Source organism: Paenibacillus sp. NRS-1782 (assembly GCF_050467685.1).
GTDB classification, from domain to species: Bacteria; Bacillota; Bacilli; order Paenibacillales; family Paenibacillaceae; genus Paenibacillus; species Paenibacillus terrae_A.
In genome coordinates this window covers 53,864-111,222 of the sequence record NZ_JBITPH010000026.1, presented here as the reverse complement: position 1 = coordinate 111,222, position 57,359 = coordinate 53,864, and the positions used below count along the sequence as shown (strand labels likewise).

Below are 57,359 nucleotides of genomic sequence, written 5' to 3'. Positions count from 1 at the left end.
GACCATGAAAATTTTCATCTTTTTTAGTTTTTTGTATTCATAAACACAGATTCACTGGTAAAACCGGATAATTGCCCCAATCTTTTCTGTACATCGTTCATCCAATCCTCATCTCCCAGACTTCTCGCATAACGATAAAGGTCCAGCAGCAGATTGATTCGAAGCTCCATTCGCTCCTCCAAAGAGGATTGCCAGTCCACATTGGGATTGTCCGCTTCCTCCAGCACCAGCCTGCGAATAATTTCAGCCAGCTCGTTATTACGGGCAAAGGAAATGCGCCGAGCCGTAGGCTTCCTCCCCAAATTTTGCAATAGCTCCTTAATGTCCTTCGTTACATGCTGCAAAACCTTACTGGAGAAGCATGAAGGGCATGAAAATACGGGAACATGTAAAATTTCAACCTTGTCCGCATAAACTACCTTTCTTAACTCCAGCCCCATCGGTTTACCGCATTGGCATTGCTTATGCATTTAACCACCTCATTACGTAGGATCAAGCTATATGAGGATTTCATCAGAATCCAGATATATCTATCTACTAGTCTATAAAAGTTTTGTTAACTCTATAAAATTTTTCATACCCTCTTAAATTTCGACTTTGGGACCTCAAATCCTTCCACAGATTGCAGCTATGAACAAATTACCAAAGGTTTAGTGGGTCGCGAAATGGTGCTGCTAGTATTAAAAGAGCTAGTCAATTTATGAGAATGTACAGAGGAATGGACTTCCGGCGCTCTTTTTCTTAAGATGTATAGGTACAGATATAAAACAGCGTATCATCAAGTGACGCACGAAAGGATGGTTAGATGTCAAGACTTGCCGGAAAAAGGGTTATCGCCCTGGTAGATGAGGAATTCGAGGATCTGGAGCTATGGTACCCCGTGTACCGCGTTCGTGAAGAAGGAGCAGAAGTGCATTTGGCCGGTGCTGAAAAGGGTAAAAAATATATTGGAAAATATGGCGTACCCGCTGAAGCGGAATACGCCTTTGAGGAATTGAACAGCCGCGATTATGACGGGATTCTTGTCCCCGGAGGCTGGGCGCCGGATAAACTGCGCCGCTATCCCAAAGTGATTCAACTTGTACAGGAGTTTCATGCCGCCCACAAACCCATCGGGCAGATCTGCCACGCAGGCTGGGTGCTGATCTCCGCCAAAATTTTGGACGGTGTCACCGTAACATCCACACCGGGCATCCGTGATGATATGGAAAACGCAGGAGCCATCTGGAAGGACGAAGCTGTCGTGACAGACGGACATATCGTATCTGCCCGCCGTCCGCCTGACCTTCCGCCATATGGAAAAGCGTTCTGCGATCTGTTGGCAAACAATGCAAAGCAATAAGACAGTCCAGTAAAATGAGCAAAACACCTTCAAAATCGCCACGTTATCATGGTTTTGAAGGTGTTTTTTTATTCCAAAACAAGCTATACAACCATTGCAGGATTACTGCCGTCCAGGCCCGACTGAAATACAACTGACACTAACTGCGGTAAGCTTGTCTTCGATCGCCGCGCCGGTAGACATACTGAAGCACGCCTGGGCAACCAGCCTCGCCTCAGCTGTGGACGTGTTCAGCACACGATGCTTAACTCGCAGCAAGGACTGGGGAGACATGCTTAGCTGATGTATTCCCAACTCCAGCCACAAGGGAATGGAGCGTTCATCTCCTGCCATTTCACCACACACACTCACATCAATCCCCGCTTGATGAGCCGCCAGTGCCGTCATCCGCAGCATCCGCAGCACAGCCGGATGGTATGGATGGTACATATGGGCAATCTGCTCGTTCATACGGTCTACGGCCAGCACATACTGTACCAGATCATTCGTGCCTATACTGAAAAAATCTGTTTCAGCAGCGAGTAGATCGGCAATCATTGCTGCCGCTGGCACCTCAATCATAATCCCTTGCTGGATATGTGAATTGTAGGCAAGCCCTCTCGCATCCAAATCTGCCATAGCTTCCTTCAAGATCACATCCGCCTGGCGGATCTCCTCCACCGATGAGATCATCGGATACATGACCTTGATATTCCCTGCCGCACTGGCACGTAAAATAGCTGTCAGTTGTGTCTTGAATAATTCCTTCCAATCCAAGCTAATGCGTATAGCGCGATAGCCGAGAAACGGGTTTTCCTCCACCGGCAGTTGAAGATAGTCCAGCGGTTTATCCCCGCCGATATCCAATGTACGGATAACAACGGAGTGATTTCCTGCCTTTTCTGCTACCAGGCGATACACTTCATACTGCTCATCTTCATCCGGTGCAGAGTTTCGATCCATATATAAAAATTCCGTGCGGAACAGTCCAACACCCTGCGCTCCATGCTTCAATGCCGCCTCCAGTTCCTTGACAGAACTGATATTCGCTGCCAGCCTCAGTTCAGTTCCATCCTTAGTCACGGCTTCCACGGAAGCGAGCACCTGAAGCTGTTCTTTTCTGCGGAGCTGCTCATCACGTAATGCCGTATAATGGTCAATAATGGATTTCTCCGGCTTCACATAAACCTTACCCAAGTCTCCGTCGACAACCATCATATCCCCAGTCTGGACAGGCAAATTGAGATTGCTCTCCAGTCCCGAAACGAGCGGGATGCCCATCGCACGGGCCATGATCGCGGAATGCGATGTTTTGCCCCCATTCATAGTCACAATTCCTAATACATAGCTTGGATTCAAGTGGGCCGATTGAGATGGAGAAAGCTCCTTGGCTACCAGAATGTAAGGCTGTGTGTCCTTCGGAAGAGTTACTTCCGGCGCACCCAGCAAATGCTTGAGCAACCGATTCCCCACATCCTTGATGTCGATCGCCCGCTCCTTCATATATTCATCATCCAGCAGATCAAACATTGTCACAAAATGGTCAATTGCTTCCTTAACAGCCACCTCGGCTGCTTTATATTGACGCTCGATGATTCCTCGAACTTCGTTCATGAATTCAGGGTCCTCCAATATAGCCAGATGCGCATCAAAAATGCTGGATTCTTCCGGTCCCACCATTTCCCGAAACTCATCCTTAATAAACTGGATTTCACTTTTGGATGTGCGTATCCCTTCATACAACCGCTCGAATTCCTTTGCGAGATCCACCGCATCCATTTTCTGCTCAGGTAAATCCCACTCCCAGCTCGGCAGGACAAAAGCCTTCCCGATTGCCACACCCGCGGCGGCGCCGATGCCTTCTATCATGTTTCTACCCCTCCAACATTCCTGTCATGCAGCACAACGGACATTACCGAGGTCTGACCTTTTTTCACCGTTTTAAACGGAGCAAAGCTCCATGACTTCACACGATCCGGATTCGTAATGACCATAGGGGTCACTAAAGATGGAGCTTGTTCCCGCAGTGCCTGCAAATCAAATTTGATCAGCAATTGCCCTGGTTCCACCGTATCGCCTGCTTCTACCATAGCAGTAAAATTCCCTTTTAGCTGTGAAGTATCAATCCCTATGTGAAGCAGAACCTCAAGTCCCTCTCGTGTAGAAATGCCCAAAGCGTGCATGGTCGGATACAAATGCATAACCGTACCATACACCGGAGACACAAGTTCACCTCGCTCGGGAACAAAAGCAACTCCGTCTCCGACCAGCTTCGTTGCAAAAATTTTGTCCGGCACCTCGTGAATTGGCAGCATTTTTCCATGCACAGGGGCGTTGAACAACACTTGAGGAAGATCACGTTCCATAAGCTTCGCGATTTCCTCACGAATCAGCTCCGAATACGTACCGAATACAACCTGCAAATTTCCCCCGCCCAAGTTGATGAGTCCGGCCGAGCCCAAGGCTTTTATCGCTCCGGTATCAATCAGCCGGTCATTGTGGACGGTGAGGCGCAACCGTGTAATGCAGGCTTCCACCCGAACAATATTTTCCTTCCCACCAAGCGCCTCCAAAATGAGCGGAGCGCTGTAGGGAATATTGCCTGCCCAATCCTCCAGAACTGAACCTTCCTCGCGACCTGGAGTGGGAATACGGAACCTCCGAATCGCCCAGCGGAATAGCACATAATACACCAGACCATACGCCACCCCTAACGGAATCAATAACCAAGCGTTATGTGACAGATGGAAATTGAGTACGTAATCAATAACACCCGCTGAATATGAAAAACCGTGATGAATATCCAACTCGAAGGTAAGCCACATGGCCAGACCGGACATAACCGCATGAACAAGGAACAAATATGGAGCGGCAAACAAAAAAGCAAACTCGATTTGTTCTGATACACCGGTAAAAAAGCAGACCAGGGCAGCAGTCAAAAATGTCTTTTGCACCTTTGGCTTCAAGTCTTCACGTGCTTCCTGAATAATCGCCAGCGCAATGGCAGGAATCGCAAACATCATAATGGGGAACAAACCGGACATGAAATAGCCCGCTGTCGGATCGCCAGCAAAAAAACGAGGTAAATCTCCCTGCACAACGTTGCCAGACGGCGTTTTATATGTACCCAGTTGGAACCAAAATATATTATTAAGCAGATGGTGAAGACCAAAGGCCGCCAGCAGCCGGTATAGAATACCGTAGATAAACAGTCCAAAGCCGCCCAAGCTCGATTCCAGACCTACTATAAATTGCAGTCCTTTCTGAATGAGTGGAGCAATAATCAGCATGAGCCCTGCAAATACAGCTGAGAAGAGGCCAATAAGCAGCAAAACAAATCGGGTACCCCCAAAAAATTGAAGCACCTCGGGCAATTTGATGCTTTTGAAGCGATTATAGGCCACCCCTGAGATGATCCCCAAAATAATACCAATGAGCGTCGCTGGTTGAATGAGTCCGTTTCCAAATCTCAATGTGACCTGATCATATATAGCCATACCAGCCAATGCAGCCAGTCCAGCCTGACCTGCTTGATTCGACATACCCAGTGCAACACCAACCGCAAACAAATACGGCAAAAAATAAAAAATCCCGTTCCCTGCCGTCTTCGCCATATCAGACACCATTGGAAATCCCCAAGTGGACCAGGGAAGGCTACCGAGACTTAGTAATATAGCAGCAGCAGGTAACACCATCGTCGGGAGCATGACAGCACGACCAAGCTGTTGTAAGGATCCGAGCCAATTCATGGCATTCCTCTCCTTTCTATCCCTGATGGTAAGCCGAATAAATACTTTTGTCAAAGCGATTCTCTTGCTTGATAAAAAATACTTATATACGCTTTTAAAGGTCTGAATAACTCCGTTTAAATGGCATACATACATTATATGGATTCCTGTAAAATTCCACACTAAAAACCTTCTCCCCGTATTTCACCGGGGCGAAGGTTTTTCTTCATGTTCAGATTACCCTTTGCGTACAGCTTGGGTTACGGAATCCTCTACCTTAATGCAGCGATCCATAACAACCTTCATTCCATGCTCCTGCGCGATGTCAGCGGCTTCCTGGCTGATAATGCCCTGTTGAAGCCACAAAACCTTGGCACCAATAGCAGCTGCCTCACGAGCAACCTCCGCGCAGTACTCACTGCGACGGAATACATTGACCAGTTCCACAGGCTCAGGCACTTCTTCGAGACTTGCATAGCAAGTTTCTCCTAAAATCGTTTGCCCTGCTGCCGCAGGATTAACCGGAATAATCCGGTATCCCCGCTTTTGCATAGCATAAGACACCATATAAGAGGTCCGGTCCGATTTATCAGACAAACCTACAACCGCAATGTTGCCTACTTGTTCCAAAATGCTTTTGATCTCTTCTCTTGACGGATTTTCAAAAGCCATCCTGTCCCCTCCTGTTCACTTTCAAAGCTTACTTTTATTTTACCCACTCCACAGAGGCGCCAAGCGTCGTCAGATGGTCAAAATATTGCGGATATGATTTGGCAACATGATGCGCATCCTTGATCACCAGCGGTTTCTGGGCCCGCAGACCGACTACCGTCAATGCCATAATAACACGGTGATCAAAATGCGCGTTGATTTCAACGCCTCCTTCGACCCCCTCCGGTCGGCCATGTACGATAATTTCAGCCTGACGTTCCTCCACGCGAGCTCCGGCCTTGGTCAGTTCGTTCAAATAATCGGTAATGCGATCACATTCCTTGTACCGCAAATTTTCCACATTATAAAAACGGGACGTACCGTCAGCAAATACAGCGGCAGCTACCATGGCCAGCACAGCATCGGTCGCAGCATCGCCGTCAAACTCGATTGCCTTCAAACGGCTGTTCCCCTTCACGACAACGGTGTCGTTCTCGTGTGTCAGCGGTACTTCCATCATACGAAGCACATCTACAATAGCACGTTCTCCCTGCTTGCTCTGCTCCTTTAACCGATGAATCGTGACATCCGAGTTCGTTACCGCAGCCGCTGCCAGCACAGCGGCACTGCCCGGGTAATCCCCCTGCACTGTATACGTGCGCGGCTGATAAGATTGTCGTCCCGGAACACGGAAAGACATATAATCGTCACTTGCATGAATGATTATACCTGCCTCTTGGAGCACCTCCAGCGTCTGACCAATAACCACCTTGGATTTCAGATCATGCAGCACCTCGATTTCGCTGTCTTCCTCCAGTAAAGGTGTAAGGAATAGCAAAGCGCTCAAATATTGTGAGCTAACCGAACCGGACACCTGAATTTTGCCGCCCTTAGCTTGACCGCCCTGAATACGAATTGGCAACTTACCTTCGCGATGGTCCACTCTCACACCCAATTGGCCCAGCGCATCAATTAGATCATCATGTGGTCGTTTACCCAATGAGTCAGGATATGTATTAACGAAAGTAACATCCGGACATAAGGATGTAATTCCCATCAAAAAACGGAGCACCGCTCCGGCATTCCCCACATTTAACTCCTTCACAGCACGAGGATGGCTACCAAAACCCGTAATGACAATTTTTTCGTCATCCTCTTCCAGCACCGCCCCCAGATCAGCGATACAACGACGCATAGCATCACTGTCTTCACTATGTGCCGGATAATAAATGGTACTTTGTCCATCGGCAAGCGCCGCTGTGAGCAGATAGCGTGTAGTGTAGTTTTTGGAGGACAAGGCCCCAATCTCTCCCTGCAAGGAAGGGGTAGGTCTAACGATAACATCCATATTGTACATGCTCCTTTTCGATTCAAACCATCCTAGTTTACGTTCATTATACAAGCTGTAGCGTTCATTTCTCTACCCAAAAAAATATACAATATTCATTTAGGTCTACCGGAGTTTAATCCATCAGATTGATTAGTCTCTACTGTCTTTAGGATTAGCCCAATTGACAGCTTAGAGATAGCTTCGCTATCATACATAGAGAGTGTGATGTTTTGCACACGTCAATAACACACGCAGCACCCATTTTACATTAGAAAAGAGGTACAGCCATGACGCAAATCGCCCTGATTGAGCCTTCTGAGCTACGCGCACGCCTGCAAGCAGGAGAACAATTGCAATTGATCGACGTTCGCGAGGCAGAAGAAGTAGCGGAAGGCATGATTGACGGTGCCAAGCATATTCCGCTCGGACAGATTCCGAATCGTCTTGAGGAAATTGAACGTACCGGTGAAATTATCTTTATTTGCCGGAGCGGTTATCGCAGCGAACGAGCCTGCGAATATTTACAACAGCTCGGTTATGAAGGCTGCACTAACATGACCGGCGGTATGCTGCAATGGTCACAAGAGCAGTAACATGCTGCTCACCACAAAAGACGGGATCTTCCCGTCTTTTTTCACAACCCAAAGCTTAGACGCGGTAATGCGTTAAAATATCTTGTTCTTATCATACCACAGCGCCAAAAGATTACACAATCCTCTAGCTTCATCCTCATCCAATTACCCATTCACGAAATCAAAAAACGGAAGCTCCTTCTACCACAAGGGTAAAAAAAACTTCCGTTGTATTACATCAATGCTATCCTTACATATCCATCAATGTATTAGAACCATTGGTGATGGAATACGCCTTCTTTGTCCACACGTTTGAACGTATGCGCACCGAAGTAGTCACGTTGCGCTTGCAGCAAGTTTGCTGGCAGACGCTCAGTACGATAGCTGTCATAATATGCGAGCGCGCTGGAGAAGCCTGGCACTGGAATACCTTGAGATACAGCCACGGAAATCACCTGACGCCATGCGTTTTGGTAAGTTTCTACTACATTTTTGAAGTAGGAATCCAGCAACAGATTTTTCAGAGCAGGATCGCGGTCATACGCATCCTTGATGTTTTGCAGGAATTGCGAGCGGATAATGCAACCGCCACGGAAGATCATAGCAATTTTTCCGTATTTCAAATCCCAATCGTATTCGTCGGAGGCTGCACGCATTTGAGCAAACCCTTGAGCATAGGACACAATTTTACTCGCGAACAATGCTTTACGTACACTTTCGATAAATTCTTTTTTGTCTCCGCTGAAGGATTCAGCATTAGGACCGCTCAGCACTTTGCTTGCCGCAATGCGCTCGTCTTTCATAGCAGACAGGAAGCGGGAGAATACGGATTCAGTAATCATGGACAATGGCACGCCCAGATCCAGCGCGCTTTGGCTTGTCCATTTACCAGTACCTTTTTGACCTGCTGCATCCAGAATAACGTCTACCATTGGTTTGCCTGTTTCGGAATCATATTGGGAGAATATGTCAGCCGTGATTTCGATCAGGTAGCTGTCCAGCTCACCTTTATTCCATTCTGTGAAGATTTCATGAAGCTCTTCCGCATTCACATTCAGGACCGATTTCAACAGGTGATAAGCCTCACCAATCAATTGCATGTCGCCGTACTCGATACCGTTATGCACCATTTTTACATAGTGACCAGCACCGTCGGGACCGATATATGTACAGCAAGGGTCGCCTTCTACTTTTGCAGAGATTGCTGTCAGAATCGGCTCTACCAGCTTGTAGGCACTTTCTTGTCCACCCGGCATAATTGCAGGACCGTTCAAGGCACCTTCTTCGCCACCGGATACGCCTGTACCAATAAAGCGGAATCCTTTTTCCTCCAGCTCCTTACTGCGGCGCTGTGTATCAGGGAAGTAGGCATTGCCTCCGTCTATAATAATGTCGCCCTTGTCCAGATGAGGCACAAGCTGCTCAATCGTGGCATCCGTTGCTTTACCAGCTTGAACCATGATCAGGATTTTACGGGGCGATTCCAGTGAGTTCACAAATTCTTCTATGGAGAAAGTACCCGTCAGTTTCTTACCTTCTGCTTCTTTGATAAGATCATGCGTTTTTTCGGGAGAGCGGTTAAATACCGAGACGGTAAAGCCTCTGCTCTCAATATTAAGGGCCAAATTCTTACCCATTACCGCCAGGCCGATCACACCAATCTGCTGTTTTGCCATCTGGTTCCTCATCCTTTGCAACATATTTTTTATTCTATATCGCCGCTTTACCGTATTACACTTTATGTGAATCGGAACACGTGCAATTCTATTTTAACGTTTTTGGTGTCAGAAGTGAACCCCTGTCTATTCGCAGATCAAAACACCCCATTTTCATGAGGTGTTCGGTTATACTAAATCTGCATTATTATGCTTCCATCATCAGCAGTTGGCGGGATAGCGCTTGCAGGCGTTCATGACAGTTCTCGGCTCTGATCGTATCTCCCTCTATCATTGCCGTGAAAAGCTTCTCCAGTTCATCATCCACTTCCATTCTGAGCAGCAGCAGTCGGGTCTCTCCCTCATTGGAAATATACATTTCCTCCATCTCCTGCGCTGACAGCACGGGTCCCTTCTGATAAATAACGCGTTGCTTAAAACCGGTAACCTCGACCAGACGAATGACCTCACCGAACAAAATATTTTCCACCAAAATATGATGGTCCTTAACTCTTTTGACAATGGCATGGCCTCGGGTGCTTCCAATCAGCTTTTCCAACCACTCCGCCAGCTTGGCGTCGCGGATCACATAATCTCCGGCCAACTTGTAGTGCCCTGTACGCAATTGTTGAAAACGAAGCTTCACCAGCTTACGTCCGGTCCTTACCGACAGCACCAGGTATGACTCATCCTCGCTCCAGTACAGCGAATATCCTTCCGATATCAAATCCTTGATCAGATTATGGATATGCCGACGGCTAAACCGGAGCTCCAAATTGCAATATTCTACCTCGCAGCCCTTGTTCACGGCATTCCCTCCTTTTTCAAGTCCGATTCAAGAAGTCCGGCTACAGCAAAGCCTGCGGCTTTCCCGCTTGATCTTCCCTTGCTCTATTTTATACTTCATTTTATGTAAGGGTACTTGGTTATTTGACCTATTTTTATGAGTAACAACGCACAATCCTACTTTTGCCTTATACGCTTATCCTAAACCCGGCCTAAAGTCGGTCAAGCCTGCTGCCATTATGCTATAATCGGACATATTGCGCCACACGAAATGGCTTAACCCAGTTACAGGAGGAAAAGGTATGACATTCAGTGGATTTACTGCAAAGGACTTTGATGTTTTTGAAATACCGGGGCTGGAGCCTCGCATGGAGGTACTGATTGAACAGGTTCGACCCAAACTAGAAGCGATTGGTGCGGAGCTGGCTTCTTTCCTGACGGACCTGTGCGGCGAGCCCATGCACGTTCATGTTGCAAGGCATGCACGACGCAAAGTAAACCCACCCAAGGATTCTTGGGTAGCTTGGGCGGCGAATAAGCGTGGATACAAGGCGTTACCGCATTTTGAGGTAGGTATGTTTGCTTCACATCTATTCGTCATTTTTGCGATTATTTATGAAAGTCCGAACAAAGCTACGTTTGCCCAGGCACTTAAAGCCAGCCTGAGCGATGTACGCTCAAACATACCGGATCATTTTTACTGGTCCATGGACCATATGGCTCCGGAAGGTACAGAGCAAAAACAAATGGACGAGAAGGATTTTCAAACGATCATCGACAAGCTGCAGCAGGTTAAAAAAGCCGAGGTCATGTGTGGTATCCGTATCGACCGGGACGACCCACTCGCCAGTGACGGAGCTGCATTGCTACAGACAGTGCGCTCTACTTTTGAGCGTTTGCTGCCGCTGTACCAAATTGCCTTCTCGAAAGAGTAACCAACATTAGCTAAACAAGCTACTATTCAGGCTTTGGCCGACTTTCTGTGCGGATTACGCGCCAAAGCCAAATGACAGCAGAACATAAGCAGCATTACAACTCCGCTGATGATAAATGGAGCTGTGTGTCCAGCGCGGTCCCACAGCACTCCTGAAACGAGTGGACCGATGACCATGCCGGAGCCTTGAAGTGTCAGAAAAAAGCCCCATATCGTCGCTCGTTCGCTTTCCGGGATCAATTTAGCGAGGAAGGTATTCCATGCAGGTAAAATGAGCGCATAACCCAAGCCAATGAGCGCTACGGATACGAACACAAGTGGAATGGATCGGACGGCGGAAAAGAAAAACAGCGTAATCCCGGCAAGCAAAAAACCGGCGTGCAGAAAATACTCTGTTCCCAGCCGATCCACCAGCTTTCCGCAAGGAATAAGCGCCAGCACCGTCACCCCGCCACCCGCGATCAGAAATACACTGTACAGATTCGGCGAAATGCCGAGGTCTGTCCGGGCATACAGCGTCAATACCGGGCTGATCAGACCGATAACAAACGACTGCAAAAACAGCGCCGGGTAAATTAACGGGTTTACATCAAGTTTTGTTTTGAGAGAGTTGAAAGTTTCCTTGATTCCTCCCAGTAGCGGCTCCTTTTGCTTCGCGAGACCGTCGGAGGACACCAAGGCGCTCCGTTGCAGCGCTCCTTGGTCAGCAGTTTTTTTGCGTCCGGGCAGCATAAGGGAGACCAGCAACAACACAATGCTGCATCCTGTCAAAATCATAAACACCATTCCGTAGGAATGACCATAATGTGCCATAGCGAAATTCATAACAAGCGGCCCCATTCCAGTTCCGCCCATGGACGCAATTTCCAATGTGCCCATCGCCGCACCATTGCTGTTATTAGGCCCGGACATTTCAGTCGTTCCAGTCATGACACAGGGCCAGAGCGGAGAAGTGCCCAGACCGAGCAGCAGACAGGCGACTACGAGCCACACTGGCTCTGTCAGCACACTTAGCATGATCACCGCTACAAGTGTGAACAGCAACGCGGACGACATCGTTCCCCGGTAACCGAGCCGTTCAGCTATCCAGCCTGCCGGTGCCCGGAACGCATTATCGCCAAAATATTGAAGTGAAAAGGCCAAACCGATGATTCCAGCTGACAGTCTGAGCGTTTCTCCCATATATACCGGCAGGATAGCTACCAGAAGAGATCCCTTCATAAATTCAACCAGAAATACCAGTACCCATAATTCTGCAAAAAAGGGAGACCACAACCGCCGAGGATTTTTTTCTCCTCCGATTTGCTTCATCTGTCCCACATCCTCTACCTTCGTTTTTTTTGTCATGAAGTCCGGGCTGTCCCCATGCTCCTCTCATTTACAAATAAAAGCACCGTCAACCGCTTGCATTCCTACTTTAAACTGCTATACTCAATTTTGTTCTATTATCACTTGCCAGGATTGTCGAAATCCTGCACGAAAGGTTGTGACAACACTAATGAATCAAAGCAACACCCCGCTTTTTACTGCTTTGAAAAAGCACGCTCAGAGCAACCCGGTTCAATTTCACATCCCAGGTCATAAAAAGGGAGTGGGCGCAGATCCGGAATTTCGCGAATTTATGGGGGATAATGCCTTTTCGATAGATATGATCAACATCGCTCCATTGGACGATCTGCATCAACCTACGGGTGTCATCGAAGAAGCCCAAAAGCTTGCAGCAGAAGCCTATGGAGCAGATTATACTTACTACAGTGTACAGGGTACAAGTGGAGCTATCATTACTATGATTATGTCCATCTGCTTGCCAGGTGATAAAATTATTGTACCCCGAAATGTACACAAATCTATAATGTCTGCCATTATATTGTCTGGAGCAAAGCCTGTATTCGTATCTCCGGTCAGTGATGAGAATCTTGGTATCCACCACGGGATTACAACCAAGTCCGTACGCCGGGCACTGGAACGCCATCCTGACGCCAAAGGCGTCCTCGTCATCAACCCGACATATTACGGTGTGTGCGCCGATTTGAAAGAAATTGTAGATCTCGCTCACAGCTATAATGTGCCGGTCCTGGTCGATGAGGCCCACGGTGTACTGATTCATTTTCATCCTGATCTGCCAATGTCCGCCATGGAGGCGGGAGCAGATATGTCAGCTACAAGCGTCCATAAGCTGGGCGGTTCCTTGACACAAAGCTCCATTCTGAATGTGAATACCAAAAACGGATACGTCAATCCGCAGCGTGTGCAGACGATTTTCAGTATGCTGACAACGACATCCACTTCGTATATTCTGCTGGCTTCGTTGGACACATCCCGACGTAACCTGGCGCTTAACGGTCATGAAATAGCACAACGTGCTCTGGACTTGGCTGAATATTGCCGTGCAGAGGTCAATAAGATTGAAGGGCTGTACTGCTTTGGGAGTGAGATTCTCGGCACGGAGGCTACCTATGATTATGACCCAACCAAAATTACGGTTCATATCCGCCATTTGGGCCTTACCGGGTATGACGTGGAAAATTGGCTGAGACAAAACTACAATATCGAGGTTGAGCTTAGCGATATGTACAATATTCTCTGTCTGGTGACCCCTGGGGATACGAAAGAGGATATTGAGATTTTATTGAAAGCTCTGCGTGAGTTGGCCTCCACACATTATTCTACAGGTCAGCAGCATGAACTGGATGTAAAAATACAGGATATCCCGCAGCTCTCCCTGATTCCAAGAGACGCTTTTTACGGAGATACGGAAGTGGTACCATTCAAGGAATCTGCTGGACGCATTATTGCAGAATTCATTTATGTATATCCGCCAGGTATTCCGATCCTGCTGCCGGGCGAAGTGATCTCACAGGACAATATTGATTATATTGTCGATCATGTGGAAGTAGGCCTGCCTGTTAAAGGGCCTGAGGATCGAACGGTACATCAAGTGAAGGTTATCGTCGAAACGGACGCCATTTCCTAAGTCTCCTGAGCCGTAACAAGCTTGAAAAATCTTATAAGCATCTTAAAAGCTTAACAAAAAAAGCCCCCAAATGGGGGCTTTTTCATCAGCTAACAATGTTGTAACAGCCGATAGATCTAATGTTATTCGTATTGGGCAACCAGCTCGCTGTATGCCTCTTCTACACGTTTCCATTCATCTTCGTCCTCAATATTGTAAAGCACCATTTCTTCGTTTTCTTCTTCCATACGAAGAATAATGCCGTCTGCTTCAGGATTGCCGCGCTCCAGCAGGAGAGCGTAAACGTGATTTTCTACGTCAAAGGTCTCTACCAGCACCATTTCTACATCTTTGCCATTTTCATCAGTTAGCGTAAGAACCATTTCTTCATGTTCGTGGTCATGATCGTGGTTGCAGGCTTCACCGTGTTCATGTTTGTGATCACTCATGGAAATACCTACCTTCAAATTGTTTTATTTTCCCCCGTATCGTAACATGATCAAGGGTACAGGTCAATTTGTGGTATGCCTAATTTATCGCTGTAATAACTTTTTCGGACACCAGTGTATAGCTGCCATCTTTGCTTTCTTTAATGTAGAAACCGACCCGGTAATTCCCTGCTGTTTTAAAATCATACGTAAAGTCGTTTGTACGGAACCAAAAGTTATCCTTTTGTGCTCCGCTGATATCCTGAGACTGAATATCTTTCACATTACCCGTCGGGTCGGTAATCGCTACCTTCACTCCGGAGATATCCGCTTTCAGTGTATCAATTTGACTGAATACATTGAATTTCACTTTGTTGCCTTTATTCACGTTGCCGAACACCGTATCGCCCTTGAACAAGAACATGTGTACATTCGGTTGGTCAAAAACAACTTTTCCACCGGACGGATCAAAACTGACAATTCCGTTAAAATCCCGAATGGGCACATACGTTTTGCCATCAATGACAACCGCGCCATCCTTCGACACCTCACCGTTAATAATCAGCTTCACTTGGTCCTTGGCGGATTCCGCCGAAATAACGGTCCCTCCCATTATCGAAAAGGCCATCACTAGGGCCATCACTTTTCTCCACTTCATCGCTAGATATCCCTCCATCATTATCTGTTAAAAACCTTCTGTTGTACATTTATACCTAGCTCAGCCGCACAAGTTGCGCTAGGCATCACAAATTGTCCAAAGTTTTTGATAAGGCGTAAAATCTTTAATTTCTAACAGCATCAATGGTAAGATACGACTGAAGAGGATTTATACACATTTAGCCTGGAGGGTGAAATACGAATGAGCCTGACCATACAAATGCTAGGCACAGGCAATGCCTTTGCCAAAAGCTATTACAACAATAACGCGCTGCTAGACAGTGAAGAAGGCAAGCTGTTAGTCGATTGTGGAACAACCGCTTCGCTGGCTCTGCACCAAATGGGTGTCCCATTACCCGAAATTGACGCCATTCTAATCACCCACATTCACGCCGATCATGTCGGGGGTCTGGAAGAGTTTGGCTTTCAAATGAATATCCTACATGGCCGCAAACCTGTGCTTTGTATCGCAGAACCGCTAATTCATCCATTATGGGAAAATACGCTCAAGGGGGGCATGTCACAGCAAGGAATGATTGGCAAGCTGGAGGATGTGTTTGAGGTAAACGTACTGACGCCTGGTGAATCCACCAGCTTCATATCCGGCGTCGAAGTTGAACTCATTCCTACTCGTCATATCCCTGGTAAGGACAGCTACTCCCTGTTCATTAATGACCGTCTTTTTTATAGTGCGGATATGACCTTTGATCCAGGCCTGCTGAATCAACTGGTACACGAGCGGGGCTGTCGCAGCATTTTGCATGAGGTTCAATTACAGGGTGCAGGAGAAGTTCATACGACGTTGGACGAGCTGCTCAGCTTGCCAATCCAGCTTCAAGAGCGGATTCGTCTCATGCACTATAGTGACGATATGGAGCAATTCAAGGAAAAAGCTGGAGTCATGTCCTTTCTGGAGCAGCAGCGCGTATACAACATTGTGGAGTTGGAACGCACAAAGCAAAAATAATACTGGATTCAAAGTGAGAAAGCAAAAAGCCGCCGGGTTTCCAACTGGAAAAGAGCCCGGCGACGTGCCATATACTTGCGTGTAGTTATGTGCTTAGGGATAGATGCTTGAAATAAACGTCAGAACAACGGCAACTGATCTAAATTATTCGTAGGATCTCCATCTGCATCTCCGCGAATCCGTTTGCTTCCGTCCTTGGCTTTGAAAACATTGACCCCTTCAATCGAGCCTGCTTCAATTTCATTTAAAGCCTGACTGTAATCCAAAACCCGTCCGGTAGAAGTCTGAAATGACGTCAGATCACCATCACCGTTTTTACGTACTGCCGTAATTTGTTCCCGTTCTACATTAGTCATGCTGCATCGCTCCTTATCCATAGTATAGTGGAGGAATTTTACTAGCATGCACCCTATGCAGAATTATATACATCTTTGGGCTGCCAGCTACAGCTTTTTGCGCATACGTACATGTGGAATACCTGCATCGTCAAAAGGCTCTTCCGAAATCGTTTCATAACCAAACTTCCCGTAAAACTTTTCAGCTTGACATTGAGCATCCAGCAGCGAATGCAGCATCCCCAGCTCACGTGCGCGTTCCTCCAGAGCCAGCAGCAATATACGTCCATACCCCCCGGAGCGATGCTCCTTGAGAACCGCAATACGTTGCATTTTAGCTGTATCTTCCTCATAATAGGTCAAGCGTCCCGTTGCCACCATCTCACCATGATCAGAGATCAACAAATGATGTGCAGTATTCCCCAGCTTGTCAAAATGGTCAATTTCTAGATTGAGAGGAACTTTTTGCTCCTCGACAAACACCTTGGTACGGATCAATATCGCTGCCTGTAGCTGTTCTTCTGTCGTCACACTGATAATTTCTGCGGCCATTCATCTGCTCCCCCTTATGCTGCTTCAATTTGCAAACCCACTAAATTTGAATTATATATATAAATGGTGATGAAGTACAAGCTTATTTCTATTTTTCTACTTTACATTTATGGTTAATACATGATATTATTTAATAACCGAAGGACGGTAGCTCAGCGGGAGAGCATTATCTTGACAGGGTAAGGGTCATGGGTTCGATCCCCATCCGTCCTATACGTCAAAAAGCCTTGATACTCAAGGCTTTTTTTGTTTGCCTAAAAATAAAAAAATCTCATAGCTAAAACTCCAAGTGACTTATTGTGTATATCCCCCTTCTCTCTTCTTCATTCACTTTATCCACCTATTATAAAAATCTCTTCATCTCAACAGTAGCTTCGCTATGACATAACTTACATTTTATAAAATTCATCGAAAATATAATGAAAATCAAATGGAATTTTTAGAAAGAAGGAATTAGAAATGCGTGCTTTTCAATTGACTGAAGATGGTTCTATCGAAACCAAATTAACCGGAAAGGAATTGCTGGCTAATCCACTACTGAATAAAGGAGTGGCTTTTACTCTTGAAGAACGGCAGCAGCTTGGACTTGACGGTCTCCTGCCTCCTACCATATTGACTATTGAGGAACAGGTTCAACGGGTTTACGAGCAATTTCAGAGCCAACCGGATAATTTGCGTAAAAATATCGCGTTAAACGATCTGTTTAACCGGAATACAGTCCTATACTATCGCTTGCTCTCCGAGCACCTAAGCGAAATGCTTCCGATTGTTTATACTCCAACGGTCGGTCAGGCTATACAGGAATACAGTCATGAATATCACAAACCCGGCGGTATGTATTTATCTATTGGTAACCTTTCCGCCATTAAAGAAGCTTTTAAAAATTTGAACCTGGACCCTGAGGATATTGACCTCATCGTAGCCACGGATTCTGAAAGTATTCTTGGAATCGGGGACTGGGGAGTTGGTGGAATTAATATCTCCATCGGTAAGCTTGCTGTTTATACTGCCGCTGCCGGTATTGATCCTAGCCGGGTGCTGGCAGTTGTTCTTGATGCAGGTACGAACAACGAAATACTATTGGAAGATCCTTTATACATGGGGAACCGTCACAAGCGTGTTCGCGGAGAACAATATGACCAATTTATTGACACCTATGTTCAGACTGCACTTTCTTATTTTCCGAATGCGCTACTGCACTGGGAAGACTTGGGTAATGTCAACGCCCGGAACATTATCAATAAATACGGAAGCAGTATTTTGACATTTAACGATGATATTCAAGGCACTGGTGCAGTTACGCTCGCAGGTGTTATGTCTGGTGTCAAACTGTCTGGTGTCCCACTGAGCAAGCATCGAGTTTTGGTCTTTGGTCCAGGAGCCGCTGGTATCGGTAATGCAGATCAAATTAGTGCAGCCATGATGCTGGAAGGACTATCGGAAACTGAAGCAAGAAGTAACTTCTGGGCTTATGATTACCGCGGTCTGCTTACTAATGAAACAGAAGGACTTTTCCCATTCCAGGTTCCTTATGTACGAGACGCCGCAGAATATCGTGATTGGGAACGTGTGGAGGACGGCAAAATTCCACTTTTGGAAGTCATTCGCCGGGTGAAACCAACCATTTTGATCGGAACCTCTGGTGTTACCGGAGCATTTAGTGAGGAAATCGTTAAAGAAATGGCTAAGCATACAGAACATCCGATTATTATGCCTATGTCTAATCCAACTCCACTGGCTGAAGCAACTCCGGAAGACTTGATCCGCTGGACTGAAGGAAAAGCATTGATTGCAACAGGCAGCCCTTTTGAACCGGTAACCTATAATAATGTTAAGTTTGAAATTGGACAATCCAATAATGCTTTCGTATTCCCTGGTCTAGGTCTTGGCGCGATTGTAGTGAAATCCAAAATCATCACAGACAGCATGTTTGCCGCCGCTGCCCATGCAGTAGCCGATATAGTCGATTTGTCACAGCCAGGAGCTTCCCTTCTACCGAAAATCAGCGAGTTGCGTGAAGTATCTGAAGCAGTAGCTGTAGCAGTTGCAGAGGCTGCCGTTCAGGATGGCATAGCACGTCACCAGCCCGATGATATCCGCCAAGCGGTTCGGGATGCAATGTGGGACTGCAAGTATAGACCCATTAAACAGAATGGCAAAAAAACGGTCCTGGTTTAAGATTATCAGGTTAACTTGCATACAAGCAAAGTAATGATTGATTACCCGATGTCCGCCAGCCATTTGGTGGACATCTTCATTATTGGAAGCAACATCATGGCAACAGGTCATATTTTTATCATTTTAATTCCTAATTTATTTCATCCTTCAAATCCCATTTTAACCTTATAAAATCAAAAAATAATATTTGTCGGTTTTTATCGCTATATTTCACTAGTATGTAATCGATATTCTCCAAATTTAATAAATACCTAACATTTAGAAAGCAAATAGACGAAATATATAAGGGATAGGTTGTATATTAAAAATATAGTTCAACTTAAAGGAGAAGAAGCACGTGAAAAACTTGAAGTGGAGTACTATGTCCTTTTTTGGTAAAAATCTATTGATTTCATTCCTTAACATCGTATTGATCGGTACGATTCTCATCACATCCAGCTACATCCTTCAAAAGAACATTCTCACCACACAGCTACAAGACCAGGTTAAGGTGTTAACCAAAAAATGGGCAAATGATGTCGATAAAACAAAAGTGCAACAAGCCTTGACCGAAAAAGATTATAATGGCCCTGTTCAGCAAGATCTACGCAAATTTCTCGACTCTATTCACACCTTTTATCCAAATGTTGCCCAAGCTTACATATTTGGTACAGAGTTAAAAGAAGGAGACCAAACCTCCATTATTGGCGTTCCCACAAATTTGGTTCAATCGTTCCAGGATTCCAAACTGAACATAGGGGATATGTATACTCTTCCTATTGAAAATGCAACCGCCGTAAATGAAATGCTAAAAACGAAAGAATCGGCGTTGAGCAGCTTTTACACCGACGATTATGGCACATGGACGACCATTGTTTATCCCATTACAGATGCAAGCGGTAAAATTACGAGTTCCATTTTCTTTGACGTAGACGCAAGCTCGGTACCTGCCGGACTTCAAAAACTGCTTTTATACGGTGTATCCCTGCTCATTCTGTTCCTTGCTATTTTCTTAACCATTCAATATTTACTGGTAAAACGTACCCTTTCCCCGATTCGCAGCTTGATGAAGGGCATCGAGGAAGTGAGCGAGGGCAATCTGAATGTTAGCATCAAAACAGGCCAGGATGATCTTGGCATTATCAATCAAAAGTTTAATACCATGATCAAACGTATTAACGATACGATGGTAAAAGTACAGGATACGACGCAAGAGGTTACAGGATCAGCTCAGGAATTGCTAAGTATTAGTGAGAAAAACAGTGAGAATACGAACATCATTAACAGCAATATTCAGGAAATAACCCAAGGACTTGAATCCCAGGATCACGCTGCGCTTGAAAGCTCCCGGGCTATGAATGAAATGGCTACGGTTATCCAAACCATTGCCGGAAGCTCATCTTCCGTAGCAGATCAAGCTTATTCCATGGAAAAACGTTCGGTAGAAGGCAACCAGGTAGCCCAAAAGCTATCTACTCAAATGGATTCTATCTCCACTACATTAGAAAGAACCGTTGATTCCGTTAATGCGCTACAGAACCGATCTAACGAAATCAGTAATATCGTAAGCATCATTACAGGCATTGCCAGCCAAACCAATCTGCTCGCACTGAATGCCTCCATTGAGGCCGCCAGAGTAGGTGAGGAAGGGAAAGGCTTTGCAGTAGTAGCAGGAGAAGTGCGTAATTTGGCTGAGCAATCTCAAGAATCCGCTAGACAAATTGCCGAGCTTATTGGGGAAATTCAAAAGGAAATTGGACAAACGGTGGAAGGAATGAGTCTAGGCGTGAAGGAAGTTCAAATCGGGCTGGAAGTCACACGTCAGACGGGCGAAATGTTCTCGGAGATTTTGAATGCGGCCAATAAAGTATCGTCACAAATTCAGGAGGTATCCAGTGCGACAGAGCAGATTTCAGCCAGCACGCAGGAAATGTCAGCAACCTCTGACGAGTTGTCTTCCACAGTAAGTAAAACAGCAGACAGCAGCAAACAAATTGAGCACACCATTGGAGAACAGGCTGAGTCGATGGCTTCTATCGTCAAAGCTTCAGACAAGCTTACCTTGATGTCCGGGGAGTTAGGAGAGCTTATTTCATTCTTCAAGGTAAATCGGAAATCCTAACGATCTACCTTCAATAAACCAACGAAAACAAAGAACCTCTATTCTGCGCATTGTGCGAATTAGAGGTTCTTTGACATACTCGTCACGTACTTTAGTTTATAAAGCCTTCCAGCGCTGAGGTTGGCTTGCCGTCAGCCTGCCAAGCACCTTTGTTATAGCCCTGATTATAACCTGGGGTTGCAGCCGGCTCCCAATAAAATACTCCCAAGCCTTTGCCGCCCGCGATGCTGCGAACCTTTGTTTTGATGTCGGCAATAAATGCCTTGGAGGTTGCAGGTTCATTATATTCCATTCCGATTTCACTGATAACAATACCTTTGCCGTATTTTGCAATGAGATCATTGGCATTGGTAATCGTCTGGTTCACTTTTCCCTGCCAGTTCGAAGGAGACGGATACAGAGAAAACCCGATGAGGTCAAACTGAGCTCCATTGTCAATCAAGCCGCCAATATTCCAGGCTAAGGTGGAGCCATTATCCCCGTTTGCCAGGTGTACGATCGTTTTTGTGCTGCTGCTTACCGATTTTACAGCATTATTCCCTGTATTGACGAGCCATGCGTAGTTTTTCATGTTCACCGAGGCTTTACCGTCTTCCCAGAGCATTCCATTGTTCGTTTCATTGCCGATTTGCACCCAGTCCGGTGTTACCCCCTTGCTTTTCACCGTGTTCATAACATAAACCGTATGAGACCAGACCGCGTCCATAAGTTGCGTAAATGTAAGATTTCGCCACGCATAAGGTTTGTTCTGCTGTCCGGGATCAGCCCATGAATCGCTGTAGTGCAGCGTCAGCATGACGCTCATACCCAATTTTTTAGCTCGCTGCGCCAGTTCTGCTGCCTTTTCGGCATTCATGTATCCGCTTCCATAATCCTTCATGTCAGGGTTTACCCACACCCGGATACGCACCGAGTTGATCTGATAATCGTCCCGCAAAATTTGCAGCACATCTCGGCGAACCCCTTTTTTATCCTTCCAGGTCATACCTTGCGCTTCCATTCCTGCTACCCAGCTTATATCTGCTCCTTTGGCAAAAGCAGGGGCGGCCGAAGCCGCACCACCTCCCACAGAGCCAAATGGATACAAAAAGCTGGATAACAAGATCAACATCGCAAATACCATAATCCGTTTACTTGTTTTCATAAGTCATCCCCCATCTGAATTGTGTACACCTCATTGCCTCTTGCAAATTTACCTAGAAACTCATTCGGGAAAACGCCAGCCATCACAGTCTATACTATTTCCGATTTACTCCGCTCTGTCTTTAGTACCTTAACAGCATAGGCATCCAATCGAACCTTACCGTCTTCCACCACATGATTTTCGAGCATATCCGCATAAATATGTCCATCCAGCCGAATCTCTTGTGGCTCATGAGTGAAATTCAGTATGAAAATATAGTCATGAACTCCATCGGTACGAATCGCCGTATTCACTCCATGCGGCAATTGAACATTGAGCGCTTTACTAATTCCTGCGCCATCAATTAAACTTTTGTAAAAATGACTGTGAAATGATCCGGTGTTGCGTGAGGCGATATAATAAGCTTTTCCCTGTCCCAAGCGGTTCATCGTCAAGGCTGGGCGTCCTGCATAAAAGTCTGAACCGTATAGAGCCAGTACCTCTGCTCCTTCCGTATGAATGAGATCACACAATTCCACAGCTTCATACTCACCATGCAGATCCAACTCATTGCCTTCAACTGGAAAAATATGATTACGGTCGTGATCATGCAGCGCGTCAATCTCTTCCGACCAGATCCCAAGCGTCTTACGAAGCGGCCCCGGAAAGCCTCCAAGGAAGCACAAATCATGTTCATCCACAATACCGGACCAATAGGTTGCTACAAAAATGCCACCGCTTTCAACAAATTTTTGGATACGTTCGCCCACACCGCTGCGCACCATATACAGCATTGGAGCTACCACAAGTTTGTATTTAGAGAAATCTGCATCCATATGAATGACATCTACAGGCACACCCTGCTCCCACAAAGCCAAATAATGTGCTTCAGCTGTCTCCTCATATTTTACACCTTTATTACGTGGACCTTGTGAGTCGTTGACCGCCCAGCGGTTCTCCCAATCAAAAATTACTGCCGCCTCTGCTGGTACAGATGTGCCGATAACCTCCTCCAGTTTTTCCAGCGCGTTGCCCACATTTGTCACATCCCCAAACACCCGAGTATGCTCATGCCCCACATGATCGACGACTGCACCATGTAATTTTTCACTCGAACCACGGCTTTTCCGCCACTGGAAATACTGGACTGTATCTGACCCGTGTGCCACAGCCTGTAAAGACGATAGCAGATGCATTCCTGGCCGCTTCAGCTTGCTAATCTCCTGCCAATTCGTCAAGCTTGGCGTACTCTCCATCAGTATCCATGGCTTCCCGCCCTTGATTGAACGGATAATATCATGCATCATGGCCACTTTGGCAGCCTGACGGCTATCATCTCCTCCACGGTCATGCCACGTTGGATAGCTGTCCCAGGATACAACATCGAGCAGATCAGCGAACTTCCAGTAATTCAATCCTTCAAAAAACTCCATCAAATTTGTGGTGACCGGAAGTGCCGGGTTCGCAGCCTTGAGCGGCACAATCTCATGTTTGATAAAATCTGCGGTCTGATCGGTCACAAACCGTCTCCAGTCTAAATTCATAGCATGGACCTGCGTTTCACCGTGAGGAGCCGGAGACTCGATTTGGCTCCAATCCGTAACCGTATGACTCCAGAAGGTCGTCCACCATGCGTGATTAAGCTTATCCAGCGTGCCGTATTTATCCTTCACCCAGGTACGAAATGCCTCCTGACAATAATCACAGTGGCAATCCCCACCAAATTCATTGGAAATATGCCAACCAATGACAGCCGGATGATTTGCATAGCGCTCGGCCAGCTTTGTATTCATGATGCCTACTTTTTCCCGGTATACAGGCGACGTAGAACAGTGATTATGACGAAACCCATGCAAGTTACGGACACGGTTAGCCTCTACACGCAGCACCTCGGGATATTTTTGTGACATCCAGGCAGGTCTTGCTCCACTGGGAGTAGCTAAAAACGCATAGATCCCGTTCTCAGCAAACGAATCCAGGATACGGTCCAGCCATTCGAACGTGAATACGCCTTCCTCAGGCTCCAATGCCACCCAGGAAAAAATGCCAACGGACATCACGTTACATTTAGCCAGTTTCATCAGACGAATATCCTCTTCTAGCACCTCGGGATCATGCTGCCATTGCTCCGGGTTATAATCCGCTCCATGCAGCATACGTGGAACTCGCTCACTGATTGGCGGGTATTTGATTATGTTTTGCTGCGACACTGTAAATCATCTCCTTTAAATCAATATGCTTTACTCTTTGACAGAACCAAGCGTCATACCTTTAACAAAATACTTTTGTAAAAATGGATATACAATCAGAATAGGAGCTGCACCAATAAAAATCTGTGCTGCATTCACTGTCGTTTGTGAAAGCAACTCCATCTCTTTGGGACTCATACTCATAGAGCTCATATCCTTCTGAATGATTACCGTTTGCAGGAATGTAGCCAATGGATAATCCTTGGCATTGCTCAAATAGAGTAGGCCGTCAAACCATGAGTTCCAGTGAAATACCATACTAAACAACGCAATCGTCGCAATGGATGGCATGGATATCGGCAAAAATATACTAAACAAGGTCCGAAAATGACCTGCCCCGTCAATCAGTGCAGCCTCCTCCATCTCTTTGGGTATTCCTCTAAAAAAGTTCAACATGAGGATGACCAGAAATGTGTTGACCGCTCCTGGCAAAACAAGAACCCAAAAGCTGTCCATGAGATGAATCTTTTGAATAACCATATAGAATGGAACCAGGCCACCGTTAAAAATCATACTGAATACAAACAGCCATGAATATACGTTTCGGCTACGGAACACAGATGTTTCCTTTGAAAGTGGATAAGCAGCTAAGAAGGTAATGAGCAGCGTCAAGCCAGTTCCCAGCACGGTCCGGAGAACAGAGATCCAGATAGAGTGCAGAAAAATAGGATTATTCATCGTCTTCTTGTAGGCTTCTAATGAAAATTGCACCGGCCACAGTCCAACCAGATTGGCATCTGCTGCTGATTTGGCGCTAAATGATACCGCCAATACATGAATTAACGGAACGATACACATGATGGATAAAAATATAAGTAAGCAAATATTAAACACATTGAAGATGCGATATGCCTTTGTTTTATGATACATGACTCTCCCTCTTTCAGCCTCGTGGAATCAAAATATACGGTAACCTGCCCATTTGTAAGCAAGTCGATAAGATATCAGAATGAGAACCATACTAATAACGGATTTGAACAACCCGATGGCGGTGGCAAAGCCCATTTCCCCATTAATTAAGGCTGTCCGGTAGACGAATGTGTCAATAATATCGCCTTTTTGGTATACCAACGGATTATAAAGGTTAAAAATCTGGTCAAAACCGGCATTCAGGACATTGCCTAGTGCAAGCGTACCGACAACCACCACCATAGGAATCAGCGAAGGTACAGTGATGTGTAGCGTCTGTCTCCAGCGGCTCGCCCCATCCATCTCGGATGCTTCGTACAACGAAGGATTAATGCCCGCCAGTGCGGCGAGAAATACGATGGTGTTGTAGCCAAACTCCTTCCATATATCCGATACAATGACAGTAAAACGAAACCAGTTATTTTCTCCCAGAAAAAAGATGGGCTGAATCCCGAAACTTCCGAGAATGCGGTTCATAAATCCATCTGTAGCCAACAGGTCAATCAAAATACCTCCTAAAATTACCCATGATAGAAAATGGGGCAGGTAAACCAGTGTCTGAATGGAACGCTGAAGTCCAACCTTGCGGATTTCATTGAGCAGTATAGCAAAAACAAATGGAATCAGCAGATTAAAAAACATCTTTAATACAGCGATAATTAGCGTGTTCCAGACGACCTGAAGACTGTCTTCCCGTTGAAACAAAAAGCGAAAATTATCCAGTCCAACCCACTCGGAACCGGTTATGCCGAGCCAAGGCTTGTAATTTTGAAAGGCCATGACAATGCCGCCCATCGGAATGTAGCTGAATACAATTAAGAAAATGATGGCTGGCAGCAGCATAATATGAAATGGCCACGTACGTTGCAGACTTCTCATTGCAGTTCCTCCTGTAACTCTCATGTTATACTTCAATTATAGAGACGTTTCCGCTGTCCCGACAGTTCAAATAACCAACATACATGGCACAAAAGCAATCATTTTTAGTCTCACCATGGGAGTGAAAGTCTATCTCGTATTCATAAAGATAACGCATTTATTTCCATTTTATTCTGGTAATCTGTATTAAAAAGGCTGCCCGTTTGGGCAGCCTTTTTACCATTTTTAACTATTATTACTTTTCAACGCTTTTATACCATTCGTTCACTTCATTTGTAATTTGTTCGCCTCCAGCAGTCTTCCACGTCTGCACGAAGGTGTCAAAGGCCGAGATCGGCTGTTTACCATAAATAATTTCATTGAAGGTCTGGTTTTCAATCTTGTCCAGGTAGTCTTTTTTGGCCTTCATGATTGGCGTAGTAGGCCCCGTGAACTGATCCTTCATGGAGATGTCCTTTTGTTCCATCAACACCTTGGCAGCCGCAGGAGTACCTTGCCCATAATTAACCATTACATCCTTCTCCAGACGGGTCTTCGCTTCCCCGCCGTTAGCCAAGCTTAACAAAGCTTTCATTTGGGCATCAGGTATACGCGCACCATCACGAACCAGCAAATAACGAACAGAGTTTACATAACCTCCTGCTATTTTGTCGATAGGCAACAACATTCCGCTCGCATCCAATTCATAGTCGTAGCCCTTAAACATCCCGTTCGCCAAATCCCCTTCCGGTTTGGCATTTGCAAAGTGATCAAACAGGTAATTTTGATAGGTGAAAAAAGCTTCAGGATGCTGCATTTGTTTGTTGATCAGTACGACACCATTGGTGTATTGCGTACCGTGGCGCATGGCTTTGTTGTCAGGCCCCACTGGGATCTTGATCGGCTTCCATACAGCGCTCTTCACATTTTTCACCGTATCCTGAAGCGGCCAGCCACTCATCCAGTAAGGACCAGGAATCATACCTGCTGTTCCCGCGACTGTGGGTTCTGCCGTCTTATTCTCATCCCACAATGCTGCTTCCCGCGGAATATATCCCTTTTTGAGCCACTCACTTAGCTTTTGCAAACCCTGCTTCATACCAGGCTGCACGGAGCCATATTCCAGACTACCGTTCGTGCCAGTGTTCCACTGTTCTGGGAGTGTACCGTATGCCCCGAAAATCCAGGAAGGGTCACCCATCCAAGTGTTCATGGACGTTTTGAAACCGATGCTGAGCGGAATAACTTTGTCCGGAGACAATCCGTCTGGATTTTTATTTTTAAAAGCATCCATCACTTTTTCAAGCTCATCCATCGTCTGAGGGGCCTTCATGCCCAGCTTGTCCAGCCAATCCTGTCGTACCCACAACACATAGTCGTGATTATAGGCAAAATCCAGTACAGGAATACCCATTTTTTTGCCATCCCGACTATATTGGTTCCATACGTTCGTATCCTGATTCATCGCTTGCTTCCAGGAATCCGAAGCATATTTATCAAACAACGGGCCCGCTTCCGCAAACATACCGGAATCAATCATATCCTGTGCCAGTTGCTCATTCTCTGTCCCCAATACAACGACGTCGGGCATCTCCTGACCTGAGGACATAGCCAATCGCAGCTTGGTGGCAAATGCGCCATTCGTATCCGTGACAGACCAGAGTGATTTTACATTAATCCCGAATTTCTCTTTAGCCCACTTCGTCGCAACGTTATTTTCGATAGATTCGCCATTTTTAAATTTTAAGGCAGGATCTACACCCCATACTGTCGAAATTGTGACTTCCGGACTGTATTTTTCTTTGTATACGTTTTCAGTTTTAGCTGTGCTAGCCGCATTTCCATCATTCCCCGACCCTGAGCAGCCCACAAGGCCAACTCCTAATACCATAGTTGCGGTGAGCAACGACAACAGCTTTTTTTTCGAATGAACTCGCATAATGTTCCCCCTCAAAAAATCATTTTCTACTCTTTTAATTATAAGAGGGCTTTTCTACGCAGCCTATGTCACAAAATAAATATTTCTGCACCTTTCCCAACTGATCTTGACTATTCTCTCCTTGGTCTCATCTTTACTGGTCCCGAAATTCATGCGGAGTCATTCCGTAATGCTTTTTGAACATCTTACTGAAATATTGGGGATTCTGATAGCCCAATTCGGTTGTAATTTCATATATTTTTTTGTTGGAATACTTGAGCAAATAAAGAGCCCGCTCCATTCTCATTCGGATGATATAATCTCCCAGACCTTCTCCGGTTTCAGCTTTATATATTTTCGACAAATAGACCGGATGAAGATAAACCTGATCGGCAAGCTTCTTAACAGACAGCTCCTGACCTTTATCCTGGGAGATGAGCTCCTGAACCTGTTTGACCACATAGCTTTTGGCGCTTTGCTCACTTGCAGACCATTCCGATTTAAGCTTGTTCATCATGGAAAAAATCCATTCCTTAAGGTTGGAGAACGATTGAACCATTTTCTGGGCATGCAACGGGTCGAAGCCCGTTTGATCCATCTGCGTAATGAAGCGCCCTTGCTTGTGTGCCGTGTACATAAAGGCGCTCGTAACCGAGATAAACAGCTCATATAAATGTTCGCGGGTATATCCTGCTTCTTCTATCTTCCCAAATACACGGTTCAGTTTCGCTTCAGCCTCCTCCCATTGCCTAGACTCCAGTAGATGAGTAAGCGTAGGAGGCATATATAGTCCCTCCAGCGATTTGACTGACCTGTGTGGCTGTTCTGTCTGCTCCTCTACAAATAGCAACGTATCCGCCTCCTCCCGGTGGTTCCAGTATAAGGATCTTATCGCAGTCTGATATGCCTTAGGCAGCTCCTCCGGGAACATAAACCAACCAGTTACCGTGACGTAAATTTCCCCTTTCAAGTAATTGCTCACATTTTTCCGAAAGGTTTCGATAGTCGCCCGCAAAATACTACTATGCTCGTCCATACTAATTTCTGTTATTCGCTTCATAGCATGCTGTTCTGGGACATCCTCTGATTCTTCCTCATGATGCATACCATACTTTTTCAGATTGTTATTCCAATTTGCTTCTATTAATACAATTAAGCAGTCATGTGGTGCTTTACAGTGCCAGACGTGAAAATCAGGTGCGAACACTTCTTCAGCGATATTTCCAATCGCATACTCGATTAAAGATACTGAATGATAATCCATATCAGAAAAATGCTTGCCCATCTGAATAAGCAGCATACCTGCGGGTTGTCCCGTACGTAACATGATTTCGTACTGGGATAACTTGTCCTCTATTATCTGTACAGACAAATCACGTCCAAGTACCAAATCGTGCATGAAGTGGGTGCGCAGCACACCAAAATCCGTCCGGCGGTTATACTGTAATTGATGAACCTTATTAAAAGCTTCCCATTCTTCCTTTAGCGAATCGATGGCAGCTGATACACATTTCATAAACTCTTCATCATCCACCGGTTTTAAAATATAATCAAAAGCCTTAAGCTGAAGTGCCCTTTTAGCATATTCAAAATCGGCATAGCCTGTTAGTAGCAAACATCGGATATGCGGCCATCGTTCGTTTACCTCAACAATCAACTCCAACCCTGTCATGCCAGGCATACGAATATCCGTAACCAGAATATCAATATCATACGCTTCCAGCACATCCACTGCTGCTAATGCGGAAGCGGCTTGATGAACCCTCTCAATGCCCAGCGCCTCCCATGGAATCGTAGCCGCCAGGCTTTCTGTTACATAGCTCTCATCATCTACCAGTAATATCTGAACCATCAGGTCCCTCCATTTTAACCATATTCGAATTTGACGAAGGTTTGAGCTTGATCAAGCTATTCGCCTGCTCTTCTTCTGTTAACACCGGCCATTTTAAAACCGCGCGCAGTCCCCCCAAAGGTGACAATGAGAAGTCCAGTCCGGCGTCTTCCCCAAAATGTAATCGCATTCGTTGATGCACATTCCATAAACCGTAGCCGCTGTCCTCTTCTACAGGCTTGTCAAGTGCTGATCTCAGGGATGTTATAGCCTCCCTACCCAAACCGAGTCCGTTATCATCCACAATCAAGCACATATATAGCCCGATCTGTTCCGTTGTAATGCAGATTATACCATCCTCTGCTTGAGGTTCTATCCCATGCAGCACCGCATTTTCTACTAGTGGTTGCACTACAAGCAGCGGAATCAGCAGACTGTTGGCCTGTGAAGAAACATGAATTGAAAACGTTAGCCGCGGCATACGCATCTGCTGAATTTTCAAATAATAATGAACAAACTCGATTTCCTCCGATAAAGGTACTAAATCCCGTTCCTGTCTTGTCGTATATCGATAATACTTGGACAAATTATGAGCCATTGCCACGACCGCCTCATGATTACGCAGCTTCGCCATACTTGTAATAAAAGAAAAACAATTATAGAAAAAGTGTGGATTGATTTGTGACTGGAGCTGCTTTAGACGCGCTTCCTTCACATGTAGCTTCTCAACATAAACCTTTTCAAACAGCTCCTGAATCTGTCCGACCATCAAATTAAATTGACGAGACAGGAAAGCAAACTCATGACTCCCCTTCGGGCTCAATCGAACAGCATAGTCCCCATCCTTTAATCTCCGAAATGCCCGCACAAGCTGAAGAATCGGCACTTGCACCTGTGAATGAAGCAGATAAGCACCAATGAAGCCTACCAGCAGCAAGCCAACAACGGTTATATAAAATAGTCGATTAGATGTATAAATCGGAGACATCATATCGGACAAAGGCATGTAGTCAATCAAATACCAGCCCGTCGTTTGTGAAAGAACGGCGTGAACAAGGTAGCTCTCTTCTCCAACTTTCACGGTCAGATTATCAACTTCATGCAGTCCCATCTTCTCCAGTTTCGTAATCAGCTTGCCTGACAGCTCTTCATTCGCAGTACGATTATAGATCACTCCTACGCCTTTTTTATAATAAAAAGGTTCCTTCCGTCCATCTCCTTTGAAACGGTCAAGCATGTCCTGAATATTGCTGCTATCAAATTCGACCTTAATAATCGTGTTAGCGGTTTCCAGATTACCAAGTGAAGAAAACGGGGATAATGTATACAGCGAAAATATAAACTGATCCTTCCCGTACATCCTTTTTTTAGATACCTGCCAGCCGTTTTTAATCTTTTGCTTTAACTCTTTCTGATCATAAAAACCGGCTCCTTTTTCTGATACAACACGTCCAAGCGAAGGTGAATAAATATTCAGACCCGTCCTCCAATTCGATGAGCTTTCTTGAAGTCCAAGCTTGGTTTGAATCCGCTTGACTAGGTTAATGCCATCCAGATTGAGAGTCTTGTCCTTTAAAAAAATTGTTTGAAAACTGGCTACGTCAGGATCATGAATCAGCAGATGCGGCCAGGAGGATATCATTTCAATATTCGTATTCACCTGATTTTGGAAAAAAGTCAACTGGTTATAATTAGATTGATTCAGTTCCTTACGTAACACGTCTGTCGTTGTCTGGTTTGAATACACATACAGGATTAGAATAGGAATAAGCAATACGATAACGATAGAGACAATTTTAGTATAAAAATTAAATTTTAACATGTGTTCTACACATCCTCTGCACAAAAAACAGGCATACATAAATGTTATGCCAGAGCCCTGACCTTCGTTGCCATCAGAACATACTATACATTATTAATGGTTGGCGGTGATAAAATGTTTGATGCTAAGCAAATGGAATGGTTCAATCAACTATCCGCTGAAGATCTGGCGCTATTAGGTGCAGGCTTCACTACACTAGGTGATTTTTTTGCTTTTTTGGCATTGATTAGAGCCAAGCAGGAGCCTGCTAAGGATAATAATTTTGTGGCTCTGGTTAGGACCAAACAGGAGCCTACTAAGGGAAAGAAAAAGTAACGATACGATCTCATAACATATTATTTGACGACAAATTTTACGCGCGTTCCATCCTCATAATCATCCAATTGGTGACTGACCCATGATCCTGCCCCACGATTATCTTTAGGAGCTATGTATTTGACATTTGCACCTTTACCACCTTCTGAGCACATAGCCATCGGCCATTCGTCACGATCGTATCCTTTTCGAGTGGGGATTCCTGTAAGCGAATGCTTGCGATTTTGCTCGGCTCCTTCACGGTCAATTGTGCATATGGATGATTTCCCCGCCTGAATGGCTTCCTTGATATGCTGCGCCGTCTCAGGATAACGACCTGACGGAAATTGCAACGTAACCTGAGCCGATGAAGGCGGGTTCTCTCCTGTCATTTTCGTAAGAAGATTGGTACCTTCAAACCAATACACGCCAGTAGCTAGCAGCAATAGAGTTATAAAACTTAACAGCTTTTTCTTCAATTTCCCTCTTCCCTTCAAGCTATTCCGGTGGATAACCTTCAATCAAGGAAATCCCCGAACTTTATTTTGTATAACCCGACTCATTGAGATATCCAGCGGACAAACCCAAAGAAGGCACACCACAGGAGAAGACTAATCAATATTCCCCAAAATAAACCTTTAAAAAGCTTCATACCGCACTGACAACCTTTCCGACTGGGCTTTGCCCTATTATATCATGCCAGAAAGACCGTTGTCGCAACATGCCCTCATATATCTTAATCATAAATATTTTAACTTTAAAATATAATAATCTGAAGATAAATTGAAATCGTTCCGGAAATAAGTTCATTCCCATCGGGAATGACAATTATGATATAAAAAAAATCACATTTTAATCAAAATTTAATGAAAGTTTTCCGAAAATGATGTATAATTATTGACATAATAAAACGTACGAGGTGATCATCATGGCATTATTAAACAGAGTACAGGAGTTAAAATTACAACTACCTAGCGAGCATCATAGCATTTCACAATACGTGGAGCATGCGCTGCATTCAATTGACAGCTTTGTTGAGCAACATCGTCAATTTATAGCCGCTCAGGCTTTGTATGGTGAAAAAATTAACGGCACGGAAGAAAGACTGTTCCGAGATACCATTTCCGAGATTAAAGCTCAACTGGTGGCCACGCTGGAAAAGACGGTTGAAGACTTCTCACACAAAGGCGACAAACACTGGAAGAATCATTATCAGGACGGCGTAGAATAGGTTGAAAAATAACCCCTGGTCATTGACCGGGGTTATTTTTGCATAAGCGATCATGAAGATTATTTTAACACTCTGACAGAGGTAGCTACAGTCTTACCTTTATAAACCACTTTAATACTGGAATTTCCGTAAGCCAATGCCTTCACCTGTCCTCCGCTAACTTGTACGATAGAAGGCTTGGAGGAAGTCCATACCGCTGAACTTGTCACATTGGTAATTGTGCCTGTGTCATAAACCGCATTCACACTCAGCACTTGAGAGGAACCATTAGGAAGCTTCAAGTTCTTGTTACTTAATACCAGCTTGAGCAGCTTAGGTGTAACCTTGACCTCAATGTTAAACGACTTATTCTGGTATGTGCCTGTAATCGTCGCTGTTCCAATCCCAACCGCTTTGATGGCTGAGCCGTTTACAATCGCCACGGAAGTATTGGATGTTGTCCATTTCACTTTGTTGCTAAGTGTAACTTTTTTACCATCTGTATACACACCGATGACCTTGACGGATTGACTCCCTTTCAAATTCATTTCAGCGCTTGAAAGGCTTGGTGTCAACGAAGAAATCGTTCCTTCTACGATGACAGGCACTTTCACATATTTATTCAAATACATGGCCTTGATTCCAGAGTTACCGCCGCTTACTGCTTTTACCTTGCCATTTCCCACTGTTACGGCCGCAGTCGTAGCTACCCAGCTTACCTGATTCGTAACATCAAGCGTTCCACCACCAGCCATTTGTGCTTTTACCGTAGGAACACTCACTTCTTGTCCCGCTACCAGCACATACTTTTTCTCGGAAGCGGTCAGCTTGAGAACCTTGTATTGCACGGTTACCGGGATATCCAGCTTGATGGCACCCAACGTAGCTGTCAATGTTGCACTACCTGGATTCACTGCAACCAGCTTACCGTCCGCGATTTTGACAACACTTTCATTGCTCAGGCTCCATTTTACATCGGATTGGACTGCTTTTTTGGCTCCATTGACCAAGTAAGCAGATATGCTCGGAAGAGCCGTTTTGCTTCCTGTTTCGAGAGATAAGCTCGCTTTGCTTGATACCAGCTTTTCAATGGTCGGCAATACGTTGACCTTCAAGTTCTTACTCAAACCGTGATAGGACACAGTAATTACCGAATTACCCGCGTCCATTGGGCTAATTTTTCCTTGCTCCACTGTGGCAACCAGCGGATTGGAGGAAGTCCATTCGGCCGTACTGGTGACATCCGTTTTACCTCCGGTAAGGTTCACATCGGTCGCATTGACCTGAATTGGTGAACTACCCAGAAAGACCGATTGGGAAGCGGATGGACTCAATGTTAATGCCTGGGAAGAGGAACGTACATACACGATCGTTTGTGCTTTGAGTTCATCTTTGCTTGCTTTAATGTAAGTCATGCCCTTGGCAAGAGGACGAACCAGACCCTCTTCCACTGTAGCCACGGACGGATTCGTAGATGTCCATTCCACACCAGATACTTTTTCTGTACCGCCTGCCGTAAGCGTACCTTGGGCAGTCAATTGCTTCGAATCTCCGCTCACCACCAGATTGATGGGAACGGATGGATCTATTTGCAGCTTGCTGTAAGGCGATTTAACCGTAATCGTTGTGCTTACCGTTTGCTGTTCATATGTGGCAACAACCTTAATTTGCCCTTTTGATACTGGAGTAATAAGTCCCTTATCTACCTTTAATATGCCTGAGTCTCCAGAGATCCATGCTGCCTTTTGGGTAACATCCTCTTTACCGGACTCTGTCACTTTCCACACTTTTAATTGAGCGGAGTTTCCACCCAGATTCAATGTAGTCACATTTTGACTGTCCCACTGTACCGTAGAGGTCTTGCTCTCTTCTGCCGCCCGGATCAAACCCGCTGGCAATGCTGCGAATAAAAACATCAGCACAGCAAGTAAGAAGGTACTCCGTTTGCTCATACGTTTCATACGTTCCATTCGTTTCTCTCCCTTAGTTTCAGTTCTATAAAATAGGGTATAATTAACAATCCCATTACCTTTATCGGTAAACAGATACTTAATTTGAACCCTTGGGAAGAAAAAAGGCGGATTATAACAGTTAAAGTTCTCCGTGTAGCGACCTTACCACGAACAAATGCCCCTTCTTGGACAAGGTTTGTCCATCATCCAGAACGACATCATAATCCGTGTGACTGGTCAATTTTGTGTTGTAAGCAATCAACTGATCTTCTTTCCAAACGGTCACCGCCGATTGAAAAAGAATGGCATTATCAAACTGTAATGGAACGCTCATCACATAACCGATAGAATGTAGCTTCGCCGGATGACGGCTTCTGCGCTCACGCCCAGGAGGGAGCATTGTAATATACGTTATATTTTCAAAAGGAATAGACAACATCTTCGGGCCTAAAATAACACACTTGTGCGTGTCATCCCATTTTTCAATCGTTCCGCGCACCTTTTGGGTATGACCATTGTTGCCGTGATATAAAATGACCTGACGTCCCTTCCATTGACGCATGTCCTCACCTCCAGTGCTAGTGGTTAGGAATCTCCCACCGAATCGGTTCCATTCCATGCTCCAGCAAAAATGCATTGGTTTGCGAAAAAGGCTTGCTGCCGAAAAAGCCCCTATGAGCCGCCAAAGGACTCGGATGGACGGATTTCAAAACCAAATGCTTACTCGTATTCACAAAGCTTGCTTTCTTCTGAGCATGGCTTCCCCACAAAATGAACACTACCGGCTGCTCACGTTCATTAATCGCCTCAATAACGGCATCCGTGAAACGTTCCCAGCCTATTCCCTGATGAGATTGCGGTTGTCCTTCACGCACGGTGAGCACATTGTTCAGCAGCAGCACTCCCTGCTCTGCCCAAGGAACAAGGTAACCCTGATTGGGAATGGGAGTGCCGATATCATCACGCAACTCTTTATATATATTTTGCAGAGACGGCGGTGTACGCACACCTGGTCTTACGGAAAAGCTCAAGCCGTGGGCTTGTCCCTCTCCATGATAGGGGTCCTGCCCCAATATAACGGCTTTGGTAAGATGATATGGTGTTAATTTGAGTGCGGAAAACAAATCTTCCTTTGGAGGGTAGACTTTATGTATCTTGTATTCGCGTGCTAATGTATACCTCAATTCATTGAAATAAGGCTTTTCTACCTCTTCTCGTAAAACTTCATCCCAATCATTACCAAACATAACTCCCGTCTCCTCTCGATATATGGGTCCCGAAATGTTTAAACGGTTTATTTACAAAAAAATAAGCTGGTCTCCCTCATCCGGAGCCAGCTTATTTATTCGTTACCTGTGTTACATGCCGAAGGACCAGGATAGAAACCATACGATAATCAGCTACCGTTGGGTCTAAATTCGATTTCCTTATTATAGCATTAACGATAATGGTGTCAAGTAACTGTAAGCCCAAATCCACACGGTACCTCATAAAAATCAAGAGGTTGGCCCAGAATAGTCGGTTAAGCCTTATGAGTTTTTAGATATTCTAGCGCGTTATACAACATAACGGCTGCTTCCGCACGTGTAATCTCGCTTTTTGGATTAAACTTTTTACTTGCATCCAAGGTATTGACCTTGTATATCAGCGAACGCTGAATGCTGCCTTGATACGAAGGCTCCAACTTGCTATCATCGGCAATCGTTACAGGTGCAATTTTGATCATCGGCAGGCTACCTGCTTTTTCCATGCCCTGAATCAGCATATGGGTGAACTCTTCCTTGGTCAGAGTTTTTGAAGGATCGATATCTTTTGGAATCTCTACGCCATTATAATGCGCGTTGATAAAGGCTTCGGCATACCATGCGGTATCCTTTACATGGGCGAACAGTCCGCTGGCCTGTGGCGCCTTATTAAAATCAATAGCGGCCAAACTGAGCTGAAACCCGCCGGAGATCAACTGAATGCCTTGGGCAGCAGTCACTTTAGAGGCGGGGAGAAACTGCGTATCAGAGACCCCTTTGAGCAAACCCTGACTTTGAAGGGAGATGATTTTATCTTTGCCGCTTACACTGTCCAAATCCTTGAACGGATTGCCCGCCGCAAACATTTGACCTCCAAAAGAGAAGGAAAGAAGTGTTACTGTGGTCATGGCTGCGAATGCGCTTTTTCTCATATTCATGTAAGTTCCACCTTGTAGTTGAATTAGGCCGCCTGGCCATTAGCAACCTCTTTGACGCAGTACAGGTTGGAAAGGTTGCAAGCGATCCTATTCACACAGTCATAGGCATCCGAATATTGCTTTTGACCTGTTTTATTCATTACTCATTCGAACGATATAACTGACTCAATGCTTTCACAAACTCACGAGCTGCCGGGGTCGCTTCATCAAAAGAATGCGCGATAATTCCGATATCCCGCTTAATCTGGGGTATAATCCCTTTAACGATTAGTGAATGAGACACCGAGGAAAGCGTAAACTTTGATATAATTCCAATGCCCAGCTTTTTTTGGACCATATGGACTAAGGTTTCAGCCGTTTGGACCGTGAGACTCTCCTGGAAAGGAATTTGCTGCTCATGCAAGGTGTTTAATACAGCAGATTCATGTCCTCCTTTACAGAAGATAAGATCGTTCCTGTTCTGTTCCAGTGAAACCTCATGTTCTGCTTGCAATGGATGATTCTCCGGTATGATCGCAACCATGGAATCGTGTTCAAGAATATGGACGTCATAATGATCGAATGGAGAAGCTACTATTCCAATTTCAACAGTGCGATCCTCCACCCATTGCTTAATTTGATTCGAGTTTCCTTCCATCAGTTCAATGGTGACTTCGGGATATTGGGAGCGGAATAAGCAGATCGCTTCTGGAAGCATGTTCGTAGAGGCCGCCGGGAAGGAGCCTATTTTCACTTTACCGCGCAAAAGCTTATTCTCCTGACACGCAAGCTGAACCATTTTATGTTCGATTTCCTTCATTTGTCTGGCCAGACTCAGCATTTCTTTTCCCACTTCAGTCAGTACAAGTCCATTCTGCTTGTCGCGAATAAACAATTTTACCTGCAAAGTATTTTCAAATTGGATCAAAGCCTTGCTAACCGCAGGCTGGGAAATAAACAGCGCTTTAGCAGCCTCCGTCATATTCATTTTCTCTGCAACCTTTATAAACACTTCAAGATGATTCATATTCAAAGACATACACCCATCATAACCGTATGGTTATGCCCTATATGAAATAATAGTATTTCAGTTATATCAAAACATATCTTATGATAAAAAACAACTCCTGCTCCTTATGAGCAGATGTAATGCTTGATTTAGAAGGGGATTGAAATATGAATTTTACCGAACGCACTTCCAGAGATACAGCGCCATCCAAAAGACTCCCATGGAGCGGGTTGCTGGCGCTTGCTATGACCGGATTTATTTGTATTCTCACCGAAACGCTTCCCGCTGGTCTATTGCCACAAATCAGCAAAGGGCTGGGAATATCAGAAGCTTTGGCTGGCCAATTGGTCACGTTGTATGCTCTCGGTTCGCTCGCTGCCGCAATCCCATTGACTGCCGCAACACGGGGCTGGCGACGACGGCCTTTATTATTGCTCTGTATCATTGGCTTTCTCTTGTTTAACACCCTTACAGCACTGTCTTCTTACTATATTTTGACGCTGGCTGCCCGTTTCCTTGCAGGCGTAGCCGCTGGTGTGTTATGGGGGATGCTCGCTGGCTATGCCCGGCGAATGGTTCCGGATGCATTAAAAGGACGCGCCATGGCTATCGCCATGTCAGGAACCCCGCTGGCTCTTGCCCTCGGCGTTCCGTTAGGAACGTTCCTCGGTGCGCTTGTTGGCTGGAGAACGGTTTTTGGTACCATGTCCTTTCTTGCGGTAGTCTTAATCGTCTGGGTACTCTGGAAACTTCCAAATTTTCCCGTGCAGGCTACCCACCAGCGACTCCCACTGAGTAAGGTTTTCACGATTGCCGGTGTACGTCCCATTTTACTTGTCGTTTTGGTTTGGGTACTGGCGCATAATATTCTGTACACCTATATCGCTCCTTATTTGAGTCAGGCTGGACTGGCCTCCCGAACGGATGCGGTGCTGCTTATTTTCGGGATAACTTCGGTTGCCGGAATTGGATTGATCGGTGCATTGGTCGACCGCTGGCTGCGTCTATTGGTACTCATGAGTACCCTTGGCTTTGCTGTAACTGCTGTAGCACTAGGAATCGGAAGTCACCAACCTGCTATCGTGTATTTAAGTGTTGCCCTATGGGGACTGACCTTTGGCGGTGCTGCTACCTTATTACAGACCGCATTGGCCGAAACGGCAGGTGAGAGTGCAGATGTAGCTCAGTCTATGCTTGTAACTGCTTGGAATTTGGCCATTGGCGGGGGCGGCTTGCTTGGCGGAATTCTTTTAGAGACGCTTGGGGTTCGCTCTTTCCCGTGGACATTGCTTATACTTATGCTTCTTGCCTTCGTCGTTTCGTGGGGGGCCAAGGAACACGGGTTCTCTACAAGAAGATATGAGTAGACCTGAAACTCAAGAAACGATATAGAAGGAAAAAAATTTGTTTAGAGGTCAGCAGGTGATGGTATCTTGAATGTTGCATCATGAGATATGCAGAAGCTAAATGAACCATGGGCTAAGTTACAAAGAACCTTCCATTCCATCTTGATGGATTGGAAGGTTCTTTTACTGGGACCGACTCCTCTAATATAGCACCTTCTCCAAGCAGCGTGCCAATTCATCATCGGGTAGAGGCTTGCGATGCGTATTCTCCAGGTAGATATGTTTCTCGGTTTCCGCCATTACATATTGTTTGTACCACAGGAACATATCGGGACTATCTCCCTGAATCCGGAGAAACCTCCGCACTGTGTCCGCATGAGAAATGGTGTTATCGAGATTAGTCAACCAATCTGCCCGGTAGAAATGCTCCCATCTTCCAGTCCCTGCGAGCGAGAGCGTTTCTCTACCCGTCTGGTAGTTCCAAACGGCATGCGAAGCTTGTATAAATGCTCGTGGATAATCTCCTTCAAGAAATAACCCGTAAGCGATGCAGATGTTAGCCAGCCCGCGGCAACCGCTTAGATGCAATTCAATCTGTACAAAAAGCTGATTGTATAGTCTGCGATATTCATCTTCAGGTAATTGTTTCATAATTCGTAGACACCGCTCTCGCAGTTCAACCCAGCCCGGGATGGCCGACTCGGCTTTTTCCTTGAACCAGCGTACCTGCTCAGCAAAAGGTCTTTCTCCAGCAGCCCAGCACAGCCGTTGATCACTGCCTTCTTTGCCTTGCAGCCAAAAGCCCATCATTTGCCTCGCTGGATGGTGATAGAATTCCTCCCCCGCTCGATCATCCTTATGCGGGCCATAAACAATAGTACAACGGGAATAATCCCGGTATAATTGGGAAATCTCTTGATGCTGACGACTGTACAACCTCCCGATAAAATCAATAAGCTGCTGTTCAGCATCCACGTTACCATACGTCCATAAATTCGCTGTCAAATGCAGAGTATATAAATGTGGCAAAATATTACCTGAATTGACCAACAGATACTCGTCTGCTCCTGCGGCAAATGCTGCCGTTAATTCGTCCACAATCAGCTCGGCTGAGGAGGGAAATTGAGTAAGATGGTTCGACGCCTGCAAGTCGTGGAAGGTCACATGATAATATACACCGTTCTTGCCTTCATACTCCACCTTGGGTAATGCGGGTACACGATGGTTGAGATTCCCATGGCGCCGGGATACCATTTTACCGTAACCATTGTCCGCCCATATTTTAATCACCCCTTCGGGGACTTCAATATGACCCTGCTTGTATAACTCGGCAATCTCGCCATACATCGCCATACTACACACAGGCTGCTCTACAAATTCGCAGATCATACTGTACTGCTTGCGAACCACATAAGATATTAATTGTCCGCGCTTCTCCGGCGTATTAAAAGAAGGATCATTTTCCCAAAAAGGCTTGTCTCCCTGCCCACGAAAAGACAATACCCATACAATTTTCTCTCTCTTTTGCCGTTCAATCGCTTCCTGCCATAGCTGCTCAAACAGCTCGGGATGCTCCTTGTAGCTGGCCTGTTTCCCTGGAAAAGCGCGCAAAAACATCTCTGCACCCAGCGGCTCGGCATGATGATGTGTAATCCATAATCCCATTTCTACTGCAAGCTTATGATGAATACCCGTGCGCGGTAAATCCGTTCCCGGGATCACCATGTTGCCACCGCAGCGTAGTAACGCTTCAAAAACGGGCTCCCACACCTGCTCCGTTGGTGGATAATCATCCTTCCAGCCAATCAGGCAGACCTCATCATTGACGAACCAGCCCCGATAGCGAACCTTGGACGGTGCACTGTCATAATTCTGGCTCGACAGGACTATTGTATCCCGCTTGGTCGGAGGGAGTTCCGCCCAGAACCAGAACGGCTCCACACCAAGCACGAAGCGACTGTAATGAAGCAACCCATAAATGATCCCCAGCTCATCACGGCCTATGATATGTAGTACCGTTCCCTTCTCACCAGCAATAAAACGCATACAATAGCCCTCTGGCCACTGCGGGCAATCATCCTCTTCCTGCGCATAACGGATAATGATCGAGGCCTCTTCTTCTGTTTGCAAGGGCTCTCTGCCAAACACTTGCTTATGATCTCGAGCAATCATTCTCCAAGCGTGGGCAACTGGCACACTTCCGACAGCCCGAAGATTGTATCCGCTTTCAGATGAAATGATCAGAGGTTCACAGAGTTTCATTTATAGTCATCTCCTATTCAACGATGAAGACTCTTCTTACCTTTATTTTATAGGTTGGTGGCATACTTAGCCTAACGGGACACGAAGATTTGTTAGAGATAACATGTCCAAGAAAGACAAATCTGCATTCCTCCCTCTATCTCATAATTACTCTGATCACTTGATAATAGTTGCTATAACAGTATGATAAAAATATCAATGAACCAACAACTAGGGGGCTTATTAGTGAACAAAAAGGAATTTGTAATTCACGATTTATTGAGCAAAATCTATCAAAATCATTATCCTGACTGGAAACTGCCGACGGAAAGAGAACTCGCAAAGCAGTATAATGTTTCACGATACACCATCCATGAAGCAATCAAAAAATTAAAATACATGGGCTTGGTTAAAGTCGTTCAAGGATCAGGCATCTTCATAGGAAAGAATATTCAGACCAGTCCACTCATCTATAACTCTTTAACTGAGAACCCATACTCCAACATAAAATCCAAAGTAATCGAGTTGCAAAAGCAACCCGCTACTCCCGAGGACCAACAGATTTTTGGAATAACAAGTAGCGATGAGGTATGGGTATATCAACGTCTAAGAATCGTTAACTATCAAACGATGCAATTAGAGTTGTCCCGATTACCTGTTATTTTGTTTCCAATCCTTACGCACACGGATGCCGAACACTCCATTCAATCCTATGTGAAAAAACATAAATATACGATTTCGCATTACCTAAATACCTATGAGGCAATCGCCCTAAGTAAAGAACAAGCTATGCTCTTACAACAAAAGAATAAGAGCCCAGCAATGAAAATATCAAGCCGCGGCATTCTTAATAATGGGATTATCTTTGAGAAAAGCGAAATCGTAGCCATTGACTATAAATGTACGTATTTGACAGCCTTCAATAACGAGCATCACAAAAGAAGAAACTTATAGAAGCATTCACCTAAACAGGCAGCTTCTCCAGCATAAGGGTCCCTATATGCTGGAGAAGCTGCCTGTTTTAAGGGGTCATCAGTGTTCCATCTGGCAATCTCGCCTGCGTCCATTCGTGCATCCTGTATTCCACCGGATAATTTTTCGCCCGTTCTTCATTGAATTCCACACCGATGCCCGGAAGTTCAAGAGGGTAAATATATCCGTCTTTAGCGTCTATGATGGGTGTAAAAATGCTGCGTGTGTTCTCCTTAACAGGAATATTCTCTTGGATCGCGGCACTGTGCAGGTGAATATTAAGATGCGTGTTAACGGCGATCCCAATAGGAGTAATGTCTGATGGTGTATGCCAAGCAATTCTAACTCCGAATGCCTCGCATAAGGCTCCGAGCTTAAGAGCAGGCGTGATCCCTCCAATTTGAGATACATGGCAGCGAATAAAATCAATCTGCCTGTTGGCAATAAGGCTTCTCCATTCTAAAGGATTATTGAACAGTTCTCCGGTGGCTATTGCAGTTGAGGTTTGGGAGCGTATCTGACTTAACCATTCATTTTGATCCGGAGGTAAAATATCCTCAACAAAGTACGGTTTATAGCATTCGAGGTCTTTTGCAAACTGTACGGCTTGATTCGGAAAAAGTCGTTCATGCACGTCATGCAGGATATGAAACTGGTCATTATATTTTGACCTTAATAAAGCAAACATCTTGGTGGTTGTTCGCATATACTCGTCCTGGTCATAATAGGAACCCTGGGTTGAGTATTCCGGAGCGTGCAATTGCGAAGGATTCCCCCCATAAAAGCCAAGTTGGCACCGGATATGTTTATATCCTTGCTCAAGAATACCATCAATCTCTCGGTACAAATCCTCGATGTTGTCTGCAACTGCATGAGTATATGCAGGTATCGCATCCCTCGATTTGCCTCCAAACAGCTGGTACAAGGGCATGTCGGCTATTTTACCCTTAATGTCCCACAAAGCCATATCCACCCCAGAAATAGCGTTATTCAGTACAGGTCCATTACGCCAATAAGAGTTGACCATCATCATATGCCATAAGTCCTCAATATGGTTAGCGTCTCTTCCAATCAATATAGGTTTAAGGTACTCCTCGACGAGGAGTTGAACAGCTTTCGGGCGCTGCTGAAAAGTGGCGCAACCATATCCTGTAATTTTATTTTCTGTAGTTACTCTGACGATCACCAGATTATGTCGGTCAGGTTTAAGCACAAAACATTCCACATTAGTGATGATGGAAGGGTTCATATGTCTCCTCTTTTCTAAGAATTTCTAGGTTAATTGAAACATGTTTGAAATGCAGAATCAATTTGGCTGGGTAAATTGTCGAATTGTTTAAAAAAACCAGTCCAATTTAGCATGAAAAGTTCAAAAAAACCTTATGTATCAAGGTTTTTTCATGAAACAAAGCTTATTTTGGACTGCTTTTATTCGCCAGACCATTGTGATACCATTCAGAATGTAAACGGAACCAATACTTTATATTCCTAGGACAGGAGAATTTTAATGAACAAAGTGAAAGCGGTACAAGACATGATTTATGGGGTCGGAGGAGAAAGCAATATTCAAAACGCTTGGCATTGCATGACCAGACTCAGGTTTGATCTAAAAGATAAAAACAAAGTGGACATAGACAAAATTAAGGAATTGGACCCAGTTTTAGGGGCGCAGTTTAATAATGACCAATTCCAAATCATTCTCGGTCCTAAAGTCGCGGAATATTTTAATATTTTGGCCAGTGAATTAAAGCTAACGGATGTTCAAAAGGAAGATGAGGCAAGTGTTGAAAAAAAGAAGGGGTTTGTTACACTCTTCATGAATATTGTATCCGGCGTGTTCGGGCCTATCGTTCCAGCTATTGCCGGGGCAGGATTGATCAAGGGACTTATCGCAGGGTTGACCGCCCTACATGTCATCTCGGATCAAAGCGAAACCATTCAGATCATTAACATGATGGCGAGCGGGGTATTTACGTTTTTACCGTTTTTCCTGGCAGCCTCGGCGGCTAAAATTTTCAAAACCAACGAATATTTAGCGATAGCAATCGCTGCTACCATTATGTTTCCAACGATGGTGGATGCGGCCAAGGCCGGGGAACTTTCCTCGTTTCAGTTTTTAAGCTTTATTCCTATCCCAGTGTTTAATTACACCGGTACTGTAATCCCGATTATCTTTGCCGTATGGGCAATGAGCCATATTCATAAAATTGTCAATAGATTTATGCCAGAAGTGTTAAAAACCGTAGTTACGCCAACGTTAACCTTGTTTATTTCAGGCTTCCTTGCGTTATCCGTTATCGGTCCCATTGGCATTCACCTAGGCAATGGCTTAGCTTGGCTTGTTCAAGGCTTATTCGGTATCTCTCCCATCCTTGCTGGCGTTGTTGTTGGTGCGATTCGACCTTTGGCTGTCTTTACTGGCATGCATCATGCAATGACTCCGATTGCTTTGCAGAATTTTGCAACACAAGGTTACGATATGTTAATGCCTATGATGTGTATGGCTAACTTTTCAATCGTAGGCGCAACATTTGCAGTGTATTACAAGGTAAACACACCTAAAGAAAAATCTATTATTGTTTCAGCCGCCGTCTCTGGTCTTTTGGGAATTACTGAACCCGCTTTATTCGGTGTTCTGGCTAAGTATAAAAAAGCTTTTCTAGCCGCCATCATCGCAAGTTCAGTTGCTTCGGCTTTTATCAGCTTTTTCGGTGTCCGATTGTATGGATATGTGTTATCCAGCATATTTAGCATTCCCGCTTATTTTGGGCCTTACTTTATCTATGCCATTTCCGGAATGATCATTGCTGTCGCACTCTCCTTTACAATTTGTTATCTGTTTTTAAGCAAGGTAGATGTTGTCAGAGCTAATGAACCTACGCAGCTCAAATAATCGTCGCCTATCGGTCCCGTTGCCCGTGTTCGGAATAATACTCCGTCATCTTGAAAAACAAAAAAACGCCCTTTGAGACTGACTTCTATCGCTTGACCTACAGTCTGTCCCCAATGAAAAAGAGCAGGAGGGATATTCCCTCATTGCTCTTTTTGCCTGTGTGGTCACTCCACTAAAAGCAAAATCAACAACCAAAGACCACTAGGTTAGCGGGTATCAGTTCCTCAAGGCGATTGGCCGACTGGACGCACAGACTCAAGTGTCAGCGCATCCCACGGTATTACAATTTGATGTTTTTTCATATCACGAAACTCCTCTGCCGTCTGTATTCAAGGTGATAATATAGTAAAAAATGACCCGCAAAATTAACGGGTCATTTCCACAGCTTTTTAAGGGTTTTGAGTTTATTGTATGACATGGAGCAGATGAATCCAGATCCTTTGAAGTGAACTGAACCTCCGAATATATCTGTTTCAATTTTGCTAATTAAGCTGAGATTAATTTAGGGTATCCTTATAATGCGTTGTCACATAACAATTGGTGGTAAGAATCCGCTTTCCATCTTCCATATATCAATTCGTTTATTGACTCTTCTGATCTTTTTTCTTCAGCTCTTCTGGTATTGGTGTAGCGCCAAATACTGTTTTTTCATTTTTAATAGATTCGCCAGCGTATTTCCCAAGTTTTACATTTAATGCTCTTGCCAATCTCTTGTCCATTTCCGTTCACCTCCTTTCCATAAAGGAAGAATACTGAAAGCTTGTATAACTAAAGATAAACATATTATGTGTGATTGTACACAGAAATTCAACAGGCAAATGGAAATGCATATGATTTTGAAATACTTATGGTTTGCAGACTTTTCAATATAGATAAAATGATTAGGTGCATAAACAAAAAACACTAATAATGAGCAAACGCTAATAATTAAAAATGTCGATATTCCCATAGAGAAAAAAGGTATAGTAACACATACTGCTGTTGTGAAAAATAAACAAAATGTTAGACTAGAGAAATGTGCCCCTCCTGAAAATTTTCTTATTAACATAAGACTGCCAAGCGCTAATAACGACCCGAAGAAATGACCTGTTAGCCAGCCTGTAAGTGAGACAAAAAATATAGTCGAAAATTCAGTAAGCCTTATCCCGAGTGCATATTCCATCACTTCTACACTTGTAGGTCCATCAGGATCAGCTTTTTTTATTTCCGTTGCGATGTGCCTGGATAACGCTTCTAGCATCCTCGTAATCCCCCCGATCTGAAAAGAAATAGGACAATCCGAAAGTAAACAATGAAATAGAAAGTAATCCTATTGTACTAGAGTTATATAGCATATATAAAGTAATAGAGATGGTGACCGCTGATATTAGCGCACCTATAATTAACATCTTATTTAGGGATGAGAAATAATTTTCACCTCTTAAAAAATCGTGTGGAGGCTGAATTATAAACGAGAATCCAAAGTTATATTTCCCCATAACAAAAGAAATCAAGTATGCAATAATGATAGAAGATAACTGAATAAAGTAAATAGAAAGCCCAGAAGTATAATTGATAGCACCCGGTTGTGCTACTCCGAAAAAATTCGCAAATACATATACAAATAGCTGTAGGTTAATGTAGGCTGTTAAACCAGAACCTGTAGAAAAAGCCGCAAGATGTGTTTTGATTCCTAAACCAAATCTAAAAAAGATTATCATAAACAAATACTGAAACGGCAAATCTAATTTAGGCACACCTATAACCACCCTCATTAGAAAGGAAAACAAAGCTATGCCAATTGCGTAAAAAAGTATTTTTCTACGATATTCCCAAACGGGAAGCATATAAAGCTTTAAAACCAAAGTAACAACGGCCAAAGCATCGAATACCCCAATTAAAATATATAAAAAAGCAGATAACACAGATACACCATCCTCCTATTTAGCCTGCTGTAATTGTATATTTTATCTCAGGTAAGTAGCAATGCAATAACCTTTTATTATGGTAAAATTTTACCACCGTGTGAGGTATATTTTTGGGGTTGTGTATCAATTGATCGTTTACGAGTAATTGATTTATTGCTCCAAAATCCATTTTTCTAATTAGGCTCTCGTTTCGCGAGCTGGATAGTACCATTCCCCTCCGATCTTTCTCTTTGAGAATCTGGGATCATGGAAAAAATACAAAGCAACTACGAACTCCAAACACCAACTGCCTGTTCATGAGAACCTTTTAAACCAGCAGTTTGTTGCTGAGGACCCAAACGAGGTGTGGATGACGGATATTACGTATATTCCCACCGATGAAGGCTGGCTTTATTGGGCGAGCGTGATGGACTTGTACAGCCGCAAAATCGTAGGATTCTACATGGATTCTCGGATGACTAAAGAGTCAGTCATTCAGGCCCTTGACCAAGCCTATCGTGTCCAACGACCGGGCAAAGAGGTTCTGCATCATTCAGATCGTGGGAGCCAATACGCATCTCACGAGTATCAAGCTAAGCTGGTTAAGTACCCTATGAAAGGCAGCATGAGCCGCAAAGGGAACTGTTATGACAACGCCTGTATCGAATCCTTTCACAGCGTTCTAAAGAAGGAACTGATTTACTTAGACCACTACAAAACCCGTCGTGAGGCAAAGAAGCAGATTTTCGAATATATTACATGCTTTTATAATGGAAAACGAATCCACTCTTCCCTAGGTTATGTATCTCCAAATCAGTATGAACGATTGTACCGAAAACCCGCTTGAAGGTGTCCATTCTATTGACAGTAGTCCAAGAGGTTGACACATGCCATTTGAGTATATATATGCTTGTTTCTTGGTGCTGGCTGCCTTTTGTCTCTTTCACGGCACTAAGGAGCTAATTCAGGCGCTTCGGGAAATAAAAAAAGCTCTGCCGACCAATTAAGGTTAGCAGAGCTTTTTGATTAGATTGTTCAAAATCCACACCATTTATCTTATTGTGGAATATCCTATAAAAGTAACATTAAAGCTTTAGTAACCCACCAGGCAGCAGTTTCATTCCCAGTCACTTGCAAAGCTCCTGCATATATTGCATCTTCAATAGCTCCAGTGAAGTTGTCAACAACACCTAGGATCTGTAAGAAACCCTCAACTCCAATAAAAGCTTTCACTGAGGCCGGAAGTTTATCAAATCCTGCTTTTAAAGCTTTTACTGCCCAACTCAATTTCCCTTGTGTTTGATACTCTCCACGGTCTTCTTTATTTTGGATGGCTTTAATAAAATCATTTTTTTCCTGCTCAGACAAATTGAAATATTCGGAAATACCTTCGATATCTTGTAATTCTGATTCACTAAGAGAATCCTTAGCACTACTAGAAACACTACTAGAGTCTGTAAAAGGCAATGCGTACATTGAGGCTGGTACCGCAATCACACCTGTTAGTAAAGTTGCGGCCATAAGTGAGGTTATCCAAACTTTTTTCACCACTTCAACTCCTCATTGTTTTTTATATGCATTTACCATTGATGTAATCATCACACTATTTATGGTAAACTATAGTTTATTTTATAACAACTTCTATTTTCAATTAAAAGGAGGTATTTTGTGAAAAATATTTGGAGATTTATCATCGCACTGCTCATCGGCAATATTATTGGGAATCTAACTTACGGAAGGCTAGAATTTTTTCAATACAACACTGGAACTGGATTTTTTACATTAGAAAATATCATTAAGTTCATTATCGACTACGGTCTGGCTGTGATTATTGCATTAATCATATATGTCCTGATTGGAAAAGTTTTTACGAGAAGTGATCAGGAATAAACTAAAAGGACTCCATACTGGTGGTTATAGACCAGCGGAGTCCTTTTTCACATCTACTCTAAATTCAAACTGATTCCGCATATAATACACTCTGGCAATCTTAATCGTATCGGGTGAAAACTTGTGGTACTGCAAACAGAAAAGTGGATCAGCTACACTTAGTTGGACAATAAAAATGAGGGCTTGTAGAACAAAACCTATCATCCTAAGGAGCGGATCTCTACAATGCCGAAACAACGACATACTTTTACAGCAGAGTTCAAGAAGCAAATGGTGCAATTATACGAGAACGGGAAGTCAAGAGCAGATTTGGTGGAGGAATATGGCCTCACAGCCTCGGCTCTAGATCGCTGGATTAAGCAAGTTCAGCCAACGGGCTCCTTCAAGGAGAAGAACAATCGTTCACCAGAAGAGAATGAGCTGATCGCTTTGCGCAAAGAAAATCAGCGTCTCAAAATAGAGGTCGATATTTTAAAGCAAGCCGCGCTGATCATGAGACGAAAGTAGCTATCATCCAGAACAACCCTGATAAATACTCGGTATCAGCCATGTGTGACGTCCTGCAAATCGCAAGAAGCACGTTTTATTACGAAGCCAAAGAAGAGTCGAAGGAAGATGACGTGACCACATCCATTGTGGACATTTTTCACAAAAATCGAAAAGCTTATGGCACCCGTAAGATTAAAACCAAGCTCCACGAACGCGGGTTGGTCGTTTCCAGACGTCGAATCGGTCGAATCATGAACGAGCGGGGACTCGTTTCAACATACACGGTGGCGCAATATAAGCCCAATAAAGCCGCTTGTAACGAAGCTGCTATCGCCAATACACTGAACCGCGAGTTCAGCCAAACAGAAGCCAAACGCTTCGTGGTCAGTGATCTAACCTATGTGAAAGTCCAGAACCAGTGCACTATATTTGCGTGCTCGTTGATCTGTTTAATCGAGAGATCATCGGCCATAGTGCAGGTCCCCATAAGGACGCTGTACTGGTTTCCCGCGCCTTTGCGACGGTGAAAGGCGATCGGTGTGTAGCAAGGTGGAGATCGCAACTTTGTTTTCCACTCTGGGACGGGAAAGCCCTATTACCACATAACGCCATCCCAACGATGGAAAGACTAGTGTGAGCGGAACGGATTCCGTAATGTTCACTTCATGGACTCCGCCACACCAATGCAACCTATTTGCTAGGACGGGGTGTATCAATCAAGGCGATTCAACATCGACTGCGACACTCCACTCAGGTGACCACAGATACCTATGCGCACGTCACCAAGAAGCCCAGTCGCAAAACAACAGCTCACCTTGACATCTTCGATCCAAAAGTTCGTCCCCAAGAGCGAAAAAAGCGCTCGCTCCCTGTGATATGAAAGTCATGATTTCAATCACTAAAAAATAAAAAATCCCTTGATTATCAAGGGATTCAAGAGTAAAACTATAGTGCCGAGGACCGGGATCGAACCGGTACGGTAGTCACCTACCGCAGGATTTTAAGTCCTGTGCGTCTGCCAATTCCGCCACCCCGGCATATTAGCGCTGTTTCCGGCCGTTTTCATCTTCGTAAAGTTTGTCTCTACGCAGGGGATACGGACCGACTAGCGAAATGTTTAGCGATTATCTTACGCGCATTATTCGTTTCACCAACGAAAATGATCATATCACGTTTTCTCATCGCGTGTCAACGTATTATTGTAAAGTCCGGTTTATGCGAATATAATAAGAACAAACGTTCCTAACACGGAGGCTCGCAACATGACTACGCAGATAACCGCAGAGGATCACGCACTCGTCCGTACATACTTGTTACTCCCGATGGTACTTACCGCTTTCGAACGCGATAAACGCATACTTTCAGAATCAGCCGGGTTACGTACGCCAGGCCCTTACGTAGAAACTGCCGATCGCGCGATGGATAGAGTAAGCGCCGATCTAAAGGACGTACGCGCGGCCATGCGCAAACGTGGCGTAAAGGTTTACGAGGAAACACGAGACTCCGTACAAGTAGTCGCGCTGTACCAGTGCCGGGGCTATCACGGCCGCTTTACGATGCTTAACTCGTACGTCGCGGCGGAGGCCAGGCTTTTAATGCGTAAATACCTCGGATTAGATATGCGAAGAGTAGAGGAAGCGCGGTACAACCCACGCCCATAAACGAAGAAAAAGCGCTCGCCTCCAAAGAGACAAGCGCTAGTTTATCGTTACGTTAAATACGAGACCATAACGTAATAGTCCGTATAGAAACCACAGGATGATACCTCCGATTATAAAGCCGGATATTAATCTCGCGTATAACTTATCGAACGGGAACATATCCCAAAAACTAGGGTCGTCCTCGTCTTCTTCGACCGCTTTCGCCGCTACTGCGGGTTCCTGATCTTTCACGCCGAATCCCCTCCGTTATCTCACGTTTACCTAAATAATACCATCGGACTAGTCCGTTGTCACTAAAAGAAAACGCAGAAAAACGGACCCACCTACGCATTATCGCGCAAATGAGTCCGATTTTACTCGTCTTACTTCGTATCTTCCGCCTTCTCTTCCGCTTTCTTAAACGTCGAGTACACGCCAGTACCGATCAACGCGTACGAAACGATATCAACGCCGATTTGCCACGTTCCGAAGTCGGGCGCTACTCCGTACTTTCCGAGGACTTGATACGCAAGTCCGACGACCGCTGCGATGAATAACGGATTAGTTAATCGTTGTTTAGCTCCGTCCATATTACGCCACACCTCCCTTCGTACTAAACACGCCAGCGCGGTCGAGTACGGTAATCATCCGGTAGAAGTCGTACGATCCATCGTTTGCCGTATCGAGTGCCCCGGCTGCCTTTGCGTTAACACACGCCCGCTCCGCCCACGCTGGTACCTTCGCGAGTTTATTCGCAGACTCCAGCGCGATTACACGATCCTGCAACGCTTTAAAAGCCGCCTTTTCCTCCGTCGTCATCTCGTCATCATCCTCCGATTTATTAATCTTCGTCATCGCTGCGTTAAGTTGTGCCTGACTCGGACGCTTGCCTGCGCGGAATTGTGCGGTAGATAATCCGAATACCATCTGAATATGCGGCATGTCCGTAAATGAACGCCAGTCGCCGCCCCACTCAAACCCGAGCCGCTTCGCTTCTTCGACGACTTCGCTCCAATCCGGTAACGAATCCTTATCATCGTCGCGCAGCGTCTCCCATGATACGGACCGCCCATCGCGAAGTAGTAGCGCAAAATCGACGGCGTATCCGAAGTTATGAATCGAATAGCCGCCGCGCGCATTGGTAACCTTCTGCCGCTTATCCCCGTTGCGCCCTTGCGCATAGAGTGCGTCTTGTTCCGGGTACGTCCGCAATCCCTGCGTAATTACGATCCACACGCCGCGAGCATAGCAACGGTCGATAAGCGCTTCGGCGGCGGCTTTGACTACTGGCGCTACGCCTTCGAGCCGTTTCGCGGATTTAGCGCGGACTTGTTCTAGCTTTAACAATTGGTCATCCCTCCCGTTTAATTGCCGATTTGATATCGTTAACGTCGATCGCAAGCGTCTCGTACTGCTGCGCCAGCGTTTCGAATTGATGCGTGATGCCCTCCGCAAGTTTTAACAGACGGTCCTCCCGTTCGCGCGCTTCCGAATTAATGCGTAATTCCCGCTCGGCTGCCTCGTCCTGAATGCGGGATTCACGCGCTTTACCATCGTCTTGAATGCGTCGGGACTCCCGCAACTGATATAAAAAGAGCGCGACAAAAAGGACGGCGAAGATACCGTCCTTGAGTGCTGCGTTTATTAACGTCTGTTCCATGCGCTAGGCGGCCCCCTTCCGTTTATTCGTACGCCCACCACTCATAGGCGGAAATTTTAGCGACCGGCGAGCCACCGGCATACGCGTCTATCCTGCTGCCGGACAGTTTTACGCTAAACCCTTGAATCGGAGGTTCGAGATATCCGACGTTGACGTAGTTATTACGCCAGCCTTTAGCACTTATGTTGTCGTTAAATACGCTGGAAGACATCACAATAGCGTCTACATGCCGCGTACCGTCCGTTTCGGCCAATACAACCCGTATAAACACGCGATTCACGGTAAAAGGCAGAGCGACAGCCACGGTCATGCCCACTCCGACCGTGTTACTCGTCGCTTGTGCGCTTTGCCCGTTAAACGTACCGGAAGCAAACCTTTTTACAGGAAGGTTCGTTATCGCTGTCGCAAGTTCTGCGAACGAGTTGCTTGCGCTCGCGGTTCCACCCTTGCCGTTGATTACGCCAGCAACAGCGCCTTTACCGTCAACGACAGATGTAAAAAGGTCTTGGGACCAAGGACCCCATGTCCCACTTTTTTGCGTCCGCACGTAAAAAGAAAAATCCCCGTGCAGGTTATAAAGTTTCTGGATGACGTACCCACTCGTTCCGTCCAAGGACATGACTTCTATATATGCCCAAGTGCCAAGAGCCTTACCCAACGGGCAATTGCCAAGGTTTTCCCCCGCATAAAACCCGTTTTTGGTCAGGTTATTCAAGTCGCCGCTAATGTAAAGGATGTTTGACCCTGTATCTGTTGTGAGCCTGTATTTTTGCCAATTCGCAGTCGTGTTGCTGGTGATTACCTCTGTCCATGCCCTCCAATCAGTATCATTGAAGGAAACGCGAGTGTATACACGTCCGGGGTTGTCGTGTGTGTGGTACGTCTGAACGCGTAATCCATAATCGCCGTGAACAACAAGTTTCCCATAAGTGTATGAACCAGCGGGGTAATTAGAGTATCCCGTCCAATTAGCGAGCGCTACGGCATAGTTGCCAGATAATATTGCGGTGTTCCAGTCACTCGGGACGTTGCCCCTTGCTCTGTAAGCACTATTAGCCAAATCGTAAGTGGTTTTCAGCGCCTTAGCTGTCGGTGCCAAAGTCTCTGACGTGCTGTTGGTGGCGTTCGTAAGCTGTACGATACCCTTTTGCGTCAGACTCGCGTCAGCCGGGTCCTTTACGTTGAGCTGGTCCGCGGGCACCTTCCCGTCCGCACCAAGTACCGCAAGCCCGCCCGCTACGCCCACCTTCGCGTCCACCGCCTCGGCCAGCGCATTCACGTCACGCGGCACGTCCGCAGTCATGTTCGGCTCAATAAGCGGAAGACTGAGTTTATCCGTATTTGCCATCGTTAAAACCTCCGGTTATATATATCATCGTACGTCTTGCCCGTTGCCGCAATCTCACCATACGTTTTTCCAGTCGCAAGCAATTCCGCATACGTAAAAAACCGGAATACGTAATCGATTGCGAGATGCGCCGGAATAATCTCGCGCAACGTCTCTTTCAAAATGTCGATCTGCGCAGGCACGCCAAATACGCCTACGAACGTAATCGTAAGCGTGTAACTTGCGATATTTGGCGTCACGTCTACCTCTCCGTTTGCGTACGCGGCCGCCACGTTTTCGATTAACTCCGCATTAACCCGACCGACGCCCCGCAACTTACCGCGTAATACTTCACGCCGCTGCTCGTAGGTCTTCGTTGGGTCCGTTGTAATCCCGAAGATGCGCTCCCAACGCGTAAGCCCCCACGTCGCGGACCCGAGGTAAAATTGATCGAGTACGTCGTAAGCGGACGCACTTATGCGCGCTAGTTCCTCCGCTTCCCGGTCTATGATATTCCCGGCTATGAGCGATTCGTCGTAGTATCGCGGAAGTGAGTCACGCATGAACTGGCGCATCTCTTCGGTTGTTTTCGTCACGTAATCGTCACCGTCCCAAGTACCGCGACCTGCCCGTCAGCTACGATGATATTGCCGGTAGTGCCGTTTAACGTGAGTGACGCGTAATCTCTGACCGGAGGTAGGTCGATGACCACGTTGCCGATCTGATTTATACGGACGATCGGGTCCGCGAAAGCCAGCGTTTCGAGATACTTGCGCGATCCCGCAGTAACCAGCGCCTTCACTTCGTCCAACGTAGCGCCAGGCGCTAAATCCACGTCAGCCACGATGTTAATCGGCACCTCTTCCGCTCCCACGACGGTAGCCACCGCACCGAGCGGAGCCTGACCTTCGCCTCGCCCGTCCTGTGTCGGATCAATATACGTCTGCGCTGCGGAAATAATAGCGGTGTCCGGTGCGGTCTTATCATCGCCGAGTAGCACGACCTTCACGGTACCGGCTCCGTCCCAGACCGGATAAACACGCGCATCCGTTACGCCGGGAACCTCACGCGCCCATTGGCGGTAGTGATTCGCGTTGCCCGACGTAACTGGTCGGCGAGCCCGTTCGTAATAACGACCGCGGAATGCATCATCCGACTCACGGTCGACTCCACCTTCGAAATTTACCGGATTAGTAACCGTTACAATCCCGACTAAATCGCCCACCATCGTACTGACTGCGCCGATACTTACGTTACCAGATGCGCCAGCTTCTTCAGCTATAGCAGCGACTGTAACGCTAGACGCCGTAATTGTTGCTGCGGCTGTTGTTACGAAATAGACCGGAACCGCCGCGCCCGTCGACGTAATAGTACCAGCGGGAACAACCGTCCCGTCCGGTCCCGTAAACGTCAACGTACCCTTCGCTTTTACCGCTGCTTTGCGTGTCAGTCCGTAATCGGCTGCGCGACGGTCGAGGTATTCGTCCGATGTGGTATCCGTAAAGCCCAACGTGAGGACTGTGTCCAACTCTGTATAAAGTCCGGTCATTTCGATAGCCGCTGGCGAAAGCAAATCGTTCGTAACCGAGCCTTGCCGTTTGTCGATATCCTCCGGAGACGCGTCGAGCATCCGCTGCAATATCGCCTCTTTCGTTTGATCCTCGTACATTACACCGCCACCTCCATCGGAATTTCTTCTCCGTCCACATCAACGTAAAAAGAGACGAACAAATCGCTCGCCTCTTGCGTGATTTCGAATCCATATACGTCGTCGATCCGGTCATCGTAAATAAGTGCTTCGGTTATGACGCGGGGAATCTCCGTTTCAAGTAGCTCCATCGGAACGTCTTGACCGATTAAATCTTCGAGCTCACATCCGTAGTCCTCATCGTAAATCGTAAAGTGAAAACGAGAGGTTAGTATCGCCTTGAGAATAAACTGGCGGATTGCCTCACGCCCGTCAATGGTTCCGCCAACCGCCCCGCTGTCTAAGTCCAACGCGTACGTCCGGCTCGGCTCTACGTCAGTTTCCGTAACTACGTCTATATCTTCGCTCAAATCGACGTCAACCGCCGGCAATGGGCTAAGCGCCATCCGACGCACCTCCTATCCGCCCCAACACGATATAACGTTGCCCCCCGCCAAACGACGCAACGGCCACACGGTCGCCCGCCTTCAGCGTGTCATGAAACGTAATCTCGAACGTGCCGGACGTGAATGACCCGAAGTTGAATACGTCGCTGAACGCCTTCGAATTAACAGGTGCGGACGATTCCGTTTCCTTCGTTACGCGCGTATATCGGTTGAGTTCGAGCGTAGTCGGAACCGTAGATTTAACGGATACCTTCCGCGTATGTTCACGTAGATGCTCCGGAATAATCACGTCGTCTCCGTCGAGTTCGATCTTCATGTTATCGACTTGTACGCGGAGAGCTGGCGGAGGTGCGATGATCGTCGCGTATTCGATATCGACTTCTACGTTGTGGCCGAGTTGCTTAATAACATCGCGGAACTGTGACATGCCGCCTCCG

General features: G+C 45.6%; 54 protein-coding genes, 2 tRNA genes and 3 pseudogenes. 18 read left to right on the top strand and 41 right to left on the bottom strand.

Annotated elements, in window-relative coordinates:
- Window positions 1-23: 23 nt before the first annotated feature.
- Complete coding sequence (locus tag ACIFQM_RS11720; protein ID WP_430065611.1) at window positions 24-470, bottom strand: hypothetical protein; 447 nt, start codon at window positions 468-470, stop codon at window positions 24-26.
- 335 nt (window positions 471-805) lie between these two features.
- Here ACIFQM_RS11720 and ACIFQM_RS11715 point away from each other — a divergent pair, with 335 nt between their 5' ends.
- Window positions 806-1,342, top strand: a complete 537-nt coding sequence (locus ACIFQM_RS11715) for a type 1 glutamine amidotransferase domain-containing protein (protein WP_430042104.1) — start codon at window positions 806-808, stop codon at window positions 1,340-1,342.
- 102 nt (window positions 1,343-1,444) lie between these two features.
- Here the strand turns inward: ACIFQM_RS11715 and ptsP are convergent, their stop codons facing one another.
- From ptsP to aroA, 4 genes are all read right to left on the bottom strand, one after another.
- A complete protein-coding gene (gene ptsP / locus ACIFQM_RS11710; RefSeq protein WP_430042103.1) occupies window positions 1,445-3,190 on the bottom strand; it encodes a phosphoenolpyruvate--protein phosphotransferase in 1,746 nt (581 codons plus the stop codon).
- Window positions 3,187-5,070, bottom strand: a complete 1,884-nt coding sequence (locus ACIFQM_RS11705; RefSeq protein WP_430042101.1) for a glucose PTS transporter subunit IIA — start codon at window positions 5,068-5,070, stop codon at window positions 3,187-3,189. Before ACIFQM_RS11705 ends, ptsP begins: the two co-directional genes overlap by 4 nt.
- A 216-nt stretch (window positions 5,071-5,286) precedes the next feature.
- Window positions 5,287-5,721 (bottom strand): CoA-binding protein, encoded by a 435-nt coding sequence (locus ACIFQM_RS11700; protein ID WP_430042098.1) that lies wholly within the window; start codon window positions 5,719-5,721, stop codon window positions 5,287-5,289.
- Between the two features lie 34 nt (window positions 5,722-5,755).
- Window positions 5,756-7,048: a 3-phosphoshikimate 1-carboxyvinyltransferase gene (gene aroA, locus ACIFQM_RS11695; protein WP_430042096.1), complete on the bottom strand. Its 1,293-nt coding sequence runs from the start codon at window positions 7,046-7,048 to the stop codon at window positions 5,756-5,758.
- 269 nt (window positions 7,049-7,317) lie between these two features.
- On the opposite strand from aroA, the gene ACIFQM_RS11690 reads away from it, so the two are divergent.
- Complete coding sequence (locus tag ACIFQM_RS11690; RefSeq protein WP_430042094.1) at window positions 7,318-7,623, top strand: rhodanese-like domain-containing protein; 306 nt, start codon at window positions 7,318-7,320, stop codon at window positions 7,621-7,623.
- Between the two features lie 248 nt (window positions 7,624-7,871).
- Here ACIFQM_RS11690 and gndA read toward each other — a convergent pair whose 3' ends face one another.
- Complete coding sequence (gndA, locus tag ACIFQM_RS11685; protein WP_044648633.1) at window positions 7,872-9,278, bottom strand: NADP-dependent phosphogluconate dehydrogenase; 1,407 nt, start codon at window positions 9,276-9,278, stop codon at window positions 7,872-7,874.
- Between the two features lie 187 nt (window positions 9,279-9,465).
- Window positions 9,466-10,065: a hypothetical protein gene (locus ACIFQM_RS11680; RefSeq protein WP_430042092.1), complete on the bottom strand. Its 600-nt coding sequence runs from the start codon at window positions 10,063-10,065 to the stop codon at window positions 9,466-9,468.
- Between the two features lie 280 nt (window positions 10,066-10,345).
- Here ACIFQM_RS11680 and ACIFQM_RS11675 point away from each other — a divergent pair, with 280 nt between their 5' ends.
- The gene (locus tag ACIFQM_RS11675) at window positions 10,346-10,978 is read left to right on the top strand and encodes a YktB family protein (protein WP_430042089.1); all 633 of its coding nucleotides are present in this window, start codon (window positions 10,346-10,348) and stop codon (window positions 10,976-10,978) included.
- Window positions 10,979-11,004: 26 nt separating this feature from the next.
- On the opposite strand, the gene ACIFQM_RS11670 is transcribed toward ACIFQM_RS11675, so the two are convergent.
- The gene (locus tag ACIFQM_RS11670; RefSeq protein ID WP_430042239.1) at window positions 11,005-12,288 is read right to left on the bottom strand and encodes an MFS transporter; all 1,284 of its coding nucleotides are present in this window, start codon (window positions 12,286-12,288) and stop codon (window positions 11,005-11,007) included.
- Between the two features lie 187 nt (window positions 12,289-12,475).
- On the opposite strand from ACIFQM_RS11670, the gene ACIFQM_RS11665 reads away from it, so the two are divergent.
- Window positions 12,476-13,951 (top strand): aminotransferase class I/II-fold pyridoxal phosphate-dependent enzyme, encoded by a 1,476-nt coding sequence (locus ACIFQM_RS11665; protein WP_430042087.1) that lies wholly within the window; start codon window positions 12,476-12,478, stop codon window positions 13,949-13,951.
- A gap of 122 nt (window positions 13,952-14,073) precedes the next feature.
- Here ACIFQM_RS11665 and ACIFQM_RS11660 read toward each other — a convergent pair whose 3' ends face one another.
- Window positions 14,074-14,379, bottom strand: a complete 306-nt coding sequence (locus ACIFQM_RS11660) for a DUF1292 domain-containing protein (protein ID WP_025684269.1) — start codon at window positions 14,377-14,379, stop codon at window positions 14,074-14,076.
- A 79-nt stretch (window positions 14,380-14,458) separates the two neighbouring features.
- Window positions 14,459-15,016, bottom strand: coding sequence for a copper amine oxidase (locus ACIFQM_RS11655; RefSeq protein WP_137063656.1), 558 nt, complete (start codon window positions 15,014-15,016; stop codon window positions 14,459-14,461).
- A 201-nt stretch (window positions 15,017-15,217) separates the two neighbouring features.
- Between ACIFQM_RS11655 and ACIFQM_RS11650 the strand changes: the two genes are divergently transcribed.
- The gene (locus ACIFQM_RS11650) at window positions 15,218-15,982 is read left to right on the top strand and encodes an MBL fold metallo-hydrolase (RefSeq protein WP_430042085.1); all 765 of its coding nucleotides are present in this window, start codon (window positions 15,218-15,220) and stop codon (window positions 15,980-15,982) included.
- Window positions 15,983-16,101: 119 nt separating this feature from the next.
- Here ACIFQM_RS11650 and ACIFQM_RS11645 read toward each other — a convergent pair whose 3' ends face one another.
- Both ACIFQM_RS11645 and ACIFQM_RS11640 read right to left on the bottom strand, forming a co-directional pair.
- Window positions 16,102-16,338, bottom strand: coding sequence for a DUF3892 domain-containing protein (locus ACIFQM_RS11645; protein ID WP_430042083.1), 237 nt, complete (start codon window positions 16,336-16,338; stop codon window positions 16,102-16,104).
- Window positions 16,339-16,425: 87 nt separating this feature from the next.
- On the bottom strand, window positions 16,426-16,869 hold the full coding sequence (locus ACIFQM_RS11640; protein ID WP_430042081.1) for a GNAT family N-acetyltransferase: 444 nt from the start codon (window positions 16,867-16,869) through the stop codon (window positions 16,426-16,428).
- A 141-nt stretch (window positions 16,870-17,010) separates the two neighbouring features.
- Here ACIFQM_RS11640 and ACIFQM_RS11635 point away from each other — a divergent pair.
- The 3 genes from ACIFQM_RS11635 to ACIFQM_RS11625 all read left to right on the top strand — a co-directional run bounded on the left by ACIFQM_RS11635 (window position 17,011) and on the right by ACIFQM_RS11625 (window position 21,148).
- Window positions 17,011-17,082 (top strand) — tRNA-Val (locus ACIFQM_RS11635).
- Window positions 17,083-17,328: 246 nt separating this feature from the next.
- Window positions 17,329-19,047 carry an NAD-dependent malic enzyme gene (locus ACIFQM_RS11630; RefSeq protein ID WP_430041939.1) on the top strand — a complete coding sequence of 573 codons (1,719 nt, stop codon included), beginning with the start codon at window positions 17,329-17,331 and terminating at the stop codon, window positions 19,045-19,047.
- Window positions 19,048-19,384: 337 nt separating this feature from the next.
- Window positions 19,385-21,148 (top strand): methyl-accepting chemotaxis protein, encoded by a 1,764-nt coding sequence (locus tag ACIFQM_RS11625; protein ID WP_430041938.1) that lies wholly within the window; start codon window positions 19,385-19,387, stop codon window positions 21,146-21,148.
- 91 nt (window positions 21,149-21,239) lie between these two features.
- Here ACIFQM_RS11625 and ACIFQM_RS11620 read toward each other — a convergent pair whose 3' ends face one another.
- From ACIFQM_RS11620 to ACIFQM_RS11590, 7 genes are all read right to left on the bottom strand, one after another.
- The gene (locus ACIFQM_RS11620) at window positions 21,240-22,292 is read right to left on the bottom strand and encodes a glycoside hydrolase family 53 protein (protein WP_430041935.1); all 1,053 of its coding nucleotides are present in this window, start codon (window positions 22,290-22,292) and stop codon (window positions 21,240-21,242) included.
- 89 nt (window positions 22,293-22,381) lie between these two features.
- Window positions 22,382-24,427, bottom strand: a complete 2,046-nt coding sequence (locus ACIFQM_RS11615) for a beta-galactosidase (RefSeq protein WP_430042235.1) — start codon at window positions 24,425-24,427, stop codon at window positions 22,382-22,384.
- 84 nt (window positions 24,428-24,511) lie between these two features.
- The gene (locus ACIFQM_RS11610) at window positions 24,512-25,390 is read right to left on the bottom strand and encodes a carbohydrate ABC transporter permease (RefSeq protein WP_430041933.1); all 879 of its coding nucleotides are present in this window, start codon (window positions 25,388-25,390) and stop codon (window positions 24,512-24,514) included.
- 27 nt (window positions 25,391-25,417) lie between these two features.
- Window positions 25,418-26,308, bottom strand: a complete 891-nt coding sequence (locus ACIFQM_RS11605; protein WP_430041931.1) for an ABC transporter permease — start codon at window positions 26,306-26,308, stop codon at window positions 25,418-25,420.
- A gap of 235 nt (window positions 26,309-26,543) precedes the next feature.
- On the bottom strand, window positions 26,544-28,226 hold the full coding sequence (locus ACIFQM_RS11600; protein WP_430041930.1) for a sugar ABC transporter: 1,683 nt from the start codon (window positions 28,224-28,226) through the stop codon (window positions 26,544-26,546).
- A 133-nt stretch (window positions 28,227-28,359) separates the two neighbouring features.
- Entirely contained in the window at window positions 28,360-30,057 is a 1,698-nt protein-coding gene (locus ACIFQM_RS11595) for a response regulator transcription factor (protein ID WP_430041928.1), read from the bottom strand.
- Window positions 30,032-31,858 carry a sensor histidine kinase gene (locus tag ACIFQM_RS11590; RefSeq protein ID WP_430041926.1) on the bottom strand — a complete coding sequence of 609 codons (1,827 nt, stop codon included), beginning with the start codon at window positions 31,856-31,858 and terminating at the stop codon, window positions 30,032-30,034. Before ACIFQM_RS11590 ends, ACIFQM_RS11595 begins: the two co-directional genes overlap by 26 nt.
- A gap of 114 nt (window positions 31,859-31,972) precedes the next feature.
- On the opposite strand from ACIFQM_RS11590, the gene ACIFQM_RS11585 reads away from it, so the two are divergent.
- Window positions 31,973-32,173, top strand: a complete 201-nt coding sequence (locus tag ACIFQM_RS11585; protein WP_430045899.1) for a hypothetical protein — start codon at window positions 31,973-31,975, stop codon at window positions 32,171-32,173.
- Window positions 32,174-32,193: 20 nt separating this feature from the next.
- Here the strand turns inward: ACIFQM_RS11585 and ACIFQM_RS11580 are convergent, their stop codons facing one another.
- Window positions 32,194-32,631: a NucA/NucB deoxyribonuclease domain-containing protein gene (locus ACIFQM_RS11580; protein WP_430041922.1), complete on the bottom strand. Its 438-nt coding sequence runs from the start codon at window positions 32,629-32,631 to the stop codon at window positions 32,194-32,196.
- A gap of 449 nt (window positions 32,632-33,080) precedes the next feature.
- On the opposite strand from ACIFQM_RS11580, the gene ACIFQM_RS11575 reads away from it, so the two are divergent.
- A complete protein-coding gene (locus tag ACIFQM_RS11575; RefSeq protein WP_025683436.1) occupies window positions 33,081-33,383 on the top strand; it encodes a hypothetical protein in 303 nt (100 codons plus the stop codon).
- A 59-nt stretch (window positions 33,384-33,442) separates the two neighbouring features.
- On the opposite strand, the gene ACIFQM_RS11570 is transcribed toward ACIFQM_RS11575, so the two are convergent.
- From ACIFQM_RS11570 to ACIFQM_RS11550, 5 genes are all read right to left on the bottom strand, one after another.
- Entirely contained in the window at window positions 33,443-35,332 is a 1,890-nt protein-coding gene (locus tag ACIFQM_RS11570) for an Ig-like domain-containing protein (RefSeq protein ID WP_430041921.1), read from the bottom strand.
- A 121-nt stretch (window positions 35,333-35,453) separates the two neighbouring features.
- Window positions 35,454-35,876 carry a hypothetical protein gene (locus ACIFQM_RS11565; protein WP_430041919.1) on the bottom strand — a complete coding sequence of 141 codons (423 nt, stop codon included), beginning with the start codon at window positions 35,874-35,876 and terminating at the stop codon, window positions 35,454-35,456.
- 16 nt (window positions 35,877-35,892) lie between these two features.
- The gene (locus ACIFQM_RS11560) at window positions 35,893-36,561 is read right to left on the bottom strand and encodes a uracil-DNA glycosylase (protein WP_430041917.1); all 669 of its coding nucleotides are present in this window, start codon (window positions 36,559-36,561) and stop codon (window positions 35,893-35,895) included.
- Window positions 36,562-36,836: 275 nt separating this feature from the next.
- Window positions 36,837-37,496: an S-layer homology domain-containing protein gene (locus ACIFQM_RS11555; protein WP_430041915.1), complete on the bottom strand. Its 660-nt coding sequence runs from the start codon at window positions 37,494-37,496 to the stop codon at window positions 36,837-36,839.
- 139 nt (window positions 37,497-37,635) lie between these two features.
- Window positions 37,636-38,514, bottom strand: a complete 879-nt coding sequence (locus ACIFQM_RS11550; protein WP_430041913.1) for a LysR family transcriptional regulator — start codon at window positions 38,512-38,514, stop codon at window positions 37,636-37,638.
- Window positions 38,515-38,651: 137 nt separating this feature from the next.
- Here ACIFQM_RS11550 and ACIFQM_RS11545 point away from each other — a divergent pair, with 137 nt between their 5' ends.
- Entirely contained in the window at window positions 38,652-39,851 is a 1,200-nt protein-coding gene (locus ACIFQM_RS11545; RefSeq protein ID WP_430041911.1) for an MFS transporter, read from the top strand.
- Between the two features lie 180 nt (window positions 39,852-40,031).
- Here the strand turns inward: ACIFQM_RS11545 and ACIFQM_RS11540 are convergent, their stop codons facing one another.
- Window positions 40,032-42,092: a glycosyl hydrolase 115 family protein gene (locus tag ACIFQM_RS11540; RefSeq protein WP_430065609.1), complete on the bottom strand. Its 2,061-nt coding sequence runs from the start codon at window positions 42,090-42,092 to the stop codon at window positions 40,032-40,034.
- Between the two features lie 225 nt (window positions 42,093-42,317).
- Between ACIFQM_RS11540 and ACIFQM_RS11535 the strand changes: the two genes are divergently transcribed.
- Window positions 42,318-43,025 (top strand): GntR family transcriptional regulator, encoded by a 708-nt coding sequence (locus tag ACIFQM_RS11535; protein ID WP_430041906.1) that lies wholly within the window; start codon window positions 42,318-42,320, stop codon window positions 43,023-43,025.
- 67 nt (window positions 43,026-43,092) lie between these two features.
- On the opposite strand, the gene ACIFQM_RS11530 is transcribed toward ACIFQM_RS11535, so the two are convergent.
- Entirely contained in the window at window positions 43,093-44,292 is a 1,200-nt protein-coding gene (locus ACIFQM_RS11530) for an enolase C-terminal domain-like protein (RefSeq protein WP_430041904.1), read from the bottom strand.
- A 258-nt stretch (window positions 44,293-44,550) separates the two neighbouring features.
- On the opposite strand from ACIFQM_RS11530, the gene ACIFQM_RS11525 reads away from it, so the two are divergent.
- Complete coding sequence (locus ACIFQM_RS11525; RefSeq protein WP_430041903.1) at window positions 44,551-45,936, top strand: PTS transporter subunit EIIC; 1,386 nt, start codon at window positions 44,551-44,553, stop codon at window positions 45,934-45,936.
- 581 nt (window positions 45,937-46,517) lie between these two features.
- Here the strand turns inward: ACIFQM_RS11525 and ACIFQM_RS11520 are convergent.
- Genes ACIFQM_RS11520 through ACIFQM_RS11510 form a run of 3 tightly spaced genes read right to left on the bottom strand, consistent with a single transcriptional unit; the run spans window position 46,518 to window position 47,840 of the window.
- A complete protein-coding gene (locus ACIFQM_RS11520) occupies window positions 46,518-46,655 on the bottom strand; it encodes a hypothetical protein (protein ID WP_430041901.1) in 138 nt (45 codons plus the stop codon).
- The gene (locus ACIFQM_RS11515) at window positions 46,628-47,098 is read right to left on the bottom strand and encodes an accessory gene regulator B family protein (RefSeq protein WP_430042232.1); all 471 of its coding nucleotides are present in this window, start codon (window positions 47,096-47,098) and stop codon (window positions 46,628-46,630) included. Before ACIFQM_RS11515 ends, ACIFQM_RS11520 begins: the two co-directional genes overlap by 28 nt.
- A gap of 28 nt (window positions 47,099-47,126) precedes the next feature.
- Entirely contained in the window at window positions 47,127-47,840 is a 714-nt protein-coding gene (locus tag ACIFQM_RS11510) for a hypothetical protein (protein ID WP_430041899.1), read from the bottom strand.
- A 253-nt stretch (window positions 47,841-48,093) separates the two neighbouring features.
- Here ACIFQM_RS11510 and ACIFQM_RS11505 point away from each other — a divergent pair.
- Window positions 48,094-48,669: pseudogene (locus ACIFQM_RS11505) on the top strand (IS3 family transposase); the annotation flags it as partial.
- A 224-nt stretch (window positions 48,670-48,893) separates the two neighbouring features.
- On the opposite strand, the gene ACIFQM_RS11500 reads toward ACIFQM_RS11505, so the two are convergent.
- Window positions 48,894-49,370, bottom strand: coding sequence for a hypothetical protein (locus ACIFQM_RS11500; RefSeq protein WP_430041897.1), 477 nt, complete (start codon window positions 49,368-49,370; stop codon window positions 48,894-48,896).
- 120 nt (window positions 49,371-49,490) lie between these two features.
- Between ACIFQM_RS11500 and ACIFQM_RS11495 the strand changes: the two genes are divergently transcribed.
- The 3 genes and pseudogenes from ACIFQM_RS11495 to ACIFQM_RS11485 form a co-directional block, all read left to right on the top strand.
- Window positions 49,491-49,712, top strand: coding sequence for a hypothetical protein (locus ACIFQM_RS11495; protein ID WP_430041895.1), 222 nt, complete (start codon window positions 49,491-49,493; stop codon window positions 49,710-49,712).
- Between the two features lie 225 nt (window positions 49,713-49,937).
- Window positions 49,938-50,730 (top strand): annotated as a pseudogene (locus ACIFQM_RS11490) (IS3 family transposase); the annotation flags it as partial.
- 144 nt (window positions 50,731-50,874) lie between these two features.
- Window positions 50,875-51,081 (top strand): annotated as a pseudogene (locus ACIFQM_RS11485) (hypothetical protein); the annotation flags it as partial.
- A gap of 71 nt (window positions 51,082-51,152) precedes the next feature.
- Here ACIFQM_RS11485 and ACIFQM_RS11480 read toward each other — a convergent pair.
- Window positions 51,153-51,238 (bottom strand) — tRNA-Leu (locus tag ACIFQM_RS11480).
- Between the two features lie 225 nt (window positions 51,239-51,463).
- On the opposite strand from ACIFQM_RS11480, the gene ACIFQM_RS11475 reads away from it, so the two are divergent.
- Window positions 51,464-51,862 (top strand): hypothetical protein, encoded by a 399-nt coding sequence (locus tag ACIFQM_RS11475; RefSeq protein ID WP_430065607.1) that lies wholly within the window; start codon window positions 51,464-51,466, stop codon window positions 51,860-51,862.
- 36 nt (window positions 51,863-51,898) lie between these two features.
- Here ACIFQM_RS11475 and ACIFQM_RS11470 read toward each other — a convergent pair whose 3' ends face one another.
- The 9 genes from ACIFQM_RS11470 to ACIFQM_RS11430 all read right to left on the bottom strand — a co-directional run bounded on the left by ACIFQM_RS11470 (window position 51,899) and on the right by ACIFQM_RS11430 (window position 57,349).
- Window positions 51,899-52,093 carry a hypothetical protein gene (locus ACIFQM_RS11470; protein ID WP_430065605.1) on the bottom strand — a complete coding sequence of 65 codons (195 nt, stop codon included), beginning with the start codon at window positions 52,091-52,093 and terminating at the stop codon, window positions 51,899-51,901.
- Between the two features lie 131 nt (window positions 52,094-52,224).
- Window positions 52,225-52,431: a hypothetical protein gene (locus ACIFQM_RS11465; protein ID WP_430065603.1), complete on the bottom strand. Its 207-nt coding sequence runs from the start codon at window positions 52,429-52,431 to the stop codon at window positions 52,225-52,227.
- Between the two features lies 1 nt (window position 52,432).
- The gene (locus tag ACIFQM_RS11460) at window positions 52,433-53,188 is read right to left on the bottom strand and encodes a M15 family metallopeptidase (RefSeq protein WP_430065601.1); all 756 of its coding nucleotides are present in this window, start codon (window positions 53,186-53,188) and stop codon (window positions 52,433-52,435) included.
- A gap of 4 nt (window positions 53,189-53,192) precedes the next feature.
- Entirely contained in the window at window positions 53,193-53,501 is a 309-nt protein-coding gene (locus ACIFQM_RS11455) for a BhlA/UviB family holin-like peptide (protein ID WP_430065599.1), read from the bottom strand.
- Window positions 53,502-53,523: 22 nt separating this feature from the next.
- Window positions 53,524-54,849 (bottom strand): pyocin knob domain-containing protein, encoded by a 1,326-nt coding sequence (locus tag ACIFQM_RS11450; protein ID WP_430065597.1) that lies wholly within the window; start codon window positions 54,847-54,849, stop codon window positions 53,524-53,526.
- Window positions 54,850-54,851: 2 nt separating this feature from the next.
- Window positions 54,852-55,424, bottom strand: a complete 573-nt coding sequence (locus ACIFQM_RS11445; RefSeq protein WP_430065595.1) for a putative phage tail protein — start codon at window positions 55,422-55,424, stop codon at window positions 54,852-54,854.
- Complete coding sequence (locus tag ACIFQM_RS11440) at window positions 55,421-56,497, bottom strand: baseplate J/gp47 family protein (protein ID WP_430065593.1); 1,077 nt, start codon at window positions 56,495-56,497, stop codon at window positions 55,421-55,423. Before ACIFQM_RS11440 ends, ACIFQM_RS11445 begins: the two co-directional genes overlap by 4 nt.
- Window positions 56,497-56,922: a DUF2634 domain-containing protein gene (locus tag ACIFQM_RS11435; RefSeq protein ID WP_430065591.1), complete on the bottom strand. Its 426-nt coding sequence runs from the start codon at window positions 56,920-56,922 to the stop codon at window positions 56,497-56,499. The genes ACIFQM_RS11440 and ACIFQM_RS11435 overlap by 1 nt, the downstream gene beginning before the upstream one ends.
- A complete protein-coding gene (locus ACIFQM_RS11430) occupies window positions 56,912-57,349 on the bottom strand; it encodes a DUF2577 domain-containing protein (RefSeq protein ID WP_430065623.1) in 438 nt (145 codons plus the stop codon). The genes ACIFQM_RS11435 and ACIFQM_RS11430 overlap by 11 nt, the downstream gene beginning before the upstream one ends.
- Window positions 57,350-57,359: the final 10 nt, after the last annotated feature.

Excerpts from the sequence above, each read along its gene's own strand:
- ACIFQM_RS11720 (WP_430065611.1), bottom strand. The coding sequence starts at position 470 with ATGCATAAGCAATGCCAATGCGGTAAACCGATGGGGCTGGAGTTAAGA.
- ACIFQM_RS11715 (WP_430042104.1), top strand. The coding sequence starts at position 806 with ATGTCAAGACTTGCCGGAAAAAGGGTTATCGCCCTGGTAGATGAGGAA.
- ptsP (WP_430042103.1), bottom strand. The coding sequence starts at position 3,190 with ATGATAGAAGGCATCGGCGCCGCCGCGGGTGTGGCAATCGGGAAGGCT.
- ACIFQM_RS11705 (WP_430042101.1), bottom strand. The coding sequence starts at position 5,070 with ATGAATTGGCTCGGATCCTTACAACAGCTTGGTCGTGCTGTCATGCTC.
- ACIFQM_RS11700 (WP_430042098.1), bottom strand. The coding sequence starts at position 5,721 with ATGGCTTTTGAAAATCCGTCAAGAGAAGAGATCAAAAGCATTTTGGAA.
- aroA (WP_430042096.1), bottom strand. The coding sequence starts at position 7,048 with ATGGATGTTATCGTTAGACCTACCCCTTCCTTGCAGGGAGAGATTGGG.
- ACIFQM_RS11690 (WP_430042094.1), top strand. The coding sequence starts at position 7,318 with ATGACGCAAATCGCCCTGATTGAGCCTTCTGAGCTACGCGCACGCCTG.
- gndA (WP_044648633.1), bottom strand. The coding sequence starts at position 9,278 with ATGGCAAAACAGCAGATTGGTGTGATCGGCCTGGCGGTAATGGGTAAG.
- ACIFQM_RS11675 (WP_430042089.1), top strand. The coding sequence starts at position 10,346 with ATGACATTCAGTGGATTTACTGCAAAGGACTTTGATGTTTTTGAAATA.
- ACIFQM_RS11670 (WP_430042239.1), bottom strand. The coding sequence starts at position 12,288 with ATGAAGCAAATCGGAGGAGAAAAAAATCCTCGGCGGTTGTGGTCTCCC.
- ACIFQM_RS11665 (WP_430042087.1), top strand. The coding sequence starts at position 12,476 with ATGAATCAAAGCAACACCCCGCTTTTTACTGCTTTGAAAAAGCACGCT.
- ACIFQM_RS11660 (WP_025684269.1), bottom strand. The coding sequence starts at position 14,379 with ATGAGTGATCACAAACATGAACACGGTGAAGCCTGCAACCACGATCAT.
- ACIFQM_RS11655 (WP_137063656.1), bottom strand. The coding sequence starts at position 15,016 with ATGAAGTGGAGAAAAGTGATGGCCCTAGTGATGGCCTTTTCGATAATG.
- ACIFQM_RS11650 (WP_430042085.1), top strand. The coding sequence starts at position 15,218 with ATGAGCCTGACCATACAAATGCTAGGCACAGGCAATGCCTTTGCCAAA.
- ACIFQM_RS11645 (WP_430042083.1), bottom strand. The coding sequence starts at position 16,338 with ATGACTAATGTAGAACGGGAACAAATTACGGCAGTACGTAAAAACGGT.
- ACIFQM_RS11640 (WP_430042081.1), bottom strand. The coding sequence starts at position 16,869 with ATGGCCGCAGAAATTATCAGTGTGACGACAGAAGAACAGCTACAGGCA.
- ACIFQM_RS11630 (WP_430041939.1), top strand. The coding sequence starts at position 17,329 with ATGCGTGCTTTTCAATTGACTGAAGATGGTTCTATCGAAACCAAATTA.
- ACIFQM_RS11620 (WP_430041935.1), bottom strand. The coding sequence starts at position 22,292 with ATGAAAACAAGTAAACGGATTATGGTATTTGCGATGTTGATCTTGTTA.
- ACIFQM_RS11615 (WP_430042235.1), bottom strand. The coding sequence starts at position 24,427 with ATGCTGCATGGAGCGGATTATAACCCGGAGCAATGGCAGCATGATCCC.
- ACIFQM_RS11610 (WP_430041933.1), bottom strand. The coding sequence starts at position 25,390 with ATGTATCATAAAACAAAGGCATATCGCATCTTCAATGTGTTTAATATT.
- ACIFQM_RS11605 (WP_430041931.1), bottom strand. The coding sequence starts at position 26,308 with ATGAGAAGTCTGCAACGTACGTGGCCATTTCATATTATGCTGCTGCCA.
- ACIFQM_RS11600 (WP_430041930.1), bottom strand. The coding sequence starts at position 28,226 with ATGCGAGTTCATTCGAAAAAAAAGCTGTTGTCGTTGCTCACCGCAACT.
- ACIFQM_RS11595 (WP_430041928.1), bottom strand. The coding sequence starts at position 30,057 with ATGGTTCAGATATTACTGGTAGATGATGAGAGCTATGTAACAGAAAGC.
- ACIFQM_RS11590 (WP_430041926.1), bottom strand. The coding sequence starts at position 31,858 with ATGTTAAAATTTAATTTTTATACTAAAATTGTCTCTATCGTTATCGTA.
- ACIFQM_RS11585 (WP_430045899.1), top strand. The coding sequence starts at position 31,973 with ATGTTTGATGCTAAGCAAATGGAATGGTTCAATCAACTATCCGCTGAA.
- ACIFQM_RS11575 (WP_025683436.1), top strand. The coding sequence starts at position 33,081 with ATGGCATTATTAAACAGAGTACAGGAGTTAAAATTACAACTACCTAGC.
- ACIFQM_RS11570 (WP_430041921.1), bottom strand. The coding sequence starts at position 35,332 with ATGGAACGTATGAAACGTATGAGCAAACGGAGTACCTTCTTACTTGCT.
- ACIFQM_RS11565 (WP_430041919.1), bottom strand. The coding sequence starts at position 35,876 with ATGCGTCAATGGAAGGGACGTCAGGTCATTTTATATCACGGCAACAAT.
- ACIFQM_RS11560 (WP_430041917.1), bottom strand. The coding sequence starts at position 36,561 with ATGTTTGGTAATGATTGGGATGAAGTTTTACGAGAAGAGGTAGAAAAG.
- ACIFQM_RS11555 (WP_430041915.1), bottom strand. The coding sequence starts at position 37,496 with ATGAATATGAGAAAAAGCGCATTCGCAGCCATGACCACAGTAACACTT.
- ACIFQM_RS11550 (WP_430041913.1), bottom strand. The coding sequence starts at position 38,514 with ATGTCTTTGAATATGAATCATCTTGAAGTGTTTATAAAGGTTGCAGAG.
- ACIFQM_RS11545 (WP_430041911.1), top strand. The coding sequence starts at position 38,652 with ATGAATTTTACCGAACGCACTTCCAGAGATACAGCGCCATCCAAAAGA.
- ACIFQM_RS11540 (WP_430065609.1), bottom strand. The coding sequence starts at position 42,092 with ATGAAACTCTGTGAACCTCTGATCATTTCATCTGAAAGCGGATACAAT.
- ACIFQM_RS11530 (WP_430041904.1), bottom strand. The coding sequence starts at position 44,292 with ATGAACCCTTCCATCATCACTAATGTGGAATGTTTTGTGCTTAAACCT.
- ACIFQM_RS11525 (WP_430041903.1), top strand. The coding sequence starts at position 44,551 with ATGAACAAAGTGAAAGCGGTACAAGACATGATTTATGGGGTCGGAGGA.
- ACIFQM_RS11520 (WP_430041901.1), bottom strand. The coding sequence starts at position 46,655 with ATGGACAAGAGATTGGCAAGAGCATTAAATGTAAAACTTGGGAAATAC.
- ACIFQM_RS11515 (WP_430042232.1), bottom strand. The coding sequence starts at position 47,098 with ATGGAATATGCACTCGGGATAAGGCTTACTGAATTTTCGACTATATTT.
- ACIFQM_RS11475 (WP_430065607.1), top strand. The coding sequence starts at position 51,464 with ATGACTACGCAGATAACCGCAGAGGATCACGCACTCGTCCGTACATAC.
- ACIFQM_RS11465 (WP_430065603.1), bottom strand. The coding sequence starts at position 52,431 with ATGGACGGAGCTAAACAACGATTAACTAATCCGTTATTCATCGCAGCG.
- ACIFQM_RS11455 (WP_430065599.1), bottom strand. The coding sequence starts at position 53,501 with ATGGAACAGACGTTAATAAACGCAGCACTCAAGGACGGTATCTTCGCC.
- ACIFQM_RS11450 (WP_430065597.1), bottom strand. The coding sequence starts at position 54,849 with ATGGCAAATACGGATAAACTCAGTCTTCCGCTTATTGAGCCGAACATG.
- ACIFQM_RS11440 (WP_430065593.1), bottom strand. The coding sequence starts at position 56,497 with ATGTACGAGGATCAAACGAAAGAGGCGATATTGCAGCGGATGCTCGAC.
- ACIFQM_RS11435 (WP_430065591.1), bottom strand. The coding sequence starts at position 56,922 with ATGGCGCTTAGCCCATTGCCGGCGGTTGACGTCGATTTGAGCGAAGAT.
- ACIFQM_RS11430 (WP_430065623.1), bottom strand. The coding sequence starts at position 57,349 with ATGTCACAGTTCCGCGATGTTATTAAGCAACTCGGCCACAACGTAGAA.